The organism is Mesorhizobium sp. 131-2-1 (genome assembly GCF_016756535.1).
Classification (GTDB): domain Bacteria; phylum Pseudomonadota; class Alphaproteobacteria; order Rhizobiales; family Rhizobiaceae; genus Mesorhizobium.
Window position 1 is genome coordinate 5272412 of the sequence record NZ_AP023247.1, and the last position, 56755, is coordinate 5329166.

At 64.9% G+C, this 56755-nt stretch carries 52 protein-coding genes and 3 pseudogenes (2 of these 55 cut by a window edge); 30 read left to right on the plus strand and 25 right to left on the minus strand.

Going from position 1 to position 56755, the window contains the following annotated elements; genetic code table 11:
- Together der and JG743_RS25710 are read right to left on the minus strand one after the other, a co-directional pair.
- On the minus strand, window positions 1-568 hold the 5' end (the start) of the coding sequence (der, locus tag JG743_RS25705) for a ribosome biogenesis GTPase Der (RefSeq protein ID WP_202293855.1). Its footprint begins 860 nt before the window's first position; the window shows 568 of its 1428 coding nt (coding positions 1-568); it begins with the start codon at window positions 566-568; the stop codon falls past the left edge of the window.
- A gap of 3 nt (window positions 569-571) precedes the next feature.
- Window positions 572-1237, minus strand: coding sequence for a tetratricopeptide repeat protein (locus JG743_RS25710; protein ID WP_202293858.1), 666 nt, complete (start codon window positions 1235-1237; stop codon window positions 572-574).
- A gap of 201 nt (window positions 1238-1438) precedes the next feature.
- On the opposite strand from JG743_RS25710, the gene JG743_RS25715 reads away from it, so the two are divergent.
- Window positions 1439-2446 (plus strand): polysaccharide deacetylase family protein, encoded by a 1008-nt coding sequence (locus JG743_RS25715; RefSeq protein ID WP_202293862.1) that lies wholly within the window; start codon window positions 1439-1441, stop codon window positions 2444-2446.
- A gap of 24 nt (window positions 2447-2470) precedes the next feature.
- Here JG743_RS25715 and sbmA read toward each other — a convergent pair whose 3' ends face one another.
- The 3 genes from sbmA to JG743_RS25730 form a co-directional block, all read right to left on the minus strand.
- Window positions 2471-3730, minus strand: coding sequence for a peptide antibiotic transporter SbmA (gene sbmA, locus JG743_RS25720; protein ID WP_202293865.1), 1260 nt, complete (start codon window positions 3728-3730; stop codon window positions 2471-2473).
- A 121-nt stretch (window positions 3731-3851) separates the two neighbouring features.
- Entirely contained in the window at window positions 3852-5012 is a 1161-nt protein-coding gene (locus JG743_RS25725; protein ID WP_202293868.1) for a YbfB/YjiJ family MFS transporter, read from the minus strand.
- A 90-nt stretch (window positions 5013-5102) separates the two neighbouring features.
- Complete coding sequence (locus tag JG743_RS25730; protein ID WP_202293871.1) at window positions 5103-5303, minus strand: hypothetical protein; 201 nt, start codon at window positions 5301-5303, stop codon at window positions 5103-5105.
- Between the two features lie 95 nt (window positions 5304-5398).
- On the opposite strand from JG743_RS25730, the gene JG743_RS25735 reads away from it, so the two are divergent.
- The 3 genes and pseudogenes from JG743_RS25735 (at window position 5399) to JG743_RS25745 (ending at window position 8029) form a co-directional block, all read left to right on the plus strand.
- On the plus strand, window positions 5399-6313 hold the full coding sequence (locus JG743_RS25735; protein WP_202293874.1) for a LysR substrate-binding domain-containing protein: 915 nt from the start codon (window positions 5399-5401) through the stop codon (window positions 6311-6313).
- A 78-nt stretch (window positions 6314-6391) separates the two neighbouring features.
- Window positions 6392-7648, plus strand: a complete 1257-nt coding sequence (locus JG743_RS25740) for an aminopeptidase (protein ID WP_202293877.1) — start codon at window positions 6392-6394, stop codon at window positions 7646-7648.
- 24 nt (window positions 7649-7672) lie between these two features.
- Window positions 7673-8029, plus strand: a pseudogene (locus JG743_RS25745) (DUF488 domain-containing protein).
- Window positions 8030-8276: 247 nt separating this feature from the next.
- On the opposite strand, the gene JG743_RS25750 reads toward JG743_RS25745, so the two are convergent.
- Complete coding sequence (locus tag JG743_RS25750) at window positions 8277-8630, minus strand: ArsC family reductase (RefSeq protein WP_244672911.1); 354 nt, start codon at window positions 8628-8630, stop codon at window positions 8277-8279.
- 163 nt (window positions 8631-8793) lie between these two features.
- On the opposite strand from JG743_RS25750, the gene JG743_RS25755 reads away from it, so the two are divergent.
- The 3 genes and pseudogenes from JG743_RS25755 to JG743_RS25765 all read left to right on the plus strand — a co-directional run bounded on the left by JG743_RS25755 (window position 8794) and on the right by JG743_RS25765 (window position 10202).
- On the plus strand, window positions 8794-9369 hold the full coding sequence (locus tag JG743_RS25755; RefSeq protein WP_202293880.1) for a dihydrofolate reductase family protein: 576 nt from the start codon (window positions 8794-8796) through the stop codon (window positions 9367-9369).
- 2 nt (window positions 9370-9371) lie between these two features.
- Window positions 9372-9725: an ArsR/SmtB family transcription factor gene (locus tag JG743_RS25760; RefSeq protein WP_202293883.1), complete on the plus strand. Its 354-nt coding sequence runs from the start codon at window positions 9372-9374 to the stop codon at window positions 9723-9725.
- A pseudogene (locus JG743_RS25765) lies at window positions 9722-10202 on the plus strand (SRPBCC family protein). The gene JG743_RS25760 and the pseudogene JG743_RS25765 overlap by 4 nt, the downstream one beginning before the upstream one ends.
- A gap of 83 nt (window positions 10203-10285) precedes the next feature.
- Here the strand turns inward: JG743_RS25765 and JG743_RS25770 are convergent.
- The 8 genes from JG743_RS25770 to JG743_RS25805 form a co-directional block, all read right to left on the minus strand.
- On the minus strand, window positions 10286-10639 hold the full coding sequence (locus JG743_RS25770) for a nuclear transport factor 2 family protein (RefSeq protein WP_202293886.1): 354 nt from the start codon (window positions 10637-10639) through the stop codon (window positions 10286-10288).
- A gap of 166 nt (window positions 10640-10805) precedes the next feature.
- Window positions 10806-11792, minus strand: coding sequence for a 2-dehydropantoate 2-reductase (locus JG743_RS25775; RefSeq protein ID WP_202293889.1), 987 nt, complete (start codon window positions 11790-11792; stop codon window positions 10806-10808).
- A complete protein-coding gene (locus JG743_RS25780) occupies window positions 11792-13321 on the minus strand; it encodes an acyl--CoA ligase (protein ID WP_202293892.1) in 1530 nt (509 codons plus the stop codon). The genes JG743_RS25775 and JG743_RS25780 overlap by 1 nt, the downstream gene beginning before the upstream one ends.
- Before the next feature lie 80 nt (window positions 13322-13401).
- Entirely contained in the window at window positions 13402-14988 is a 1587-nt protein-coding gene (ggt, locus tag JG743_RS25785) for a gamma-glutamyltransferase (protein ID WP_202293895.1), read from the minus strand.
- A gap of 20 nt (window positions 14989-15008) precedes the next feature.
- Complete coding sequence (locus tag JG743_RS25790; protein WP_202293897.1) at window positions 15009-15809, minus strand: ABC transporter permease; 801 nt, start codon at window positions 15807-15809, stop codon at window positions 15009-15011.
- Window positions 15806-16729, minus strand: coding sequence for an ABC transporter permease (locus JG743_RS25795; RefSeq protein ID WP_202293900.1), 924 nt, complete (start codon window positions 16727-16729; stop codon window positions 15806-15808). Before JG743_RS25795 ends, JG743_RS25790 begins: the two co-directional genes overlap by 4 nt.
- A complete protein-coding gene (locus tag JG743_RS25800) occupies window positions 16729-17811 on the minus strand; it encodes an ABC transporter ATP-binding protein (RefSeq protein WP_202302965.1) in 1083 nt (360 codons plus the stop codon). Before JG743_RS25800 ends, JG743_RS25795 begins: the two co-directional genes overlap by 1 nt.
- Window positions 17812-17894: 83 nt before the next feature.
- Window positions 17895-18935, minus strand: a complete 1041-nt coding sequence (locus JG743_RS25805) for an ABC transporter substrate-binding protein (RefSeq protein WP_202293903.1) — start codon at window positions 18933-18935, stop codon at window positions 17895-17897.
- Between the two features lie 235 nt (window positions 18936-19170).
- On the opposite strand from JG743_RS25805, the gene JG743_RS25810 reads away from it, so the two are divergent.
- Window positions 19171-19872 (plus strand): GntR family transcriptional regulator, encoded by a 702-nt coding sequence (locus JG743_RS25810; protein WP_202293906.1) that lies wholly within the window; start codon window positions 19171-19173, stop codon window positions 19870-19872.
- 18 nt (window positions 19873-19890) lie between these two features.
- Here the strand turns inward: JG743_RS25810 and JG743_RS25815 are convergent, their stop codons facing one another.
- The 5 genes from JG743_RS25815 to JG743_RS25835 all read right to left on the minus strand — a co-directional run bounded on the left by JG743_RS25815 (window position 19891) and on the right by JG743_RS25835 (window position 24565).
- Window positions 19891-20976 carry an ABC transporter ATP-binding protein gene (locus JG743_RS25815; RefSeq protein ID WP_202293909.1) on the minus strand — a complete coding sequence of 362 codons (1086 nt, stop codon included), beginning with the start codon at window positions 20974-20976 and terminating at the stop codon, window positions 19891-19893.
- Window positions 20966-21574 carry a cupin domain-containing protein gene (locus JG743_RS25820; protein WP_202293912.1) on the minus strand — a complete coding sequence of 203 codons (609 nt, stop codon included), beginning with the start codon at window positions 21572-21574 and terminating at the stop codon, window positions 20966-20968. The genes JG743_RS25815 and JG743_RS25820 overlap by 11 nt, the downstream gene beginning before the upstream one ends.
- Window positions 21575-21751: 177 nt before the next feature.
- Window positions 21752-22822, minus strand: a complete 1071-nt coding sequence (locus JG743_RS25825; RefSeq protein ID WP_202293915.1) for an ABC transporter substrate-binding protein — start codon at window positions 22820-22822, stop codon at window positions 21752-21754.
- A 25-nt stretch (window positions 22823-22847) separates the two neighbouring features.
- Window positions 22848-23681, minus strand: a complete 834-nt coding sequence (locus JG743_RS25830) for an ABC transporter permease (RefSeq protein ID WP_202293918.1) — start codon at window positions 23679-23681, stop codon at window positions 22848-22850.
- The gene (locus JG743_RS25835) at window positions 23678-24565 is read right to left on the minus strand and encodes an ABC transporter permease (protein WP_202293921.1); all 888 of its coding nucleotides are present in this window, start codon (window positions 24563-24565) and stop codon (window positions 23678-23680) included. The genes JG743_RS25830 and JG743_RS25835 overlap by 4 nt, the downstream gene beginning before the upstream one ends.
- A gap of 240 nt (window positions 24566-24805) precedes the next feature.
- On the opposite strand from JG743_RS25835, the gene JG743_RS25840 reads away from it, so the two are divergent.
- The 5 genes from JG743_RS25840 (at window position 24806) to JG743_RS25860 (ending at window position 30167) form a co-directional block, all read left to right on the plus strand.
- A complete protein-coding gene (locus JG743_RS25840; RefSeq protein WP_202293924.1) occupies window positions 24806-25963 on the plus strand; it encodes a fumarylacetoacetate hydrolase family protein in 1158 nt (385 codons plus the stop codon).
- A gap of 269 nt (window positions 25964-26232) precedes the next feature.
- Window positions 26233-27165 carry a sugar ABC transporter substrate-binding protein gene (locus JG743_RS25845; protein ID WP_202293927.1) on the plus strand — a complete coding sequence of 311 codons (933 nt, stop codon included), beginning with the start codon at window positions 26233-26235 and terminating at the stop codon, window positions 27163-27165.
- Window positions 27166-27281: 116 nt separating this feature from the next.
- Window positions 27282-28268, plus strand: a complete 987-nt coding sequence (locus JG743_RS25850; RefSeq protein WP_202293930.1) for an ABC transporter permease — start codon at window positions 27282-27284, stop codon at window positions 28266-28268.
- A gap of 3 nt (window positions 28269-28271) precedes the next feature.
- Window positions 28272-29066 (plus strand): ATP-binding cassette domain-containing protein, encoded by a 795-nt coding sequence (locus JG743_RS25855; RefSeq protein WP_202293933.1) that lies wholly within the window; start codon window positions 28272-28274, stop codon window positions 29064-29066.
- A 78-nt stretch (window positions 29067-29144) separates the two neighbouring features.
- Window positions 29145-30167: a LacI family DNA-binding transcriptional regulator gene (locus JG743_RS25860; RefSeq protein WP_202293937.1), complete on the plus strand. Its 1023-nt coding sequence runs from the start codon at window positions 29145-29147 to the stop codon at window positions 30165-30167.
- Between the two features lie 282 nt (window positions 30168-30449).
- On the opposite strand, the gene JG743_RS25865 is transcribed toward JG743_RS25860, so the two are convergent.
- Window positions 30450-31031: a TetR/AcrR family transcriptional regulator gene (locus tag JG743_RS25865; protein WP_202293940.1), complete on the minus strand. Its 582-nt coding sequence runs from the start codon at window positions 31029-31031 to the stop codon at window positions 30450-30452.
- Between the two features lie 213 nt (window positions 31032-31244).
- On the opposite strand from JG743_RS25865, the gene JG743_RS25870 reads away from it, so the two are divergent.
- The 3 genes from JG743_RS25870 to JG743_RS25880 are packed head-to-tail and all read left to right on the plus strand — an operon-like array spanning window position 31245 to window position 35901.
- On the plus strand, window positions 31245-31535 hold the full coding sequence (locus JG743_RS25870) for a hypothetical protein (RefSeq protein ID WP_244672912.1): 291 nt from the start codon (window positions 31245-31247) through the stop codon (window positions 31533-31535).
- Window positions 31529-34711 carry an efflux RND transporter permease subunit gene (locus JG743_RS25875; protein WP_202293942.1) on the plus strand — a complete coding sequence of 1061 codons (3183 nt, stop codon included), beginning with the start codon at window positions 31529-31531 and terminating at the stop codon, window positions 34709-34711. The genes JG743_RS25870 and JG743_RS25875 overlap by 7 nt, the downstream gene beginning before the upstream one ends.
- Before the next feature lie 35 nt (window positions 34712-34746).
- The gene (locus JG743_RS25880) at window positions 34747-35901 is read left to right on the plus strand and encodes an efflux RND transporter periplasmic adaptor subunit (protein ID WP_202293945.1); all 1155 of its coding nucleotides are present in this window, start codon (window positions 34747-34749) and stop codon (window positions 35899-35901) included.
- 69 nt (window positions 35902-35970) lie between these two features.
- Here JG743_RS25880 and JG743_RS25885 read toward each other — a convergent pair whose 3' ends face one another.
- Window positions 35971-36906 carry a LysR substrate-binding domain-containing protein gene (locus JG743_RS25885; protein ID WP_202293948.1) on the minus strand — a complete coding sequence of 312 codons (936 nt, stop codon included), beginning with the start codon at window positions 36904-36906 and terminating at the stop codon, window positions 35971-35973.
- Window positions 36907-37010: 104 nt separating this feature from the next.
- On the opposite strand from JG743_RS25885, the gene JG743_RS25890 reads away from it, so the two are divergent.
- The 9 genes from JG743_RS25890 to JG743_RS25930 all read left to right on the plus strand — a co-directional run bounded on the left by JG743_RS25890 (window position 37011) and on the right by JG743_RS25930 (window position 49145).
- Window positions 37011-37799 (plus strand): HalD/BesD family halogenase, encoded by a 789-nt coding sequence (locus JG743_RS25890; RefSeq protein WP_202293951.1) that lies wholly within the window; start codon window positions 37011-37013, stop codon window positions 37797-37799.
- Window positions 37800-37893: 94 nt separating this feature from the next.
- A complete protein-coding gene (locus JG743_RS25895; protein WP_202293954.1) occupies window positions 37894-38586 on the plus strand; it encodes a GntR family transcriptional regulator in 693 nt (230 codons plus the stop codon).
- 26 nt (window positions 38587-38612) lie between these two features.
- Entirely contained in the window at window positions 38613-39719 is a 1107-nt protein-coding gene (locus tag JG743_RS25900; protein ID WP_202293957.1) for a mandelate racemase/muconate lactonizing enzyme family protein, read from the plus strand.
- Between the two features lies 1 nt (window position 39720).
- Window positions 39721-40905 carry a mandelate racemase/muconate lactonizing enzyme family protein gene (locus tag JG743_RS25905; protein WP_202293960.1) on the plus strand — a complete coding sequence of 395 codons (1185 nt, stop codon included), beginning with the start codon at window positions 39721-39723 and terminating at the stop codon, window positions 40903-40905.
- A 255-nt stretch (window positions 40906-41160) separates the two neighbouring features.
- Entirely contained in the window at window positions 41161-42825 is a 1665-nt protein-coding gene (locus JG743_RS25910) for an ABC transporter substrate-binding protein (RefSeq protein WP_202293963.1), read from the plus strand.
- A 122-nt stretch (window positions 42826-42947) separates the two neighbouring features.
- Window positions 42948-45290, plus strand: coding sequence for a molybdopterin guanine dinucleotide-containing S/N-oxide reductase (locus tag JG743_RS25915; protein ID WP_202293966.1), 2343 nt, complete (start codon window positions 42948-42950; stop codon window positions 45288-45290).
- Window positions 45291-45302: 12 nt separating this feature from the next.
- Window positions 45303-46256 (plus strand): ABC transporter permease, encoded by a 954-nt coding sequence (locus JG743_RS25920; protein WP_274608547.1) that lies wholly within the window; start codon window positions 45303-45305, stop codon window positions 46254-46256.
- Entirely contained in the window at window positions 46253-47134 is an 882-nt protein-coding gene (locus tag JG743_RS25925; RefSeq protein ID WP_202293969.1) for an ABC transporter permease, read from the plus strand. Before JG743_RS25920 ends, JG743_RS25925 begins: the two co-directional genes overlap by 4 nt.
- The gene (locus tag JG743_RS25930; RefSeq protein ID WP_202293972.1) at window positions 47127-49145 is read left to right on the plus strand and encodes a dipeptide ABC transporter ATP-binding protein; all 2019 of its coding nucleotides are present in this window, start codon (window positions 47127-47129) and stop codon (window positions 49143-49145) included. Before JG743_RS25925 ends, JG743_RS25930 begins: the two co-directional genes overlap by 8 nt.
- A 15-nt stretch (window positions 49146-49160) precedes the next feature.
- Here the strand turns inward: JG743_RS25930 and JG743_RS25935 are convergent, their stop codons facing one another.
- Window positions 49161-50057 (minus strand): LysR family transcriptional regulator, encoded by an 897-nt coding sequence (locus tag JG743_RS25935; protein WP_202293975.1) that lies wholly within the window; start codon window positions 50055-50057, stop codon window positions 49161-49163.
- Window positions 50058-50148: 91 nt separating this feature from the next.
- Complete coding sequence (locus JG743_RS34240) at window positions 50149-50289, minus strand: hypothetical protein (RefSeq protein ID WP_244673246.1); 141 nt, start codon at window positions 50287-50289, stop codon at window positions 50149-50151.
- Here JG743_RS34240 and JG743_RS25940 point away from each other — a divergent pair.
- Together JG743_RS25940 and JG743_RS25945 are read left to right on the plus strand one after the other, a co-directional pair.
- A pseudogene (locus JG743_RS25940) lies at window positions 50224-51827 on the plus strand (ABC transporter substrate-binding protein). The gene JG743_RS34240 and the pseudogene JG743_RS25940 overlap by 66 nt on opposite strands.
- A gap of 2 nt (window positions 51828-51829) precedes the next feature.
- Window positions 51830-52720, plus strand: coding sequence for a DUF427 domain-containing protein (locus JG743_RS25945; protein WP_202293978.1), 891 nt, complete (start codon window positions 51830-51832; stop codon window positions 52718-52720).
- A gap of 125 nt (window positions 52721-52845) precedes the next feature.
- On the opposite strand, the gene JG743_RS25950 is transcribed toward JG743_RS25945, so the two are convergent.
- Complete coding sequence (locus JG743_RS25950; protein ID WP_202293981.1) at window positions 52846-53070, minus strand: hypothetical protein; 225 nt, start codon at window positions 53068-53070, stop codon at window positions 52846-52848.
- Between JG743_RS25950 and JG743_RS25955 the strand changes: the two genes are divergently transcribed.
- The 3 genes from JG743_RS25955 (at window position 53069) to JG743_RS25965 (ending at window position 56563) form a co-directional block, all read left to right on the plus strand.
- Complete coding sequence (locus JG743_RS25955) at window positions 53069-54391, plus strand: NAD(P)H-dependent oxidoreductase (RefSeq protein ID WP_202293984.1); 1323 nt, start codon at window positions 53069-53071, stop codon at window positions 54389-54391. The two genes, JG743_RS25950 and JG743_RS25955, sit on opposite strands and share 2 nt — an antisense overlap.
- Window positions 54392-54427: 36 nt before the next feature.
- Window positions 54428-55912 carry a xylulokinase gene (locus JG743_RS25960; RefSeq protein WP_202293987.1) on the plus strand — a complete coding sequence of 495 codons (1485 nt, stop codon included), beginning with the start codon at window positions 54428-54430 and terminating at the stop codon, window positions 55910-55912.
- Window positions 55913-55978: 66 nt separating this feature from the next.
- Complete coding sequence (locus JG743_RS25965) at window positions 55979-56563, plus strand: hypothetical protein (protein WP_202293990.1); 585 nt, start codon at window positions 55979-55981, stop codon at window positions 56561-56563.
- A 64-nt stretch (window positions 56564-56627) separates the two neighbouring features.
- Here the strand turns inward: JG743_RS25965 and JG743_RS25970 are convergent, their stop codons facing one another.
- On the minus strand, window positions 56628-56755 hold the end of the coding sequence (locus tag JG743_RS25970) for a sugar-binding transcriptional regulator (RefSeq protein ID WP_202293993.1). The gene runs 835 nt beyond the window's last position; 128 of the gene's 963 nt are visible here — the last part of the coding sequence; its start codon lies beyond the right edge, outside the window; its stop codon occupies window positions 56628-56630.

Here is a 56755-nt window from a genome sequence, read left to right on the forward strand (position 1 = left end):
TGTCCTCGCCGATCAGCACCTCGCTGGCGGCGATCTCCCCGTCATCCTCCTCGTCCTCGCCGAAAGCGCGTTCCTCGCCGAGCGCCGATATCACAGCGTCGCGGAGGTCGGGCATGCCCTGGCCGTGCTCGGCCGAGATCGGGATCGGCTCGCCGAGGCCGAGTTCCCAGGCCTCCAGCATGCCGCCCTGGGCGCCCTTCGCCTCGGCCTTGTTGGCGACCAGCACCACCGGCTTGCCGGACTTGCGCACGACCTCGGCGAAGGTACGGTCGTCGGGCAGCAGGCCGGACTTGGCGTCGATGGTGAAGAAGATCAGGTCCGCCTCGCGGATGGCGATCTCGGTCTGCTGGCGCATGCGGCCGGGCAGCGTCGAGGCGGCCGCATCCTCGAAGCCGGCGGTATCGATGACATCGAAGAAAAGATCGTAGAGCTTGGCGGCGTGGACGCGGCGGTCGCGGGTCACGCCCGGCGTGTCGTCGACAAGCGCTAGCTTCTTTCCCACCAGCCGATTGAAAAGAGTCGATTTGCCGACGTTAGGCCGGCCGATGATGGCGACTTTGAAGCTCATGCATCACGACGCGTTGCCCGACCCACGGATCAGTTCGGACATGAGGGTGGCGCGCTGGCGCGCATTGCGCGGGGCGCCGTCATCCGAAGCGATCTGGTCGAACAGTTTCAGCGCGTCCGCGGTCTTGCCTTCCTTCCAGGCGGCAAGGCCGAGCGCCTCGCGCGCGGTGTGACGCAGCGTGTTGGTGTCGGCGGTCAGCGCCTCGACGCGGCTTGAGACGTCGGCGAAGGAGCCGGTGTCGACCAGCAGCAGTGCCGCCCTCAGGCGCGCCATGTCGCGGATGCCCTGCGGGATGGCGGTGTCGGCGGCAACGTCGTCGAAATCCTTGACGGCGGCGGCGACGTCGCCCTTGTCGGCCTTGACGGTCGCGGCGCGCATGCGGGCGAGCAACGGATAGGCGCCGTAGCCGTCCTTCTGGAGCTGGTCGAGGGCGGTAAGCGCCTCGTCGCTCTTGCCGTCATTGGCCAGCTTCAATGCCTGCGAGAAAGCGTCGCCCGAGCGGTTGGCGCGGCTCTCGTCCCAATAGCGATAGCCGACGACTGCGGCGGTGCCGAGCACGATCAGGATCGCAAGGCCAAGCAGCGCCGGACCAAAACGGTCCCACAGCGCCTGCGCCTGGTCGCGACGAATCTCTTCGTTGACTTCGCGGATAAAACTGTCGTCGGACATCAATCAAAACCATTGCTGCCCCGCGGGGCGCTTCTTGAGCCCGCGTTTTAGCGAAATTTTGTCGGCATGGAAGGGGTCCGCCAGGAAAATCGGCGGATAGAAGACCGGACCCGGCAAGGAGCGCCCCGCGCGCCGACCGCACCCACGCCACATTTCGCCGCTAGCCGGTCGCCGACCGTCCCGATGTTCAGAACTGTGCCGATGCCCCGTTTATTCCCTGTTGTTGCATCCTGCGTCGCCTCGCTCGCCCTGGCCGGCCCGGCTCTCGCCGATCCGCCCGCGCCACCGCAATCGGCCAAATCGAAGCAGATCGTCATCATCTCCTTCGACAGCGCCCGCGAAATCTCGCAATGGCAACGCAGCCGCGCCCTGGCGCAACGCACCGGCGCGCATTTCACCTATTTTGTCTCCTGCGTCTTCCTGCTCTCGCCGGAAACGCGCAACGACTACGCGGGGCCCGGCAAGAGCGCCGGCAAATCGAATATCGGCTTTGCCGCCTCGAAGCAGGAGGTGGCGGACCGTCTGGAGCAGATCGGCCTGGCCGCCTCGGAAGGCCATGACATAGGCAGCCATGGCTGCGGCCATTTCGACGGCAAGGGCTGGAGCAAGGCCGATTGGCTCGCCGAATTCCGCGCCTTCGACCACATCCTCGAGAACGCCTATTCGATCAACGGCATCGTGCCCGAGCCAGTCGGCTGGCGCGATTTCGCGCGGCATGCGGTGACCGGTTTTCGCGCGCCGTACCTTTCGGCGAACAAGGCACTCTATGAGGCGCTGCCCGAGGCTGGCTTCCAGTTCGACGCCAGCGGCGTCTCGCCAGGCCCTGCCGTGCCGCCGGAGAAAGGCGGCACCATGCGCTTTTCACTGCCGCAGATTCCGGAAGGACCGAAGGCCAGATCGGTGATCGCCATGGACTACAATCTCTATGTCCGCCATTCCGGCGGCTTTGAGCGGCCGAGCATGGCGGCGGAGTTCACCGAGCGGACCTACCGCGCCTTCCGCGCCGCCTTCGACAAGCAATACCAGGGCAAGCGCATCCCGCTGGAGCTCGGCTTCCATTTCACCCAGATGAATGGCGGCGCCTACTGGGATGCGCTGGAGCGCTTTGCTGGCGAAGTCTGCGTCATGCGGCAGGTCGAATGCATCAGTTTTCGCAATTATGTCACGCGCCGGCGCGCCGGCGAGCGACAGGCAATCGTGGGCGGCTGAGCCGCCCGCGCCTTGCCTGAACTGTCAGGCCGGATCCTCCGCGCCTTGCCTTGCCATATAGCGCTGGTCGATATCGGGCAGCGGCTCGCCCTGCAGCGTCGCTTCGAAGGCGCGCAGGCGCTTGTGCACCGACTGCAGCTCGACGATGGTCGACCAAGAGGTGAGCAGGAACTGAAGCGATCCCGTGACCTTGCCAAAGGCATTGGAGATCTGGTTCAGCGCGCCGAAGGTGATCTTGTGCGCCACCAGCGAGGGTCCGAGAATCAGCAGCGAGAAGATGTTGTCGGCCTGGAGGTAGGTGTAGCGGACGACGTTGAAATAGATGTAGTGAAAATAGAGCCTGAAGTAGTTTTGGCGGACATTGGCGAAGAGCTCGGCGGTGGTCGCCGGCTGGGCCCTGTCGGCATGATCCTCACCATAGACGAGCTCCTTGCGATAGGCCGCCTCGACGCGCTGGTTGCGGAACTGCAATCCAGGCAGCTTCAGGCCCGCAACCATCACCGAAATCGTTCCGAACAGACACCAGGCCAGCGCGGCGATTACCAGCGGCTGAGGGACTGCTCCGACAATCGGCAACTCGGTAATATGGGCCTGCAGCTGGATCATCACCGGCAGGAAGGCGATCAGGGTCATGATCGACTGGACGAAACTGGAACCCAGGTCCTCCATGATCTGCGAGAAGCGCATCGTGTCTTCCTGGATACGCTGCGAGGCACCCTCGATATGACGCAGCCTGCCCCAGTTCGCCACGAAGTAATCGTTCATTGCCGTGCGCCAGCGGAAGATCCAGTGACTGACGATGAATGCGTTGACCACCTGCACATTCATGCCGACCAGCGCCAGCCACGAGAAGTCGGCCAGTCCGAGGTAGAACTCGCTATCTGTCGACTTTCCCGTGCCGGACATCAGGCCCTGCACATAGTCGAAGAACGGACCGTACCAGGCGTTGACGGCGACGCTGACCTGCACGTTGAAATAGATGAAGAACAGGATGACGGACGTCATCAGGATCGACCAGTTCTGCCAGGGATGCGGTGAATACCAGGCCCAGAAGGCGTAGAAGGCGGCCACGCAGAAAGCGAAGTAGAGATAGAACCACAGGAACGGCTTCGACCACAGCACGGCGATGCCGATGATAGGCGGCGCGTCGGCCGCTGCCGGCGGCAGGCCGACGATGGCGCCCAATTGCTCACCACCGAAGAACCAGAACAGAATCGCCGCAAGGCTCCAGAGGGCGGCCGAGGTGAAGAAGAGCTTCGGCTGCGGGAAGAAAGAAACGAACACTGTGGGGGGTTCCTCGGTCTGACCGCAAATCAGCGGCGTTGCTGCTCGGCGGGCATAAGGTCACACATTAGGGCGAAAGAAAATGCCCGTGCCCGTGCCCGCTACGGAGCAAGACGACAAATCATGGCGATTTTGGCGCAGCCGACCAGGCGATGATGGTGGAGACGAGCAGGACGATGGCGGCCATGATCGAGGCCGAGACGTAGTTGCCCGACGCCTGCGCAAGCAGGCCGGCGGCGATCGGGCCGATGATCTGGCCAAGGCCGAAGGCGGCGGTCATCAGCGCGAAGATGCGGCGCGGCGCCTGCGGCGCGAGCTGCCTTGCCGCCTGCAGGCCGAGCGCGGTGATGGCGATGAACGTGCCGCCCAGCAGAACGCCAGCCAGCAGCGGCCCGGCATGGCCGCCCACGACGACGCTTGCGGCGACGCCGACCACCTCGATCAGACAAGCGAGCACGTAGGCTGCGTAGAGACCGAACCTTTCGGCGACCTTCTGCCACAGCCAGACGGACGGAAAGCCGGCGAGCCCGGTGACCATCCAGACCATGGCCTCGAAAACGCGCCCGCTGCCGCCCTGGCGCACGATGGCGACGAGAAAGGTCGCCGTCACCACATAGCCGAAGCCGAACAGGCCGTAGGCGATGATCATCTTGAGCAGCGACCGATCCCTGGGTAGCGCCGGCTCGCGGCCTTCGGCACCGTTGATGGTCGTGGCGGGGCCGGCCAGCCAGGCGACAATGGCGAGACCCAACACGGAGATCACCGCCGACCACAGCCAGCCCGCGGCCCAGCCGGCATGGGCGGTGACGAGAACCGCCATCAATGCCGAGGAGGCGGCGATGCCCAGGCCGACGCCGCCGAAATGCAGCGCCTGCAGATCGCTTCGATCGGCCGCGGCGAGATGGCTGAAGACAATCGAGGCCATGAAGACCATGACGAAGGCGCTGGCGAGGCCGGCAAGAAAGCGGATGACGAGAAAGGCCGCAATTGTCTCGCCAAAGCCCATCAGGGCAGCGAGCGCGGCGCTGGCGGCGAGGCCGGCGAACATCAGCATGCGTTCGCGCCCATGCGCCCACCCGCCGGCGGCGACAAAGGCGCCGACGAGATAGCCGAGATAGTTGGCCGAGGCGATCCAGCCGGCGTCGGCCGGCGACAGATGAAGCTCCTCCATCATGCCGGGCAGGATCGGCGTATAGACGAAGCGGCCAATGCCCATGGCGACGGCCATGGCCAGCATGCCGGCGACGGCGAGGCGCAGGGGCGATGGCGAGGCGGTTCTCATTGCAGCGCAAAATAAGTGTGCGGAGCAGCAAGACAATTCGTTTGCGTTGGGCCAGCGACCATCGGGCGAGCCGGGCTATCGACCGCCGTGTTAGCGGCTGCTCGCCTCAGCCGTCTCGTAAGCGGTGCGGCGCGCCGTCAGCCGAAACGGCATGTCGCCCAATTCGCGCTCCGACATCGTGTCCAGCACCGGGTGCGCCAATGGATCGGCCACCCATCTTGCGGTCTCGCTTTCGTACTGGGCGCCTTGCCCTGCGCCAGCGAGGCCATTGAGCAATGACATAATCTTCATGGTTCCGCCTCGAATTCGCGTTGACCCCCATAAAATCTGTATCTGGATCATGCGTTTCAATTGAGAATTCCGCCATGTCAGTTTAGAAAAACTGTATGAGCCTGTTGAACCGCGTCCATCTGAACGGCTTGCGCGCAGTGGAAACCGTCGCCCGGCTGGGCTCGCTTGCGGCGGCGGCCGGCGAGCTCAACGTCTCGGCCAGCGCCGTCAGCCAGCAGATCAAGCGCACGGAAAAGCAGCTCGGCCAGGCGCTGTTCGAACGCACGCCGGGCGGCCTTGTTGCGACGGAGTTCGGCGCGGCGTTCACGGCAAGGCTTGGCGCGGGTTTTCGCGAGCTGGCGCAGGCTGTGGCGATGGCCGACGAAGCCAGCCAATGCACGCTCGTTGTTTCGGTGGCGCCGGCCTTCGCCTCGAAGTGGCTGCTGCCGAGGCTGTCCCGGCATTTCGCCCGCCACCCGAATGTACTTCTGCGCATCGACGCCTCAGGCAGGCTGGCCGATCTGGATCGCTCCGACGTCGACGTCGCCATCCGGATGGGCGACGGCAAGTGGCCGGGCGGGCGGGCGGAACTGCTGCTTGCACAGGAGATCTTCCCGGTCTGCGCGCCGTCGATCGCGGCCAGACTGCACTCGATCGAGGATCTGGCGCATACCTGCGCCATCACCGACGAGCGGTCGATGATCAGCTGGGACAGCTGGTTCGGGGCGGCCGGCGTCGAGCCGGTCACATTCCTTAAGGGGGCACGCTTCACCGACCCGATGCTCTGCCTGGAATCTGCGATCGCCGGGCACGGCGTCATGCTTGCCTGGCAATTGCTGACCGCCGACGCGCTGGCCGACGGCCGGCTTGTGGCACCGTTCGGGGTGCGCGCCGAGAGTGGACTTGGCTATTGGATGGTGACCTCGGCCACGAAAAGCGAAAGCCGCAAGGTGCGCGACTTCAAGATCTGGATCCGCGAGGAGATCGAGGCGACCACGGCGCAGTTCCGGGCGCTCGACAGCGCCGCCTGACCCAGTCGATCACTGTGGAAAGGCCGGCCCTGCCGGTCTATGTATGCACCAGACCCCACAATCACGGCAGGCAGGATCATGACCACACATTCGCGCGGCGTTGCAGCAACCATCGACCCGGTGAAGCTCGACAGGCTGGCCGAAGTCGCCATCAAGGTCGGGCTGCAGCTGCAGCCGGGACAGGACCTGGTGGTGACGTCGTCAATCGCCGCCCTGCCCTTGACACGGCGCATCGTCGAGCATGCCTACAAGGCCGGCGCCGGCCTGGTGACGCCGATATTCAACGATGACGAGATCACGCTGGCGCGCTTCCGGTATGGCGCCGATGCCGGCTTCGACCGCGCCGCCGGCTGGCTCTATGAGGGCATGGCGAAAGCCTTTGCCAACAATGCGGCGCGGCTTGCGGTGCGCGGCGAGGACCCGTCGCTCTTGTCGGCGCAGGACCCGGCCAAGGTGGCGCGCGCCAACAAGGCGAACTCGATGGCCTACCAGCCGGCGCTGGAAAAGATCACCGGCTTCGACATCAACTGGAACATCATCGCCTATCCCGATCTTGCCTGGGCCAAGCAGGTGTTTCCGGGCGATGCCGACGATGTTGCGGTGGCGAAGCTCGCCGATGCGATCTTCTCGGCCTCGCGGGTCGACGTCGAAGACCCGATCGGCAACTGGAAGGCTCACAACGCGGCACTTGCCAGCCGCACGAAATGGCTGAACGAGCACAATTTCCATGCGCTGCATTTCACCGGACCGGGCACCGACCTGACGGTTGGGCTCGCCGAAGGTCATGAGTGGATGGGCGGCGCCTCGACGGCCAAGAACAGCATCACCTGCAACCCGAACATCCCGACCGAGGAGGTGTTCACCACGCCGCACGCGCGGCGGGTTTCCGGCTACGTGTCGTCGACCAAGCCGCTCTCTTACCAGGGCACGCTGATCGACGAGATTTCGGTGCGCTTCGAGGAGGGCAGGATCGTCGAAGCCAAGGCTTCGAAGGGCGAGGATGTGCTGAAGAAGGTGCTCGACACCGACGAAGGCGCGCGCCGCCTGGGCGAGGTGGCGCTGGTGCCGCATTCCTCACCGATCTCGGCGAGCGGCCTCTTGTTCTTCAACACGCTGTTCGACGAAAACGCCGCTTGCCACATCGCGCTCGGCCAGTGCTATTCGAAGTGCTTCGTGAACGGCGCCTCGCTCAGCCAGGACGAGATCGCCGCGCGCGGCGGCAACAAGAGTTTTATCCACATCGACTGGATGATCGGCTCGAACAAGATCGACATTGACGGCGTGGCCAAGGACGGCAGCCGCGTGCCGGTGATGCGCAAGGGTGAATGGGCCTGACAGAGGTCTCGCCTCGAGGGTGTGATGGCCTTCGACATTGCGGTGAAGCGTATCTACGAAGCGCCGGCGAAAGCGGACGGCAAGCGGGTGCTGGTCGACCGCATCTGACCGCGCGGCGTCGCCAAGAAGGACGCAGCGCTAGCGCTGTGGCTGAAGGACATCGCGCCGAGCGACGAATTGCGCACATGGTTCGGGCATGAGCCCGGGCGCTGGGCGGAGTTTCAGAAGCGGTATTGGGCGGAGTTGGACGCTAATGGTGAGGCGGTGGCGGAACTGCGCGGGCTGCTCAACCTCGGCAAGGTGACGCTGCTCTATGGTGCGCATGATGAGGCGCACAACAATGCGGTGGCGCTGGCAGGGTATTTGCGGGAGACGGGTTGAAGCGCCCGCAAAGCTGGCGATTGGCGAAAGCCGAAGTGACGTCCAATCTCCCCCCTTGCGGGGGGAGATGCCCGGCAGGGCAGAGGGGGGTGCTGTCCCGCCGGCATCTCAACAGATCGCGACCACGGTAAGAGGTAGGTCGTGCAAGAACAAATCCGCCAGTGCCGCGATCCGTCACACCCCCCTCTGGCCTGCCGGCCATCTCCCCCGCAAGGGGGGAGATCGGCGGCGTCGCTGTCGCTCTACTCTACTTCGCCTCCACCATCTCCTCGTAAACCTCCGACTTGAAGCCAACCAGGATGCGATCGCCCACCTCCAGCACCGGGCGCTTGATCATGGTGGGCTTCGCCAGCATGAGCTTCTTCGCCTTCTTCTCGTCGAGCGATTGCTTGTCTCCCTCCGGCAATTCGCGAAACGTCGTGCTTGCCTTGTTGAGCAGCTTTTCCCAGCCGACCTTGCCGACCCAGCCGTTCAGCCTGTCAGCCTCGATCCCTTCAGCCCGGTAGTCGTGGAAGCGGTAGGGAACGTCGCGGCTCTCCAGCCAGACGCGCGCCTTCTTGATCGTGTCGCAGTTGGTGATGCCGTACATGGTGATCGTCAAAATGGGCCTCGGACAAGTGAGTTTGCGAATCTGACGGCAAGCTAGGCCCGCCCTGCCCGCTTTGCCAGCGTATTGCTGACGTGTGAAATCTGGCCTTGCCAACACTAAGGTTTTTTCCTAAGTATTTTCCCGACCAGGAATCCAACGCTATCGAGAGGACGTCATGGGCAGGCTTGTCGTTGCAGAATTCATGTCGATTGACGGTGTGTCGGAGGCGCCCGGAGGCGAGCCGGGGTACCGGCACACCAACTGGGTCGGCAAGCGTCACGAAGCCAAGCAGATCGAACATAAGTTCCAGGAAGTGCTCGACCACGAAGCTTTGCTGGTCGGCAGGGTGACCTATGAAAGCTTCGCCGGCGCCTGGCCGACCTACAAGGGTCCCTTCGCCGACCGCATGAACGGCATGCCGAAATATGTCATCTCCTCAACGCTAAAAGATCCGGCCTGGAACAACACGATCGTGCTGCAAGGTGAGCCGATGGCCGCCGTCGCCAAGCTGAAGCAAAACCTTAAGGGCGATATCCTCGTCGGCGGCAGCCGGACACTGGTCAACGCGCTCCGCCAGCATGATCTCGTCGACGAATACAGGTTGATGGTGTTCCCCGTTATCCTGGGCAGCGGCGCGCAGTTCTTCGACCGAAGGGAGGACGCTACGAATCTGAGGCTAACCGCCACTCATTCCTTCGCCAACGGCGCAGTCGAGCTCACTTATCAAGTGCTGCGCGGCGAGGAGATATGACCATGAGCCTGCAGGCCGTCAGCCAAAGCGTGCCGCCGATCGACGGCATTTTTCGTGCGCTCGCCGATCCGACCCGCCGGCGTGTCGTGGAGCGCCTGAACAGGAGCCCGGCGTCGGTCAGCGAACTGGCGCAGCCCTTCGACATGGCGCTGCCCTCCTTCGTCGAGCACCTCAAGGTGCTGGAAGGCTGCGGGCTGGTGCATTCCGAAAAGGCCGGACGCGTGAGGACCTACCGGCTTTCGCCCGAGCCGCTGGCGCTCGCGGAAATCTGGCTCGCCGAACAGCGCGCCCTCTGGGAGCGCCGCCTCGACCAGTTCGACGCCTATGTCATGGCCCTCAAGGAGAAAGAAAAATGAGCTATCCGTTCAAGCCCGATCCAAGACTGGACTTTGACCCTGGAGCGCTTCCTAGACGCCCCGCGCGAACTGCTCTGGCGCGCATGGACGACGCCAGAGCATGTCAAGCAATGGTTCACGCCAAAGCCGTGGATCATCACCGATTGCGAGATCGACCTCAGGCCGGGCGGGCTGTTTCGCACGCGCATGCAGTCGCCCGACGGCAAGGAGGTCAACGACCGCCACTGCTGCTATCTCGAGATCGTACCGAACGAGCGGCTGGTGTGGACGGACGCACTGTTGCCGGGTTACCGGCCGTCGGGTGAGCCGTTCATCACCGCGGTCATTGCGCTGACACAAGAAGGCAAAGGCACGCGCTATACCGCCACCGCCATCCACCGAGACGAGGCGACGCGCAACAACCATGAAGAGATGGGTTTCTTCGATGGCTGGGGCACGGTGGCCGACCAGCTTGCGGACTATGTGAAGACGATTTGAGGTCTCGCTCCTAGACGGCGGCCGGAGCGCTTTGCCCCGGCCGCGCGAGGTAACGTCAAACGCAGCGAGCGGAACTGGTCCGGCTAGTAGTAGAAGCGCTCTTCGCTGATCTTGCCGTTCTTGACGGTGTAGAGACCGACCTCATCCATGGTGACACGCTGGCCGGTAGACTTGGGCGTTATGTCGAACGAGAAGCGAACCGCGAACTGATCGCCGTTGACATATGGCCCTTCGACGGAGCCGCTGTGGACTTCGTGGTTTTCCTGCCACCACTGGCTCTTCTGCTTGAGGGCATCCTTGCCATGGCAGGTGGCCATCGGCCCCTCCATGGCTTCGTAACTGACAATGTCGTCGGCGTTGTATTTCGAAGCAGCGCCATCATGGTCGCCCTGCTTGAGAAGCTCCGTGAAGTCCTTGGCAATTTCGGCAATGGTCATGACTTCCTCCTGTTCAGACGTGTTGCAGGTAGGGGGTCGGTTGCTCGGCCGCCACCGTTGATCCGGTCGACAGGTGACAATTCATGTCAGGATAAGCCAGACCGGCTCGCCGCGGAAACATGCTCATATCGCGGCCAGTGCATCGCTCTCGCCGCCCAGCTGCCAGCTACAAGAGCGAATAACACCCGCGCTCGATTGCGAGGCGCCGCACCAGCGCCAGCACGCTGTCGATCGTCGGCGTCGGTTGGCCGGTCAGCCGTCCCAGTTCCTGCACCGCGCTCACCAGCGCGTCGATCTCCATGGGGCGGCCGCGCTCCAGATCCTGCAGCATCGAGGTCTTGTGCTCGCCGACGTCGCCAGCTCCCTTGATGCGCTTGTCGACGGGAATGGGAAAGCGGACGCCGAGGCTTTCACCGATGGCCTGCGCCTCCAGCATCATGGCGCGGGCAAGCGCGCGCGTTCCCTCGTCGGCGACGATTGCCGCCAGCGTGCTGCCGGTCAGCGCCGAGATCGGGTTGAAGGACAGATTACCCCAGAGTTTTACCCAGATCTCCGAGCGGATGTCCTCGCGGACCGGCGCCTGCAGCCCGGCCTTGACCATCTCGCGCGCGAGCGCGGTGACACGCTCGCTCTTTTCTCCCGAAGGCTCGCCGAGCGAAAAGCGGGTGCCCTCGACATGACGGATCAGGCCGGGCGCATCGACCTCGGCGGCGGGATAGACGACCGAACCGATGACGCGTTCCGGGCCGATGCCTCGCCAGATCGTGCCGCCGGGATCGACGGCTTGGATGCGCGTGCCTTCGAGCGCGCCGCCGGCCTTGTAGAAGTACCACCAGGGCACGCCGTTCTGCATGGTGACGACCACTGTCTCGCGCCCGAACAGCGGCACGATCTGGTCGAGCGCTGGCGCCAGCGAATGCGCCTTCAGCGCCAGTATGACATAGTCCTGCACGCCGAGATCTTCAGCGCGGGCGGCGGCCTGTACCGGGGCAACCAATTCCCGGCCGTCCTCGATCAGTCTCAGACCATCGGCCTTGATCGCCTCGAGATGCGCGCCGCGCGCCACAATCGACAGTTCGACCGAGCCGGCGATCGCGAGCTTGGCGGCAAGGTAGCCGCCGATGGCGCCAGCACCGAAGACGGTGACGCGCATCAGCCGAGACCGAGCTTGGCGGCGAGGCCTATGCGCTGCAGCTTGCCGGTCGCGCCCTTCGGAATCTCGTCGAGGATCAGGACCTTGCGCGGCACCTTGAAGTCGGCGAGCCGGGTCGCGGCAAAGCCGCGTATGTCGGACTCGCTGGCGCTCTGCCCTTCGCGCAGCACGACGGCCGCCGCGACCTCCTCGCCCAGCTTGTCGTGCGGCATGGCGAAGGTGACGACCTGCGCCACCGCCGGATGGTCCATCAGCACGCCGTCGACCTCGAGCGGCGAGATCTTCTCGCCGCCGCGGTTGATGATTTCCTTCAGCCGGCCGGTGACGCGCAAATAGCCGTCTCCGTCGAGCACGCCCTGGTCGCCGGTGTGGAACCAGCCATGGGCGAAGGCACTGGCGTTGGCATCGGGGTTCTTCTCGTAGCCGGCGGTGACATTGGGGCCGCGAATGACGATCTCGCCAGTCTCGCCGGCTTCAAGCAACCGGCCGTCCGGCGCCATGACAGCCACCTCCGGTCCGGCCGCGGCGCCGACGCTGCCCGGCTTGCGCTGGCCGGGCGGCAGCCGGTTGGACGCCATCTGGTGCGCGGCTTCGGTCATGCCATACGATTCGATCACCGGGCAGCCGAAGGTCGACTCCAGTTCGGCCATGACCTGCGCCGGCAGCGACGCCGAGGACGAACGGATGAAACGCAGCGGTGTTGCCGCGAGAGTATCGGCGTTACGCGTGGCGCGCGGCAGGATCGCCTGGTGCATGGTCGGCACCGCCGTGTACCAGCTCGGCTTTGCTTCGCCCAGCCAGTGGAAGAAGCGCAGCGCATTGAAGCCCGGCGTGCAGAAGACGCTGCCGCCGGCGGCGAGCGAGGACAGCACCGCCGCGATCAGCCCATGGATGTGGAACAGCGGCATGATGTTGAGGCAGCGATCGGCCGAGGTCAGGCCGAGCGTCGCGCCGATATGGGCCGCCGAGGCGGCAAGGTTGGCGTGGCTGAGCGGCACCAGTTTTGGCCGCGACGTGGTGCCTGAGGTGTGCAGCAAGAGCGCGATATCGCCGTCCTCAGCCAGGGCGGGTGGGGCGGCCGGGCCAACGGGTTGGCCTTCGATCGTGAAGCTACCGGCGGGTGCGCTGTCGGGCACCAGCAGTCGCAGCACGCGGATGCCGAGACGCTCGGCAACCGCGACTGCCGGCCCTTGCTCGTCCCTGGCAACCAGGATCGCCTTGGCGCCGATGTCGGAAAGATAAAAATCGAGCTCGTCGGCCCGGTAGGCCGGATTGAGCGGAGCGGTCGAGGCGGCTGCCGCCACGGCGACAAAGGCTGTCGCCATCTCCGGCCCGTTGGGCAGCACGATGGCCACCCGATCGCCGCGGCCGAGGCCCAGCGCATTGAGCCGCGCCGCTGTGTCGCGGATCAGCCGGCGGAGCCCGCCATGCGTGAGCGTTGCCCGGTCGGGCGCGGCGATCGCCGGCGCATCGTCGGCGCCAGGCGAAAGACGATGGGCGATGTCAATTGCGTCAGCGGTATTGGTCATGGTCACCGACTATCTTTCCAACCTGCAAAAATCCAGCCGAACGGCAGCACAGTCTCGTGAAGCCGCCGATGAAGCGGCCATCAATAGCCGAGCGCAAGTCCATCCTTGCGTGGGTCGGATGCGCCGGTCAGCGTTCCCTTTTCCCAGTCGATCAGCACGGCCTGCCCGCCGCCCAGCGGATGATCCGGCTCGGCCACCTGGTGGCCGCGCCGGCGCAAGCCCGCGACCGCGGCGACAGGCACGCTGCGCTCCGCCTCCGCCACACCGCTGTTGTAGAAGACGCGCGGCGCGTCCAGAGCCTGTTGCGGGTCCATGCCGAAGTCGATCATGTTGGTCAGCAGATGGACATGGCCGAAAGGCTGGTAGCCGCCGCCCATGACGCCAAACGGCATCACCGCGCGGCCGTCCTTGGTCATCATGCCCGGCATGATGGTGTGCATTGGCCGCTTGCCGGGCGCTATTGCGTTGGGGTGGTTCGGATCGAGCCGGAAGCTGGTGCCCCTGTTCTGCAGCACGACGCCGGTCTTCGGGCTGACGACACCGCTGCCGAAGGAATAGTAGGTGGAGTTGATGAAGCTCACCGCATTCAGGTCGCGGTCGACGACGGAAATGTAGACCGTGTCGCTGCCAGGCAGATCAAGGCGCGGCAGATCCGTCATGGCGCGCTCAGCGTCGATCGCGGCGCGCAGCCGGGCCGCGTAGGCGGATGACAAAAGCTCCTTAACCGGCACGGCGACATGATCCTGATCGCCGACAAACGCATCGCGGTCCTGATAGGCCAGCCGCCCGGCCTCGATCTCCAGGTGCAGCCGCTCGGCGCCGTTGGGGTCGAGCGCGCCGAGATCGAAGCCGGAGAGCACATTCAGCATCAAGAGCGCCGTCAGCCCCTGATTGTTGGGCGGCATCTGATGAATGCCGTAGCCTTTGTAGGAGGTGCCAACGGGCGTCTTGTAGTCTCCCTTCGTAGCGGCAAAATCGTCGAGCGTGTGCAGCCCGCCGAGCTGGCGAAGCCGGCCGACAATGTCTTCGGCCACGGCGCCCTCGTAGAAGCCGGCGCGGCCCTTCTTCGCAATGATGCGCAGCGTTTCGGCAAGCTCCGGCTGGCGATGGACGTCGCCGGCCTTGGGCGGCTTGCCGCCGGGCAGGAAGATGCGCGCCGCCACCTCATCGGCCGACAGATCGGTTTCTGGATCTTCCCAGTCGAAGGCGACGCGGTCATGCACGACATAGCCGTTTTCCGCGTAGTGGATGGCCGGAGCCAGCGCGTCGGCGATGCCCTTGCGGCCATGGTCTTCCAGCAGCCGGCACCAGGCATCGACCGCGCCCGGGACAGTGACCGCGTGCGGGCCCTGCTTCGGCAGCTCGCTGAAGCCGTTCTCCAGATACCAGTCGACGGTTGCGGCGGCAGGGGCACGCCCCGAGCCGTTGAAGGCCAGGACCTCGCCCTGCCCTTTCGGACAGTAGAGGACGAAACAGTCGCCGCCGATGCCGGTCGATTGCGGCTCGACCACGGCCTGCACGGCCGCCGCGCAAACGGCGGCGTCCATCGCATTGCCGCCGGAGCGCAGCATCTCGATGGCGGCAAGCGTGGCGAGCGGATGCGAGGTCGCGGCCATCGCTTCGGTGGCGCGGACGGGCGAGCGGCCGGGAAACTGGAAATCACGCATGCTGTTGTCGGTATCCCTGCTTAACGTCCGCGGCCAAAAAGCTGGGCGGCGGACAACAAAACGATCGATAGCACGATCAGGCAAGTCGAGATGGCGGCAATGGTCGGGTCGATCTGGTCGCGTAGCGCATTGAACATGCGGCGCGTCAGCGTCGTGGTCTCGCCGCCGGAGATGAACAGCGACACCACCACCTCGTCGAACGAGGTGATGAAGGCAAACAATGCGCCCGAGACGATCGAAAAGCGGATCTGCGGCATCGTCACCTGGCGGAACGCCGAGAAACGGTTGGCACCCAGGCTGCGCGCCACCTTCTCCTGGTTCATGTCGTAAGACCTCAGGCCGGAAAGCACGGTCAGCACCACCAACGGCAGAGCCTGCACGGTATGCGCGATGACCAGGCCGGTCAGCGTGTTGTTGAGGCCGATGCGGGCGTAGAGGAAGAAGGTGCCGATGCCGATGAGGATGACCGGGATGATGAGCGAAGCGGTGAGCAGTGCATTGATGACGCCGGTCATTCGCAGCGTGCCGATGTTGATGGCATAGGCTGCGGCCGTGCCGAGCGGCGTCGCCACGAGCATCGTCATCACCGCGACCTTGACCGACACGACGGTGGCATCGCGCCATTCCACCGATCCGAAATAGGTCTCGTACCAACGCAATGACCATTCCTGCGGTGGGAATTGCAGCAGCGTCGAGTCGGAAAAGGACATGATGACGATGATGACCGACGGCGCGATCAGGAACAGCAGCACAAGGCCGCCGAGCCCATAGAGCCAGAGCCGTTGCCGGTGCGAGATGGGCAGGCTGTTTTCCACGCTCATCGCGAACTCCACACGCCGGTGGCGCGCGCGCCGAGCAGCCATTGGAACAGGCCGAGCAGCGCCAGCGTGACGCCAAGCAGCACGACACCGAGCGCGGCGCCCGCGCCCCAGTTGGAATAGAGGCTCGTGGTTTGCTCCATGCGCATCGCCCACATGATGACCTTGCCGCCGCCCATCAATGCCGGGGTGACGAAGAATCCCAGGCACAGCACGAAGACGATGACCACGCCGGAGGCGAGGCCGGGGAGCGACAGCGGAAAGAAGATCTGGCGGAAGGTGGCGGCCGGGCTGGCGCCGAGATTCATGCCGGCGCGCAGGCAATCCGTGTCGATGGTCTTCATCGAGGCGTAGAGCGGCAGCACCAGAAACGGCAGCATTATGTGCGTCATGCCAATGACGACGCCGGCGAGATTGTTGGCGAGCGGCAGCGGCTGACTGATGACGCCGAGATCGATCAGCCAGCTGTTGACCAGGCCCTTGCGCTGAAGGATGACCAGCCAGGCATAGGTGCGCACCAGCACCGAGGTCCAGAACGGCAGGATGACGAAGATCAGGCAGATCGAGGCCGCGCGGCGCGGCAGCTGCGACAGCATGTAAGCCAGCGGATAGCCAAGGAGCACGCAGGCGCCGGTGACGAAGAAGGCAACCTTGAAGGTGGTGATGAAGGTCCTGATATAGGACGCCTGCTGGAAGAAGCGTGCGTAATTGGCGGCACTCAGGGCGCCGCTCTCGTCGAACAGCGACAGCCAGAACAGCCAGCCGATCGGCACGATGATGACGGTGAAGACGAGCAGCAGGCCGGGCGACAGCAGCGCCAGCAGCCCGAGCGATTCCCGGCGCGCATCGGCACTCAGCGTGTCGGCGTTGAGCGTCCCAGTGAAGCTGCCGGCACCGTAAAGGCTTGCGGATTGCGTGCTCATCAGTCCGCCGCCACCAGCACCACGTCATCGGCATCAATACCGAGATTGACCGGCTCGCCGGGCCTTGGCAGCCTCGCCAGCACGTCGGAGCGACAATAGTCGCGCAAAGTCACCTGTCGGCCATCGCGCAGGGTGGCGTAACAGACGAAACTGTCGCCCTGGTAGATGACGTCTCCGACGGTCGCCGGGATTACATTGATGGTGCCCGCCGACTCAGCGTCAGCGACGAGGCGCAGCTTTTCCGGCCGCACCACCATCAGATGGCAGCCGACGGCTGGCGCCACAGAGGTCATGCGCAGCTTCCTGTCCTCATACCAGACGCTGCCGTTGCGGCATTCGACCGGGATGAAATTGGAATCGCCAATGAAGCCGGCAACAAAACGTGTTTTGGGGCTGGCGTAGAGCACTTCCGGCCGGTCGATCTGCTCGATGCGCCCGGCGTTCATCACCGCGATGCGGTCCGACATGGTGATCGCCTCGCGCTGGTCGTGGGTGACGTAGACGGTGGTCATGCCGAGCCGGCGATGCAGGTTGCGCAGTTCGATCTGCATGTGTTCGCGCAGGCTCTTGTCGAGCGCCGAAAGCGGCTCGTCCATCAGCACGATGCGCGGCTCGAAGACAATGGCGCGGGCCAGCGCCACGCGCTGCCGCTGGCCGCCTGAGAGCTGGTCGACGCGGCGTTCGCCGAGCCCTTTCAACTGCACGAGATCCAGCGCCCGCTCGACGCGCTCGGCCGTTTCCGCCGCCGATACGCGGCGCTGCTTCAGCGGAAAGGCGATGTTGTGGAAGACGTTCATATGCGGGAACAGCGCATAGTTCTGGAACACCATGCCGATGTTGCGCCGGTGCGGCGGCGTGGCGATGATCTCCTCGCCGCCGACCTTGATGCTGCCGGCGTTTGCCCTGACGAATCCGGCCAGGATCATCAGCAGTGTCGTCTTTCCCGACCCCGACGGGCCAAGCAGCGTCAGGAATTCGCCGGCGGCGACATCGAGCGACAGGTCGCGCAGCACGGAGACACCGCCGAACCTCTTCTCGATGCCGCTGATACCGATGGGAAGCGCGGTCGGCGCGATGGACAAAAGCATCTCCCTGGACTCCGGATCGTTCATGGCGGGACGGAACGGAGCAGCGCCTGGACGCTGCCCCGACCGGTGCCACCTGTCTATTGCTGGATCAGGTTGTTGAACTTCTCGGTCGCCTCGACCAGCGTGTCGCGCCAGAACTCCGGATCCTGCAGTACCTGCTTCTTGACGTTCTCGGGCGCGGAATTGATGTCCTTGATCCGCTCCGGCGGGATCTTGCCGGTCTCGAAGGCCTTCTCGTTGGCCGGGCCGTTGTCGACATAGAGCGGCAGATTGGCCTGAAGGTCGGGGCTGACGAATTTGGCCAGCGCCTTCATGGCTAGGTCCTTGTTCTTCGAGCCTTTCGGGATGACCATGCAGTCGGCGGTGAGAACGCCCTGGTCGAAGGAGAAGCTGACCGGGGCACCGCTCTTCCTCAGCGTGCCGGCACGGCCGTTCCAGATGCTCGCCATGTCGACCTCGCCATCCTTGACGAGTTGCATGGCCTGCGCGCCGGAGGTCCACCAGGCGTCGACATGGCCGCGGATCTTGTCGACGGATTTGAGCGCGCCGTCGATGTCGACCGGATAGACCTTGTCGATCGGAATCCCCTCGGCGAGCGCTGCAACGCTCAGCGTTTCCGTCGCCTGGCTGCCGGAGAGTGCGCGGCGGCCGGGGAATTTCTCGACGTTCCAGAAATCGGCCCAGGTCTTCGGCCCCTTGTCGCCGAAAACGTCGGTCCGGTAGATCAGCACCACCGAGGTGTAGGAGATGCCGACCCAGTCGTCATGGACGAGCTTCGGGTTGATGCCGCTCTTGTCGATGACGTTGTAGTCGAGCTTCTCGAACAGGCCCTCCTTAGAACCGCGCGCGCATTCGTCGGCGCCGAGTTCGGTGATGTCCCATTTCACGGCGTTGCCGGTAACCTGCAATCGCACGTCGTCGAGACCGTTGGTGGTGTCTTCCTTGATGGTGATACCGAGCGCATCGGCCGTCGGCTTGAAGAAGGCCTTGGTCTGCGCCTCCTGATAGGTGCCGCCCCATGAGGCGACGGTGATGGTGTCGGCGGCCGATGCCGGGACGGCAACCGAGGCCAAGAGCCCTGCGACCGCAAGGTTCTGAATGCAACGCAGCTTCGTCATTTTCGCTTCTCCAACCGGTGTTCCCATTATCGTTTGCTTTGGTATGCGAATTTGTATACAATTTTGAGTGTAATTCGCCGGAAGCCGATGTCAACACGGGCCAAGCGCTTTTTTGGTGACGAAAGATAGAGGCGTAGGGTCGGAGTGCTTGCTCTTCTCGAAACGGTCCTGTTTCAAGCAAGCGCTAAAAGGCCCTAAACTGCGAATCCATGACAGACCGTTGGAGGCGGGACGCTTGAGCAAGGAGAGAAAGAACACGCTGCGCGATTCGGTGTTCGAGAAACTGAAGGCGCTGATCATCACCGGCCAGATCCCGCCGGGCTCCCGCGTCACGGAGGCCGACATCGCCGAGCGCCTGAAGGTCAGCCGCACGCCGGTGCGCGAGGCCTTCAACCGGCTGGAGCGCGACGGCCTGGTGATCGGCCGCCCGCGCCAGGGCTATGTCGTGGCGGAGTTCAACCTGACCATGTTCCGCGAGGCCTTCGACATCCGTGAATTGCTCGACGGGCGCGCCACCGAACTGGCGGCGGCCAACGCCACCACCGCCGACAAGACACGGCTGCGCGCGATTCTCGCCGAATGCGAGCGGCTGGCTGCGATCCCCGACCGCAGCACCCGCGAGCAGTTCGAGGAATTGCAGGTCGGCATCGACCTGCACCGCGTGATTGCCGAAATCGGCGGCAACGAAATGCTACACGGCATGCTCTGCGGCATCCTCGACAAATGCCAGCAATATGTGTGGACGGAGCTTCTGTGGCTGGATGAGTGGAAGCTCACCCGCGAGGAGCATGCCGGCATCGTCGATGCGATCTGCGCCGGCGACGTGGCTCTGGCGGGCGATCGCGCCCGAGCGCATGTACGCGGGTCACGCGAGAACATCCTGCGCCTGCTGCAGGCCAAGTCCGACTATCAGGGTTTCTTCGCCAAGGCGTCGTGAGCCACGCGCCCTGTCGCATCAGTTGGAGAGCATAGGGCAGCTGGCGCCACGGCGCAGACTGATATGCGCCACGTCGCCGACGCTGAATTGAAAGCCGTCGGCGCGGCGCGGGGCATCGATGACGATGGATGTCCCCTGCCCCAGCTCGGCGTGGAGGCGCAGCGTGCGGCCATGGAAGACGACACCGCTGACCCGTGCCGGCGCGGTGCCGTCGGCAGCCTCGGTGGCCGCCAGCAGATCCTCAGGGCGCACGCCGATGGTGCGCATGTCGCCGGCGGCCGGCATCGCACCGGTGTCGGACACGGCCTCAAGCGGCAGGTCGCCGGCGGCAAAGCGCAGGCGCTCGCCATCGCGGCCGATGAAGCGCGACTGCAGAAGGTTCATGGTGCCGATGAAGGAGGCGACGAATTTGGTCGCCGGGCGGTCGTAGAGGATCGCCGGCGGCGCGATCTGCTCGATGCGGCCCTTGTTCATGACGACGATGCGGTCGGAGATCGACAGCGCCTCGGTCTGGTCGTGGGTGACCATGACGAAGGTGGTGCCGAGGCGGGATTGCAGCCGCTTCAGCTCGACCTGCATCTGCTCGCGCAGATGCGCGTCGAGCGCCGACAGCGGCTCGTCGAGCAGCAGCACGCGCGGCTCGCAGACGATGGCGCGGGCGAGCGCGACGCGCTGGCGCTGGCCACCGGACAGTTCCGAGACGCGGGCGCCGAGTTTGTCGGCGAGGCCGACCATGTCGAGCGCCGCGCCGACGCGTTTCGCCTGCTCGGCGCCGGAAAGTTTGCGCAGCGACAGGCCGAAGCCGACATTCTCGGCGACGTCCATATGCGGAAACAGCGCATAGTCCTGGAACACGGTGTTGACCGGCCGGTCGAAGGGCCTGAGCGCGGTGATGTCGCGGCCCTCGAGCAGCACCTTGCCGCTCGACGGACTCTCGAAGCCGGCGATCACGCGCAGGCTTGTGGTCTTACCGCAGCCCGAGGGTCCCAGCAGGGTCAGGAACTCGCCACTGGAGATGTCGAGATCGACGGCGTCGAGGCCGACGATGCCGCCGGCAAAGACCTTCGACACTCCGTCCAGCCGCACCAGTGCATCAGGCGCCATCGCGCACCTCGGAGGGCTTGGTGGTGTTGACCCAGAGGATCTGGCAGCGCTCGGCGCCAGGATTGCGGAAGGCGTGCAGAAGCGTGCTCTTGAAGGCGAAACTGTCGCCGGCCTTGAGCACGTAGGTCGTGGCGTCCACCACCAGCTCGACTTCGCCGGCCATTACGAAGCCGAATTCGTGGCCGGCATGGGCATAGGCGTCGGCCGTGCCGCCGCCGGCCTCGACGGTCACCAGCATGCCGGTGAGCGTCGCGGCGGGCGGCGACAGCAGCGCCTTGGCGATACCTTCCGACTTGACGGGGATCTGCCGCCGCTTGTCGGCGCGCACGCAGTAGAGGTCGTTGACCGCCTCATTGCCGTCGGCGATCAGCGCCGAGGGCTCGATGTCGAGAGCGGCGGCGAGCGGCCAGATCACCTTGACGCGCAGCGAGGACATGCCGCGCTCGATCTGGCTGAGCGCGCCGATCGAAATGCCGGTCTTGGCGGCGAGCTCGGCCAGCGACAGCTTGCGTTCGAGCCTCAGCGCCCGCACGCGCCGGCCGACGCGCACATCGGCATCGTCCTTCGGCCTTTCAGCCGTTTCATCAAGAACATCCATCAATTCGTCCTCGTTCGCTTTCACCTTCTCCCGTTGCGGGAGAAGGTGTCGCCGAAGGCGACGGATGAGGGGTGCACCAGCTTGGCAATGACGGCGATCCGTCACCCACCCCTCAACCGTCTCGGCGCTGTGCGCCGATCCACCTTCTCCCACAAGGGGAGAAGGGGAAGCCTACGCTCAACCACCCGCCTTCACCTTCTCGAACATCTTCGCGAGGTCGTCATTCTGCTTCATCGGCCCGGTGAAGATGGTGGTCTTCAGCATCACTTCCGGATCCGACGGCAGCTGCAGCTTGTCCAGTTCGTCCTTCGCCACGCCGGCGAAGGCGGTGCTGAGCGAACTGCCGTAGCCATAGGACTGGATCAGATACTTGCCCGAGTCGGCGTCCAGCCGGCTGTTGATGAAGTCATAGGCGAGATCGACGTTCTTGGCGTCCTTCAGCATGACGAAGCCACAGGACCAGGTCAGCATGCCTTCTTTCGGCTTCATGAATTCGACCGGAACGCCCTGTTTCTTCAGCGAGGTGGCGGATGCGTTCCAGGTCATGGCGGCGACCAGCTGGCCGCTTGCCAGAGCCTGTTCGACCGAAGTCATGTCGGTGGTGTAGCTGGAGAGCAGCGGCCGCTGCTCACGCAGCTTTTCCGCAACCTTGTCCATCTGCTCCGGAGTCATGTCGAAGGGGTTCACCCCTGCCAGGAGCGCCGCGACGATCGGCGTGTCATGGACGGCGTCGATGGTCGCCATGCGGCCGGCATACTGCTTGTCCCACAGAAGGCTCCAGCTCGCCTCTGGGTCCTTCACCAGATCGGTGCGGTAGAGGATCGAGGTGTTGCCCCAGTCCCACGGCACCATCCAGACCTTGCCGTCGCCGGCCTGGATGTCGGGCAGGTTCTTGAACACGGGGAAGATCGAATCCCAGTTCTTGATGCGCTTGGTGTCGATCGGCTGCAGCAGGCCTTCCTTGTTCCAGCGCGCCACCTTGTCGTAGCAGGGGTGCGCGATGTCCGGCCGGAAGCCGGCCTTGACCTTGGTGAAGGCGTCGTCGTCGTCACCGAAGATCGAGGCCTCGACGCCGTCCGGATGCGCGGCGAGGAAGCTCTTGTTGAAGTCGGGCAGTTCGTAGCCCGACCAGGTGAAATACTGCAGCTTGTCGGCGGCAAGGGCGACCGTCGAAGACAGCGCGAGCGCCACGGCGGCAAGACCGGCGCGGGCCTTGTGTCCGCTGATCGATTTCAGGTGGAATGTCATTTTCGTTCTCCTCTCGTTGTTATGGTCAGGCTGGATTGGCGGCGGCTGGCCGGCGCGTCGCGCCGAGGCCGCGATGGCGCAGGATTTCGGCAAGGCCGGCTATGATGAAGGATACGGCGAGGATCACGGTCCCCAGCGCCATGACGGTCGGCAGCGAACGCGGGAAGCGCAGCTGGCTCCAGATGTAGAGCGGCAACGTCGGCTCGGTGCCGGCGAGGAAGAAGACGACGATGAACTCGTCGAAGGAGATGAGGAAAGAGAGCATGAAGGCCGAAAGCACCGCTGGCAGGCTGAGCGGCAGCATGACGCGCCGGAACGTCGTCCAGTCTGAGGCGCCGAGGTCGAGCGCCGCCTCGCGGATGGTCTTCGGGATGGCGGCGAAGCGGCTGCGCATCACCACCACCGTCGTCGGCAGCGCGACCAGGATATGGCCGAGGACAATCGAAACGCGCGACGGCCCGAGGCCGATGAGGTTGACCAGGATCAGCAACGAAATGCCGACGATCACGCCGGGGATCAGGATCGGCAGCCGGGCGATGGCGCTGATCGTCGCGGCCAGCGGCGAGCGGCCGTAGAGGTCCATATAGGACACGGTGATGCCGCAGAGCGTGGCGCCGGTGGCTGCAACCGTGGCGATGACGAGGCTGTTGGCGAGCGCGCCCGACAGCACCGGGTTGCCATAGAGCGTCTCGTACCACTGGAGGGTGAAACCCTGCAGCGGAAACGCCGCCTGGATGGAATCGTTGAAGGAAAACAGCGGGATCAAAAGCACCGGCAGATAGAGGAAGACCAGATAGCCAAGCACATAGATGCCGAGCCAGCGGCCGCCTGTGTCGGTTTCGGTGCGCGCCACGCTCATGTGCGGCTGCCAAATCTGCGGTCGGCGCCGCGCGCAAGGAGAACCACGCAGAGGATGACCAGCATGACGCAGACCGAGAGGGTGGCGCCGAACGGCCAGTCATTGGCCTTGCCGAACTGCGACTGGATCAGCGTGCCGATCATGGTGCTGGCCGGACCGCCGACCATGGCCGGTGTCACATAGTCGCCGACCGTCGGCACGAAGACGACGAGGGCCGCCGCCAGCACGCCCGGCATGGAGTTGGGCAGCACGACACGGCGGAACGCGGTGAAGGGACGGGCGCCGAGATCGGAGGCGGCTTCGAGCAACGATTTCGGGATCGTGTCCAGCGCTACATAGATCGGCAGGATCGCGAAGGGCGCGTAAGCATGGGCAAGCGTGACCACCACCGCCGCCGGCGTGTTGAGGAAAGCCAGCGTCGGCTCCGACCAGAGGCCGCTTTCGATGAAAGCCGAGTTGAGCACGCCATTGTAGGCCAGCACGATCTTCCAGGCGAAGACGCGCAGCAGGTAGCTGGTCCAGAACGGCAGCGTGACCAGGAACAGCAGCAGGTTGCGCCGCCGCCCGGCATGGAAGGCGAGGTAGTAGGCGACCGGATAGGCGGTAACCACCGTGGCCAGGGTGACCAGGCCGGCAATGACCAATGAGCGCAACGTCACCGTCCAGTAGAGCGGGTCGGTGGCCACGGTGACGAAGTTCGCGACGGTCAGGCCGACGCCGAGCAGCGAGCCGTCATTGCCCCTGAAGGCGAGGAACAGCACCAGGCCGAGCGCGAACAGGATCAGGAAGAAGGTGACCAATCCGCCCGGCAGCAGCATGGCGAAGCGGAACGCCGGCGAGGTGCGGGTTTGCGGCAATGGCTGGCTTGCTGCGATGGCCGACATCGATCTGCCCGTCGGAATTGTGAAATCGACTTAGTTTTTTTCATATTTGTGAAACTGTCAAGCTGAATTGCGCCGACTCTGACCCTCTCGCCCTGGAAATCAGCGGTCGAATTCGCTCGTCAGGCCAATGCCCCTGCCCCGACAGCCGCGCCTGGTGGCCCATAAATGATCCCATCAGCGGGATGGACGTCTGGACCAAATCCGGGGAAAGTGCCGCGCGCCAAAGAGAGGACCAGTGCCATGACCGACCCGACCCGCCTGCCCGCCGACGGACTTTTCATAGGGCGCGTGGCAACCAACGAAGCGGCCCATCCGCTGGTGGTCACGGTGCGCGACGGCACTGTCTTCGACATCACCTCCAGCGCGGCGCCAACGGTGCGTGACCTCTGCGAGATCAAGGACCCGGCGGCTTATGCGCGCTCTGCCAAGGGCAAGCCCATCGGCGCGCTCGCCGACATCGCGGCCAACAGTTTTGAAAGCGCGCGCGACGCGAAGAAGCCGATCCTGCTCTCCCCGGCCGACCTGCAGGCGGTGAAGGCGTCCGGTGTCACTTTCGTCGTCAGCCTGCTCGAACGCGTCATCGAGGAACAGGCGCGCGGCTCGGCGGAGAAGGCGGATGCCATCCGCGCCGACATCGCCGGGTTGATCGGCCATGATCTGTCGAAGCTGAAACCCGGCTCGCCGGAAGCGATGGAGATCAAGGCCAAGCTGATCCAGCGCGGCGCCTGGTCGCAATATCTGGAAGTGGGTATTGGCCCCGACGCCGAGATCTTCACCAAATGCCAGCCGATGGCATCGGTCGGCTTCGGCGCCGATGTCGGCCTGCACCCCGTCTCCACCTGGAACAATCCGGAGCCGGAGATCGCCATGATCGCCGACAGTACAGGCCGGATCGTCGGCGCGACGCTCGGCAACGACGTCAATCTGCGGGACGTCGAGGGGCGCTCGGCGCTGCTGCTGGGCAAGGCCAAGGACAACAATGCCTCTGCATCGCTCGGCCCCTTCATCCGGCTGTTCGACGAGACCTTCTCCATTGCCGACGTAAAGCGCGCCACGGTGCGCCTCAGCGTCGAGGGCGAGGACGGGTTCTCGCTGGAGGGCGCGAGCTCGATGGCCGAAATCAGCCGCTCGCCGGAAGAGCTGGTCAAGGCCGCGATGGGGCCGCATCACCAGTATCCGGACGGGCTGGCGCTCTATCTCGGCACCATGTTCGTGCCGTCGAAGGATCGCGGCGAAAAGGGCAAGGGCTTTACCCATAAGGTCGGCGATATTGTCACCATCTCGTCGGAAAAACTCGGCTCGCTGGTCAACCGTGTCAGGCTGTCGCCCGACTGCCCGCACTGGACCTATGGCGCCAGCCATCTGATGCGCGACCTCGCCAAAGCGGATCTCATTTAGCACCGCGCTACCGCGATGATATTCTCATCCCCCGCGGGCTGACGGGATGGACGCCTGCACCTGCCCGGAAAAAATCACCCGAACTGATGCAATCTGATGGGATTGCTGATGGCGCCGCGTGCTGTGCCAACATCCAGTGGCGACGGAGGCTTGCCATCGGCCGAAAAAGGGAATGCTCTTAAAGCACCCGGTCGGCGCTGGCAGGAGATGCGGTTCTTGGGCCGCGTCGCGTCTGACGTGGAAGTCGTTTCAACATGGGAGGAAACCATATGCTGACGAGGCTAAGACTGATCGTGTTTGGCTTGGTCATGGCGCTCGCCATTCCGGCGGCGGCACAGGCCAAGACCTTCTACTGGATTTCGCATGGCGGCCCTGCCGACCCGGTCTGGACGTACTTCCTCGCCGGCGCCAAGCAATGGGCGGCCGACACCGGCAACAAGGTCAATACCTCATTCCACAATGGCGACGTGGCATCCCAGCAGGAGGCGGTTCGCGCCGCCATCTCCGCCAAGGCCGACGGCATCGTCACCACCAGCCCCGACCCGGGCAGCCTGGTCGAGATCGTCAAGGAAGCGCGCGCCGCCAACATACCGATCATCAACTTCAACACGCCCGATCCGAAGGCCAACTTCAATGCCTATGTCGGCGGTGACAACGTCACCTTCGGCAAGCATTGGGCGCAGTACCTGGTCGACAAGGGCCTGGTGAAGAAGGGCGATTTCGTCTGGATGCCGGTCGAAGTCCCCGGCGCCACCTATGGCGTGCAGGAAGAGGAAGGCATCAAGAGCGTGTTCGAGCCACTCGGCATCACCTATGAGATCACCGAGGCGACGCTCGACCAGGCCGAAGTGATCAGCCGCATGGCCGATTACCTCACTGCCAACAAGGCCAAGGTCAAGGCCATCATAGGCCTCGGCGACCTCGTCACCGGCTCGATCAAGCGGGTGTTCGACCAGGTCGGCGTCAAGCCCGGCGAAATCCCGGTCGTCGGCTGGGGCAACTCGCTCGACACCACCCAGGAAGTGCTGAACGGCTACGTCAATGCCGGCCAGTGGCAGGATCCGCAGGCGACCAGCTATGTGGCGCTTTCGCTGGCCAATATGGCTGCCGGCGGCATTCCTCCGGGCTTCAACGTCATCACCGGCGCGCTCTACGAAAAGGACACCGCCGGGGTCTACGACAAGATCCTGTCCGGAAAATAATCCGCGATCGGCACCGTCGCGGCCGCGCAGGCGGCCGCGACTATCACTGCCATTCCGCCGAGCCTGCCTGATCGGGTGAAGGTCTCAGCTCTTTCCACTCAAGTCGCGGATTCAACGTGGAAAACCGTTCCCTCATCCAAAACCTGATCGCGAGGTCGGAGTTCGGGCCGTTCGTGCTGCTTGTCATCGAGCTCGTCGTGTTCTGGAGCATCAACCCCGATTTCCTGTCGCCGCAGAACATCTCCAACATACTGGCCTTCACGGTAGAGCTCGGCCTGATCGCGCTGGCGATGACGCTGCTGATGACATCGGGCGAATTCGACCTCTCGGTCGGATCGCTGTTCGGCTTCTCGCCGGTGCTGATGTGGACGCTGTTCAACAGCGGCGTCACCTCGCTGGAGATGGGCCTCCTCGTCGCGCTGCTGGTCGCCGCCTTCATCGGGCTGGTCAATGGCTGGTTCGTGACGCAACTCAAGATCCCCTCCTTCCTGGTTACGCTCGGCATGCTGCTGGTGGTGCGCGGCACGGCGCTGTTCGTCACCGATGGATTCCCTCAGCGGACCTGGAGCGCCGAGGGCAGTTGGCTCGCCAACATACTGGTCGGCGATTTCTTCATCGGACCGTTCCGCATCTACATGTCGCTGTTCTGGTTCATCGCAGCAGCGGTCGCTCTGGGCTACGTGCTGACGCAGAGCCGCACCGGCAACTGGATCCAGGCCGCCGGCGGCAACCCCAACGCCGCAAGGGCGCGCGGCGTCAACGTCAACGGCGTCAAGATCGGTCTGTTCGTGCTGTCGTCGCTGATGGCCTCGCTTGCCGGCGTCATCTCTTCGCTGCGCACCTCGGCCGCAAACCCGAACAGCGGCACCGGCTACGAGCTCGAGGTCATCGCCATGGTGGTGATCGGCGGCACGGCGCTGACCGGCGGGCGCGGCACCATCATCGGCACGGTGCTCGGCATCCTGATCCTGCGTGTGATGCGCAACGGCATCGTGCTGATCGGCGTGCCGGGCCTTGCCTACAACATCTTCATCGGCGCCATCATCCTCGGCATGATGGCGCTCCACTCATGGCTGGAACGCCGGCATCAGGCAGGGACGTGATCCATGGCTGAACCGCTCATCCGCATGCAAAATATCCGCAAGTCCTACGGGCGCGTGCAAGCGCTGGTGGACGCCAATTTCCACGTCAACGAGAGGGAGATCGTCGGGCTGCTCGGCGACAATGGCGCCGGCAAGTCGACATTGATCAAGGTGCTGTCGGGCGCCGTGCCGCTGACCAGCGGCGACATCTTCATCCGCGGCAGGAAGGTGAACCTGCGCAGCACCAGCGACGCCATCGCGCACGGCATCGAGACCATCTACCAGGACTCGGCGCTGGTCACGCAGCTGTCGATCGCGCGCAACCTGTTCCTCGGGCGCGAGCCGATCAAGCCGCCGCGCTTCCTGAACCGCATGGACCAGGATGCGATGAACACGGTGGCGCGCGACCTGCTGAAGCAGGTCGGGATCTCCAAGAACATCCCGCCGACAACGCCGATCGGCTCGCTTTCCGGCGGTGAGCGCCAGGCGGTGGCGATCGCGCGCGCCATGCATTTCGACAGCGATCTCATCATCCTCGACGAACCGACCAACAATCTCGGCGTCGCCGAGACGCAAGGCGTCTTAAGCTTCGTGCGCAACGCGCGCGATTCCGGCCATTCCTGTATCTTCATCGCCCACAACATCCACCATGTCTTCCAGGTGGTCGACCGCATCGTCGTCATGCGCCGGGGCAAGGTGGTGGCCGACGACATCGATCCGAAAAAGACCACCGTCGCCGAGGTCGAGCGCATCATCACCGGCATGTCGGACAAGGAGATCCGCGACGCTCTCTCTGACGGCGCGCAACCGCAAGGCTGAAGCCCTGCTGGCGGGCGGCAATTTTCCGGCCGTCGGCCCATCTGGCACAGGATCGCATACGCTCCTATGACTGGAACCATGAGAGCCACCGTCGCCGACATCGCCAGGAGCTGCGGGCTGTCGACCGCGACGGTCGACCGGGTGCTGAACAACCGGCCCGGCGCAAGCGCCGCCAACCGGCAGCGCGTGATGGAGGCGGCGAAACAGCTGGGTTACCTGCCGGTCGTCGACCAGGTCGCGCTGCCGTCGAAGCCGGCGCATCTGGAATTCTTCCTGCCGATCGGCGGCAATGCCTTCATGGTCGATCTCGCCCGCCACATCGAGGACTACGCGGCGCGGCTGCCGCTGGTCGCCTCCTGCCGCATCCACAGCCTCGCCGGCATCTCGCCCCGCGCGTTGCAGGGCGCCATCGAGAACCTCTCGCTCAAAGCCAACGGAGTCGGCGTCATCGCCGTCGATCATCCCAGGACCCGCAACATATTGCGCGAGCTGGTCGAGGCCGGCATACGCCTCGTCACACTGGTGTCCGACGTGCCCGCCGCTCCGCGCTCGGCCTATGTCGGCATCGACAACCGGGTGGCCGGGCGCACGGCCGCACTGCTGATGGGGCGCTTCCTCGGCGGCCGCAGCGGTCATCTCGCCATGGTGGTAGGCTCGCGCTCCTATCGCGGCCATGAGGAGCGCGAGATGGGCTTCCGCTCGGTGCTCAGCGAGGAATTCCCCAACCTCACCATCTCGAGCGCCGTCGAGATCAACGACCAGCCTGAGGTGAGCTACACCGCGACGATGAAGGCGCTGCACAACGAGCCGGAACTGCTCGGCATCTACTGCGTCGGCGCCGGACGTTCGGGGGTGGCGAAGGCATTGCTGGAATCCAGGCCGCGCAGGAAGCCGGTGTTCATCTGCCATGACCTGACCAGGGAAACCCGCGGCTATCTGGTCGACGATCTCTGCGATGTCGTCATCGACCAGAACGCGCGGCTGATCGCCGAGCAGTCGGTGATCCGCCTGCTGGGCTCGATCGCCTCCTCGGCGCCCTATCTGACCAAGAAGTTCATCGAGCCGCGATTGATCTTCAAGGAAAACGTGCCGGTTCAATAGGTTAGCTTGCCATGGCAAGGCTGCTTTGTCCGGATTTGTCGGAGGATTGCCGAGGGGTGCGGCAATTCTGCACATCAGCTATGCAAGTTTCATGGTTGCCGAATCGTTAAGCAACCAGTAGATATTTGGGTGTCGGCCGTCTCCTCCTCCCAGATGTGATGCCGACGCTGAATGCGGTGCACCTCCTCCCGCACCTCATTCGAAATCGAGCCCGCTGCCACCTCCTCCCGGCAGCGGGCTTTTTTCGTTTCGGCCGCTTCCGACGGGAGATGGGCGCGGCTGTCAGCGCGCCCTGAAGGATGCGATCAGCCCTTCCGCCATGCGCACGAACTGCGCGCTCGGGCCTTCGGCGCCGACGCTCTGCATCGAGACGCGCGCGCCCTCCAGGAGCAGCGACAGCGTGTCAGCGAGAAGCTCGGCCTGGCCGACGCCGGCATCGCGGCAGAGACTGACCAGGCGTTCGCGCTGGGCTTCCTTGAGTTCCTTGATGACGCGCCGCGCCGGATGGTCGGTCTCACTGAGCTCGACGGCGGCATTGGCCATGTCGCAGCCGCGGCTGTCGGCCGCGAGCATCTCGGAGACTTTGCGAACCCATGCATGCAGTTGCGCCAGCTTGTCGCCCGGATATTCGGCCTCGAACGCGTCCCAAATCGCCGCGGCTTTGGACGCCGTGGCGCGCAGGCACTCGATGATCAGCTCGTCCTTGGATTCGAAGTGACGGTAGAGCGTCATCTTGTTGGTGCCGGCAGCCTCGGTGATGGCGTCGACGCCAACACCCTTGATGCCGTGCTTGTGGAACATGTCCTGCGCCGTCTCCAGAATTCGATCCCGGGGGCGAGAGCGCTCCACGACGCCGTCTGCCATCATGATCTCCTTTCGTTTCCAAAAATCCCTTGGCCACCTCTTGACTAAGGTGTTACCGGTCTGTAACATCCAGAATGTTACTTACTGGTAACACCTATCTTGTCTGCCGTCAACGATTGCACCGCCGTTAGGCCTGCTGAGACGGAGATAGGGCGAGAAAACTGCCTGTCATGCGGCTTCGGCCGGTGAAATCGAAAAAACGGCTCGCGATCCTTGGATGCGGGCCGCAAGCAAGGAGCCGCTCCTATGCAAAAGCGCAAAGACCTGACGATCGATGAAGCCATCCGGGATCCGATGATCCGGCTGGTGATGAAGGCGGATCGGGTCGATCCGCGCGGCCTCGAGGCGATGCTGCGTTCAAAGGCGGCCATGCAGGCGCCAAACCGCACGACGCTGCCGCGTTTTCTGGACGACTCAGGTCCAGCGCATAGTCGGCAGCTGTCCAGGATCGCCAACGCGTTTGGCGAAGCAAAAGCATTCAACGAGGCCTGCGTCTCATGGTGAACTATTTCGTCCAACGTCCGATCTTCGCATCGGCGATCGCCATCATCATGGTGCTCGCCGGCGCGATCGCCTATTTCCTGTTGCCGGTCTCGCAGTTCCCCGACATCACGCCGCCGCAGGTCGTGGTCAGCGCCCACTATCCCGGCGCCAGCGCGCAGGTCGTGGCCGATACCGTGACGACGCCGCTCGAGCAGCAGATCAATGGCGTGCAGGGCATGACCTATATGTCGTCGACGAGCTCCAATGACGGCTCCTCGACCATCACCATCACCTTCGATGTCGGCTATCCGCTGAGCACGGCTGCCGTCGACGTCCAGAACCGCGTCTCGCAGGCCGCGTCCTCGCTGCCGGCGATCGTCAACCAGGGCGGCGTGACGATCAAGAAGCAGAATCCCAATTTCGTGCTCATCGTCGACCTCACCTCGCCGGACGGCTCGGTCGATCCGGTGGCGCTGAGCAACCTCGCCTATCTGCAGGTGGTCGACCCGCTGAAGCGGCTGGCCGGCGTCGGTGACGTGCAGATCTTCGGCGAGCGGCGCTATTCGATGCGCGTCTGGCTCGACCCGGACAGACTGGCAAATCTCGGCATCACCGCTGTCGACGTGCAGAACGCTATCGCCGAGCAGAACGTGCAGGTCGCGGCCGGCAAGATCGGCCAGTCGCCGGCGCCGGCCGGCACAGCCTTCGAGATGCAGGTCAACGCGGTCGGCCGCCTCAGCGACCCGAAGGAATTCGGCGAGATCGTCGTGCGCGCCAATTCCGCAAACGGCTCGCTGGTGCGCCTGCGCGACGTCGCGCGCATCGAGCTCGGCGCGCTGCAATATTCCTCGTCCGCCTTCTTCGGCAAGGACCCGACGGTGGTGCTCGCCGTCTACCAGATGCCCGGCTCCAACGCGCTCGACCTGCAGCAACGGGTCAAGGACAAGATGCAGGAGCTGTCGGCGCGTTTCCCGAAGGGCGTCAACTACGCCATGCACTACGACACGACGCGCTTCGTCTCGGCCTCGATGCATGACGTTCTGATCACGCTTGGCGAAGCGCTGGTGCTAGTCGTGGCGGTGGTGTTCATCTTCCTGCAGAGCTGGCGCACCACCATCATCCCGACCATCGCCATCCCGGTGTCGCTGATCGCAACGCTGGCGGTGATGTACATGCTGGGTTTCTCGCTCAACATGCTGTCGCTGCTCGGCATGGTGCTGGCGATCGGTCTCGTCGTCGACGACGCGATCGTGGTGGTCGAGAATGTCGAGCGACAACTCGAGGCCGGCCTCAAACCACTCGCCGCGACACGCGCGGCGATGGCCGAGGTGACGGGACCGATCATCGCCACCACCGCGGTGCTGATGGCAGTGTTCATCCCGGTCGCCTTCATCCCCGGCGTCTCGGGGCGGCTCTACAACCAGTTCGCGCTCACCGTCGCGATCTCGGTCGGCATCTCGGCCTTCAACTCGCTGACGCTGAGCCCGGCGCTGAGTGCGGCGTTCCTGCGCCATCGCGGCGAGACGCAGTTCGTTTTGTTCCGCTGGTTCAATGCCGGCTTCGAATGGCTGTCGCATGCCTACGCCCATGGCGTGCGCATCCTGATCCGGCTGCGCTGGGCCATGCTCGGCCTGTTCGCGGCCGGCCTGGTGGCGACCTATTTCGTCTGGCAGAAACTGCCCTCGACCTTCCTCCCCGTCGAGGACCAGGGCTATTTCTTCGTCGTCATCCAGCTGCCTGACGGCGCCTCGCTGGAGCGCACCGACGCGGTGGCGCAGAAGGCGCGCGACATCCTGCAGAGCACGCCCGGCGTCGACATCGTCGGCTCGATCAGCGGCCTGAACTTCCTGACCAGCGCCGCGCAGTCGAACTCGGCGGTCGAATTCGCGATCCTGAAGCCGTGGGACGAGCGTGGACCCGACCAGAACGCGTCGAAGCTTGTCGCTGAAGTGCGCAACAAGCTGCTGCAGATACCGGAGGCTTTTGCACTTTCCTTCGATCCGCCCTCGATCCCGGGCCTCGGCACCACCGGTGGCTTCGAGTTCCAGGTCGAGGACCTGTCCGGTCGCGGCAGTGCGGCGCTCAACGATGTCACGCAGGCGCTGATCGCCGAGGCGCGCAAGCAGCCGGAGCTCAATCCGCAGCAGCTGTTCTCGTCCTTCTCGACGTCGACGCCCCAGTTCAACTACGACCTCGACCGCAGCAAGGCGAAGCTTCTGGGCCTCAGCCTGCCCGACGTGTTCAACACGCTGCAGATCTATCTCGGCTCGCTCTACGTCAACGATTTCAACCTGTTCGGCCGCACCTTCCGGGTGACGATCCAGGCCGACAAGGATGCGCGTGCCGATGCGACCGACATCTCGCGGCTCTATGTGCGCAACGCTGCCGGCGGCATGGTGCCGCTGAGCACGCTGGGCAAGCTGGTGCCGATCGTCGGGCCCGAGACCGTGCCGCACTACAACAACAATGCGTCGGCCCTGATCAATGGCGGCGCCGCTCCCGGCTTCTCGTCCGGGCAGGCGGTGGCGGCGATGGAGCGGGCGGCGGCGACGGTGCTGCCCAGGGACTTCGGCTATGAGTGGACCGGCATCACCTTTCAGGAGCTCAAGGCCGGCTCGATCGCCTCGATCGTGTTCGGGCTCGCCATGGTGTTCGTCTTCCTGATCCTGGCGGCGCAGTACGAAAGCTGGGCGATGCCCTTCATGGTGCTGCTCGCCGTGCCGCTCGCCCTGTTCGGCGCCTTCGCGGTGCTCCTGCTGCGCGGCATGCAGATCGACGTCTACTCGCAGATCGGCTTCGTCATGCTGATCGGCCTGGCGGCGAAGAACGCCATCCTGATCGTCGAATTCGCAAGACGCCGGCGCGAGGAAGGCCTGAGCATCGTCGACGCGGCGATGGAGGCCGCGCGGCTGAGGCTGCGGCCGATCCTGATGACGGCGTTCGCCTTCATCCTCGGCGTCCTGCCGCTGATGTTCGCGACGGGTGCAGGTGCTGCCAGCCGGCAGTCGATCGGCACCACCGTCTTCGGCGGCATGGTGGCGGCGACGGTGCTGTCGCTGGTGTTCGTGCCGGTGTTCTATGCGGTGATCGAAAAGCTGCGCGAGCGGGGCGAGGAGAAGCAGCCCGCTCCGCACCATAAGGATATTGAACCGACCGCCGAGCCGGCGATTCAGCCGCTCGCCCAGGCGGCTGAATAGCTCGCCCAGGCGGCCGAATAGGATTGGAGATCAAAATGCGTAAGTGGAAAATCGCTTTGGGAACGGCCGTGGCGCTCGGCGCCATCTCGATGGCCAGCGTCCACCTGCTCGACATGGGCAGTCTCAGCCTCAATGCCGGCACGGCAGGGGCAGCGCCGGCTCCGGCGGCGTTCGTGATGCCGGTGCCGGTGGTGAATGTGGTGAAGAAGACGCTGCCGATCTATCTCGACTACGCCGCGCGGGTCGAGTCGATCCGCAGCGTCACCCTGCAGGCTCGCGTGCCTGGCTACCTGCAGGAGCAGGCTGCCGCCGACGGCAGCGACGTCAAGCAGGGCGACCTGCTCTACCGGATCGCGCCGGAAGACTATCAGGCGGCGCTCGACCAGGCCCAGGCCGAGATCGAGCGCGACATGGCGTCGCTCGACTATGCGCGGTCCAATCTCGGCCGCGGCACGGAGCTCGCCAAGAGCGGCTATCTGGCCAAGGACAGTTTCGACCAGCGCACCAGCACCTTGCGCGCGGCCGAGGCAGCGATTGCGGTAGACAACGCGGCGCTGCGCACCGCCCAGCTCAACCTCGGCTATGCGGAGATCAAGGCGCCGTTCCCGGGGCGCATCGGCCGCAACCAGGCCTCGGTCGGCACGCTGGTCAGCGTCGCCGGCACGGTGCTCAACACGCTGGTGCAGCTCGATCCGATCTACGTCACCTTCAATCCGAGCGAGACCGACCTCGTCGAGATCGAAGCCGCCAAGGCGGCCGGACCGATCGCCGTCGATGTGCTGCTGCCCGGTCAGTCCGAGCCCAGCCAGAAGGGCGAGCTCACCTTCATCGACAACACGATCGACCATTCGACCGGCACGATCACGGCGCGGGCGACGATCGGCAATGCGAAGTTCTCGCTGCTGCCCGGCCAGTATGTGCGGGTCCGGCTGCACGTGAAGGAGCAGCCGAACACGCTGATGGTGCCGCAGGTGGCGCTGGGGTCCAGCCAGCTCGGCAAGTACCTCTATGTCGTCGGCAAGGGCAACACGGTCGACCAGAAGCTGGTCTCGCTCGGGCCGACCGATGGCGACCTGATATCCGTGACATCGGGCATTTCCGAGGGCGACCAGGTGATCACCGGCAATCTGCAGAAGATCGGACCCGGCATGCCGGTCTCGCCGCTGCCGCAACAGAAACCGGCCAGCTGATAACCCCCATCAGTCCCGGTCCCGCGGCGCCCTCGACTCCCACGTCGAGGGCGCCGTTTTATTATCGGTTTACGCAATTCCGGACGGAAAACCGCTGCCCACTTTTCCTGGAATTGCTGCCAGAAGCTCCACAAGCCCGGCAACATCGGCGCGCTCAGCCTTCGCCGGCAGCATGAAGGCGCAGTAGGGCTGGCCGAGACGAACCGAGACCGGCGACAGCGCGATCAGGCGGCCGGCTTCAAGATCGGCGCCGGCCATTGTCTTCTGCCCAAGTGCTACTCCCAGCCCCAGTCTCGCAGAGGATATCGCCAGGCTGGAAAGGCCGACGCGGCGGCCATGCGAGGGATCGGGCGCACGGTTGCCGCCGGACGCCGCGAACCAGTCCGCCCAGCTCGGATGCGAGGCATAGTTCGGACCCCAGTTGGTGTGAATGAACTGGCTCTCATGCAGGTCCGCCAGGCTCGACGCGCCGTTGCCATGGCGTCGCCAGAAATCGGGGGCGACGACCGGCAGCACTTCGTCATGGACAAGGCGGACCAGCTTGAGCGCCGGATAGTGATAGTCGCCATAGGAGATGCGCAGGTCGATGTTCTGGCGCACGACGTCGACGGGATCGTCCTCGACGCGGACGTCGATCGCCATATGCGGAAAGCCGTCGAGCAGCACGGCCAATCGCGGCGCCAGCCAGAGTTCGGCCAGCGAGAACGGCACGCTGACGACCAGCCGCGTCCGCAAGCCGCCCTCCAGCATGCGGCGGCCGACCGCCGCGATCTCGCCTAGGGCGCGCGCCGTCTGCGGATAGATCGCATGGCCGGCATCGGTGAGCGCGATGCGGTTGCCGTTGCGCACGAAAAGCTGCTTGCCGAACCAGTCCTCCAGGTTGCGGATCTGCTGACTGACCGCGGCCGAGGAGACGCCAAGCTCGGTGGCGGCGAGCGTGAAGGAGCCGGCGCGCGCGGCGACCTCGAAGGCCCTTACCGCATTCAGCGGCGGCAGCTTTTCCATGTTGAGCTTCCCCAAGTTTTCCTTGTGCAAGCCTAACAATTTTCCGCGTTGAGAGAAAGATTTCCTTGCTGTCTAGTGAACCCAGATTTCTGGAGGACATGCCGATGCAAGACATTCTCGACCTCGACCGCTACCCGCTCGACCGCGAGGGCAGCCCCGAATGGGCGCGCCTGGTGGAAGCCTGCGCCGCCGCGCTTGCTGACAACGGCATGTTCAACCTCGAGGGCTTCCTGCGTCCGGGCGCCGCGGAAAAGGCGGCGTCGGAAATCCAGCCGGTGATGGATACGCGCTCGCACACGCACAAGCGCATGCACAACATCTACTTCAAGCCTTCGATCCCGGAGCTGCCGTCCGATCATCCGGCGCTGCGCAAGGTGGAGACGATCAGCCACACCGTCTGCGCCGACCAGATCCCGGGCAGCACGGTTCTCGCGATCTATGAATACGAGCCGCTGGTGCGGTTCCTGGCGGCGGCGATGGGCAAGCCCCGCCTGCATGTGATGCAGGATCCGCTGGCCCGCACCAACGTGATGGGCTACCGCGCCGGCGAGGCGCTCAACTGGCACTTCGACCGTTCGGAGTTCACGACGACGCTGCTGCTGCAGGCACCGGAGCGCGGCGGCGACCTCGAATACCGCACCGACCTCCGGTCGGACAACGATCCGAACTATGAGGGCGTGGCGCGACTGCTCGAAGGGCGCGACCCCGAGGCGAAGATCCTGCGCATGAAGGCGGGCACGCTCAACGTCTTCCGCGGCAAGAACACGGCGCACCGCGTCACCACCGTCGAGGGCGAGCGCCAGCGCATGATCGCGGTGTTCTCCTATTACGAGCGCCCCGGCGTCATGTTCAGCGATGAAGAGCGGATCGGTTTCTATGGGCGGGCGGCCTGAGCTATCGACAGAAATTCCGGAATTCGCAAATTGGCCCCTTGTTGGATTGTCGACAATCTGCTTGTCTTGCAATCGGTTCATCCGGAGTGGGCGCATGGCGAAGCTGGATTTCAGTCCGATCGCGGATACGACGCGCAGGGCAGAGATCGTCGCGCTGCTCAGACGCGCCATCCTGACCGGCCAGTTGGAACCGGGACAGAAGCTCAACGAGCTCCGGATTTCCGAACAGATGCGGGTGAGCCGCGCGCCGCTGCGCGAAGCCATGCGGGAGCTGGTGCAGGAAGGCATCCTGACCAGCATTCCTTACGCCGGCACCTTTGTCATCGATGTCACCGCCAAGGACATCATCGACGCCTATTCGCTCAACAAGGTGCTTGACGAATTCGCCATCGAGTGCACCTGGCCGCTGCGCGACCCGCGCTTCTTCGACGAGATCGACCGCCGCCATGAAGCGGTGAAGCAGGCGACGCGGGCGCTGGACACAACGCGCCAGATCGAGACGGCGCTGCAACTGCATGGCCTGATCTATGAATGGGCCGACAATTCGGTGCTGCTCGAGACCTGGCAGCGCCTGACCAGCCGGCTGCAGATGTATTTCGCGCTGCACCAGCAGGCGCGCAAGGAACCGGTGCCGGCCGAAGACGTGCACGAGACCTACGTGGCGCTGCTCAAGGGCAAGGACATGCGCGCCGCCCAGCGCCATGCGCGCGAGCATATCGACCTCGATTTCGAAGAACTTCTCGCCTATGCGCGCAGCCTCGAAAAGCGCGCCTCGAAGAGCACCTGACCAATCCCGCAGGAACGGACGACACCGTGAAGATCAAGAGCATAAAAGCCTACCATGTCGTGCAGCCTTTCGTGGACGGGCCGTATCGGATGTCGAAGGGGCGTGTTGCCGACTGCTTCGACGCAGTGATCGTCGCCATCACTTCCGACAGCGGCGTGACTGGCTGGGGCGAGATGGCGCCGCTCGGCAATTTCTATTCGGCCGCCTTCCCGGCCGGCACCCGCGCCGGCGTGCCGGAAATCGCGCCGCATCTGATCGGCCACGACCCGCGTGGGCTGGCCGGCATCGGCCGGCTGATGGACACGGTCTTCAAGGGCCACCCCTACATCAAGTCGGCTCTCGACATGGCCTGCTGGGACCTTGCGGCCCGCGCCGCCGACGTACCGCTGGTGACGATGCTCGGCGGGCGCGAGAGCGAGACGGCGGAGCTCTACAAGGTCGTCACCCACGGCACGCTCGATCAAATGGCAGCGCTGGCCAAGCGCATCGTCACGGAAGGCTACCACCGGCTGCAGGTCAAGGTCGGCGGCAATGTCCGCGACGATATCGAGCGCGTGACGACGGTCGCCGCAGCGGTGCCGAAGGGCACGGTGATCTTCTGCGACGCCAATGCCGGCTGGACCCCCTATCAGGCGCGACAGTTCGCCGACGCCACGCGCGGCATCGACTACACGTTCGAGCAGCCCTGCACGACGATCGACGAGAACATGTCGGTGCGCCGCATGCTCGACAAGCCGATGGTGCTGGACGAATCCGTCACCTCGCTCGAAGAGATGCTGGAAATTCACCGCAGAGGCGCGGCCGACGGGCTGACGCTGAAGATCTCGCGGCTGGGTGGCGTCACCAGGACGCGCCAGATCCGCGACGTCGCCGTCGACCTCGGCTTCATGATCACGGTCGAGGATACGGGCGGCGCCGAGATCGACACCGCGGCCATGGCGCATCTGTCGCTGTCGACGCCGGAAGAGCGCCGGCTGCATGCGATCGCCTTCCACGAATGGGTGACGGTGCGCACCGCCTCGAACAAGCCGCCGGTCACCGGAAGCCGCATGGGCATTCCCGACGGGCCTGGCCTCGGCATCGATGTGGTACCGGAGCTGCTCGGCAAGCCCTTCTTCGAGATCGGCGGCTGAGATGAAGATCCGCCGCATATCGGCGACGCCGATCAACCTGCGGCTGGAAGCGCCCTATCAATGGGTGTTCGGCGAGCTCGACGGCTTCTCTCCGACCATCGTCGAAGTCGAGACCGACGACGGGCTGGTCGGCCTCGGCGAGGCGCCGACGCCGGCGGCGGCCGCCGTCGTCAACGACGCCCTTGCGCCACGGCTCGCCGGCCGCGACGCCTTCGACATCGCCGGCGCCGAGCAAGCCTGCCTGCCGTTCTGGACCGGGGTGCAGTCGATCAACGACCGCACCCGCATCATGGCCTTCGGCGCCATCGAGATGGCGCTGTGGGACCTGCGCGGCAAGGCGTGGGGGCAGCCGCTCTACCAGCTGCTTGGCGGCGCGGTGCGCAAGGAGATCCCGTTCACCGACTATTTCTCGCTGCGCGGCGATGGCCCGAGCGTGAAGGGCGAGGCGACGCCGGAGGCGGTCGCCGACTATTGCGTCGAGCTGCATGAGCGGCACGGCACGACCTTCTTCGAAGGCAAGTTCTCGACCAGCGACCCCAGGATTTCTCTCAGGATGGTCGAGCTGATCCGCAAAAGGCTCGGCGACGAGGCGATGATCCGCATCGATTCCAACCAGGCCTATTCGCTGGCCACCGCCAGGCAGCTGGCACGGCCATTGGAAGAGCTCGGCGTGCGCAACTGGGAAGACCCGGTGGCGACGATCGAGGAGATGCGCGAGCTCAGGCGCCATTGCTCGACCCCGTTCTCGACCCACAACATCGACATCGCGCGCGCCATCGACCTCAAGGTCCCGGACGCCTTCGTCGGCAACCCGACGGCGCATGGCGGCATCGGCCGGCTGGTCCGTTTCGTCGGCGCCTGTGAGCATGCCGGCGTCGACTACTGGTGCTACAGTGGCGACAGCGGCATCGGCAGCGCCTGTTACCTGCATCTGTGCGCGGCGCTCGGCTGGATCCGCGAGCCGAACCAGTCGCTGTTTCGCATGTGGCCGATCGACGTGATCGAGGGCGGGCCGTTCTCGCCGCAGAACAATGTCGTGCGCGTGCCAGAGGGCCACGGCCTCGGCGTCACGCTGTCGCGCGAAAACCTCGCCGCCTGTCACCGCGACTTCGTCGAGAACGGGCCCTGCAACAAATACCACGACCCGCAAAAGCCCGGCACCTATCGGCGCCTGCCGTTGAACTAGGAGATCTTTGAGGGAAAGGAGACGACACATCGAACCAGAGGCGGCCGCGATTTCGGTCGGGACCGCAAGACCGAACGAAGCATGCATCAAGAAAATCTGACCCGTCCGCCGCAAGGACCGGATGGACCACGCAAAGCCGCATGCTACAGTCCGGTCGACCGATACAGTTGATGGCCGGGACAGGAGAACTCCACGGAATTTCGTCAACCGGAACGCATTCGACAACCACAAGAACTGGGGAAAGGGTTTAGACCCATGAGCAAGAATTATCGCCTTCTCGATCTCATCCGGCGCAATCGTTCGCCGCTCGAAAACCACCTCATCGACGGCCTGGTCGACGGCCGCGTCAGCCGCCGCGACTTCGTGCGCCACGGCAGCCTGCTTGGCCTGTCGCTGCCGCTGCTCGGCCGCATCGGCATGGCCGCCGGACTTGGCGGCATGCCTTCGCTCGCCCGCGCCGCGGGCGCGCCCGGCGCCACCATCCGTGTCGGCAGCAGCGTGCCGGCCGCCGCCATCGACCCGGTGACCATCGCCGACGCGGGCGGCCTTCTGGTGATGCAGCAGGTCGCCGAATTCCTCTGCATCGACGGGCCGGACCTGGTGCTGAAGCCGGCGCTCGCCGAAAGCTGGAAGCCGAATGCCGACGGCACGGTGTGGACCTTCACGTTGCGCAAGGGCGTGAAATTCCACTCAGGCGGCGAGATGAAGGCCGAGGACGTGGTGGCCAGCATCGACCGGCTCGCCGATCCCGCCAACTCGTCAAACGCGCTGTCGGTGTTCACCGGCATCCTGCAGAAGGGCGCGACCAAGAAGGTCGACGACTACACCGTCGAATTCCATCTCGACGCGCCGAACGGCAACTTCCCCTACATGGTGTCGTCGGACAACTACAACGCCGTCATCATCCCGGCGAGCTACAAGGGCGACTACGAAAAGAGCTTCGACGGCACCGGGCCGTTCAAGATCGAGAAGTACACGCCCAAGGTCGGCGCCTCCTTCGTGCGCAACGAAGACTACTGGGGCGAGAAGGCGCTGCCGGAACGCACTGAGTTCACTTTCTTCGCCGACATGCAGCCACAGATCCTGGCGCTGCAGGGCGGCCAGATCGACATCATCAACCAGATGCCGGTGCTGGCCGGTGTCGGGCTGCTCAGCGATCCGAATGTCGACATCATCAGCCTGAAGTCGGTGGCGCATCAGCAGTTGCATATGCGCTGCGATTCCGACCCGTTCAAGGATCCGCGCGTGCGTCGGGCGATCGCGCTCAGCATCGACCGCAAGAAGCTCGTCGCCGGCCTGATGAAGGGCCGCGCCCAGGAAGGCAACGACAGCCCGTTCGCCGCCGCCTATCCGTCGACCGACACCAGCGTGCCGCAGCGCGAGCAGGACATCGCGCAGGCCAAGCAGCTGATGGAAGCGGCCGGCGCCGGCAAGGGCTTCAAGGTGACGCTGACCACCGAGCGCTATCTCGAAATCCCGGAATACGCGCAGCTCATCCAGAACTGGGTCAAGGAAATCGGCATCGAACTCGAGCTCAACATCCTCGACCAGGGCGCCTATTACGGCGATGCGGTGTTCGGCAAGTCGAACTGGCTGGACTCGGTGATGGGCATCACCGACTACGGCCACCGCGGCGTGCCCAACGTCTATCTTGCCGCGCCGCTGAAGAGCGACGGCACCTGGAACGCCGCGCACTTCAAGAACAAGGACTACGACCAGCTGGCGACCAGCTATATCGCGGCGCTCGACGTCGAGGCACAGAAGGCCACCGCCGGTAAGATCCAGAAGCTGCTGCTTGAGGAAACGCCCGTCATCTTCGGCTATTTCTACGATTATCTGACGGCGACCGCGAAGGGCGTGACCGGCGTGCAGCCGACGGCCATGTCGCAGCTTTTCCTGGAGAAAGCGGCGAAGGCCTGACGGAGAAAGAGGTTCCGCGATTGCCAACCCCGTGGCAGGGGCTGGCAATCGGCGACCAGCCGTGACAGGGCGCCGGGCGCCTTGTCCGGCCATTGCCTGATGATCCAGCAATGACGCACCCCATGGAGTCCAGAACCCTGCTCACCACCTTGCATTGGGGGACATACGAGGTCAGCGCCGAGAACGGCAGGCTCGTCGGTGTCGAACCGTGGAGAGGCGATCCCGATCCGTCTCCGATCGGCCAGTCGATGCTCGGCACGGTGCACGGAAAGCTCCGCGTCGCCCGCCCCGCCATCAGGCGCAGCTGGTTGGAAGGAGACAGGTCCGGTCCCTCCGACAGGCGGAGCGACGAACCTTTCGTGGAAGTGCCCTGGGAGACCGCACTGGATATTGTGGCGGCCGAGCTGGGACGCGTCCGCTCGGCGCATGGGAACAGCGCGATCTATGCGGGGTCGTACGGATGGGCGAGCGCCGGGCGGTTCCATCATGCGCAAAGCCAGGTCCACCGCTTCCTGAACACGATCGGCGGCTATACGGGCTCGGTGCTCAGCTATTCTTATGGCGCGGGCGAAATCGTCCTGCCGCATGTGCTTGGCAGCACCGACGCCCTGACGGGCAATCATTCCACCTGGGACGGGATCGAACAGCATAGCAAGCTGATCGTTGCCTTTGGCGGGCTGCCTTGGCGCAACACGCAGATACAGGGCGGCGGCTCGGCGAGGCACGAAGCGGCGGCGGCCCTATGCAACGCCGTCGGCAACGGCGCCCGGCTCATCAATGTCTCACCCGTGCGCGACGACGCGCCGCGCGGCGTCGAGACCGAATGGCTGCCGCTGCGGCCGAACAGCGACACTGCCGTCATGCTGGCTCTGTGCCACGTCCTCATCAGCCAGCGCCTGCATGACGAGACGTTCCTGGCGCGGTACTGCACCGGCTTCGAGATCGTGCGGGCCTACGTCATGGGCGAGACCGACGGCCAGCCGAAGAATCCCGCATGGGCGGCCGCGCTCAGCGACGTGGCCGAGGATAGGATCGTCGCACTGGCTCGGGACATGGCCGCCAAGCGCACGATGCTGATGGTCAGTTGGTCGCTGCAGCGCGCCGACCATGGCGAGCAGCCCTACTGGGCGGCGATCACGCTCGCCGCGCTGCTCGGCCAGGTCGGATTGCCGGGTGGCGGATTTGGTTTCGGCTATTCCTCGACGAACGGCGCCGGACGGCCGGAGATGGGATTTCGCTGGCCTTCGCTGTCGCAGGGCCGAAACCCGGTAACAGATTTCATCCCGGTGGCGCGCGTGGCCGACATGCTGCTCGATCCCGGCGGATCGTTCGACTTCAACGGCGCCAGCTTGAACTATCCCGATGTCAGGCTCGTCTATTGGGCCGGCGGCAATCCGTTCCACCACCATCAGGACCTGAACCGGCTCGTCGAGGCATGGCAGCGGCCAGAGACGATCATCGTCCATGAGCCATTCTGGACGGCGACGGCGCGCCATGCCGACATCGTGCTGCCAGTCACCACGCCGCTTGAGAGGAACGATCTCGCCTTTTCGAACCGCGAAAACCTTGTGGTCGCCATGAAGCAGGCCATAGACCCGGTCGGCGAGGCACGCGACGACTATCGGATCTTCGCCGGCCTGGCGGCGCGGCTCGGCGTGCGCGAAGCCTTCACCGAGGGGCGCGACGCCGAAGCGTGGATCCGCCTGCTCTACGACCAGGCCCGGGAAAATGCGCACGCCGGCGGTGTCGACATGCCGCCGTTCGAGCGGTTCTGGCATGACGGCCACGCTGAGCTCATCCGCCGGATCACTTCGCAGACCTTCCTGGGACCATTCCGCTCTGACCCCGAGCGGCACCGGCTAGCGACCCCGTCGGGGCGCATCGAACTCTATTCCTCGACGATCGACGGCTTCGGCTATGACGATTGCCCCGGCCACGCGGTGTGGCGGGAGCCACGGGAATGGCTGGGCAGCAGCCTTGCCGGGCGGTTTCCCCTGCACCTTTTATCGCCGCAGCCGGCCGACAAGCTGCACAGCCAGTACGATCACGGCTCGGTCAGCCGCGCCGGCAAGGTGTCAGACCGCGCACCATTGTGGATGAATCCGGCGGATGCTGCGGCGCGCGGCATCCTGGACGGAACGGTCGTCCGCGTCTTCAACGATCGCGGGTCGTGCCTGGCGGGCGCCGTGTTGACGGACGGCCTGATCCCAGGCGTCGTCCAGTTGCCCACCGGCGCATGGTTCGACCCGTCCGACCCGGGACAGGCGCACAGCCTGGAAAAGCACGGCAACCCAAATGTCCTGACGCCGGACCGGGGCACGTCCCGTCTCGCGCAATCGCCGACCTGCAATTCGACGCTGGTGCAGGTGTCGCGATTTACGGGAGCCGTTCCGCCGGTGACAGCATTCGATCCGCCTGCCACAGTGACCGTGTCCGGCTTGCCCGGGCTAAAGCATCTTTCATAAGGAGTCCCGGTTATTCTCTCCTTCCTCGTCCGGCGCCTGGCCCTCTCGCTTGTCACGCTGTTCCTGCTCAGCGTCATGGTGTTCCTGGGTGGCCAAGTGCTGCCCGGCAATGTCGGGCGCGCCATATTGGGGCCGTTCGCCGACCAGCGCGCCGTCGACGCGCTCAACCACACGCTCGGCGTCGACCGACCGCTGCTCGTGCAGTACGGAACCTGGATCTGGAACTTCCTCCAGGGCGACATGGGCACGTCCTACATTTTTCGCGCGCCCGTCGCCCCGTTCGTTCTCGACGCGCTCGGCAATTCGATGAAGCTGGCGCTGGTCGCCTTCGTGCTGGTGGTGCCGATCGGCATCCTCGGCGGCGTCATCGCAGCGCTCAACCTCAACCGGCCACTCGACCGCATCATCAGCCTCGGCGGCCTGTCGGTGACGGTGCTGCCCGAATTCGTCACCGGCATCATCCTCATCCTGATCTTCGGGGTCTGGCTGCGCTGGCTGCCGATCGCCGCCGCCTGGCCGAAGGGCGCCGGCTTCTTCACCCAGCTCTATTATCTGATCCTGCCCTCGCTGCCGCTGTTCCTGGTGCTGTTCGGCTATATCGCGCGCATGGCGCGCTCCGGCATGATCGAGGCGCTCGATTCCGACTACACGCGAACCGCCGTGCTCAAGGGCCTGCCCTGGCGCACGGTGATCTGGCGGCACGTGCTGCGCAACGCGCTGCTTCCCACCATCACCGTGATCGCCACGCAGACCGGCTATCTCATCGGCGGCCTTGTCGTCATCGAGACGTTGTTCCGCTACCAGGGCATCGGCTCACTGATCTTCACCGCCGCGCGCGGCAAGGATTTCCCGATGCTGGAAGCCGGCATCCTCACCATCGGCATCGTCTACGCGGTGGCCACGCTTGCCGCCGATTTCCTCTATTCCGTGCTCAATCCGCGGATCCGGCTGGGGGCAGAGCAATGAGCGCAACCGACACTCCCGCAGGCATTCCCGCGCCGGACGCCACGCGGCGCAGTCCGTGGAGCGAGGCGCTGCATTCGCTGCTCAGATCAGGCACCTTCATGACCGGGCTTGCCATCGTCTCGTTCTGGATCATCTGCGCGCTGTTCGGCGAGCACTTCGTTCCGTTCGATCCGCTCGCCGACGACATCATCAACGCGCTCGCTCCGCCTTCGGCCGAGCACTGGTTCGGCACCGACCAGATCGGCCGCGACGTCTTTTCGCGCGTCATCGTCGGCTCGCGCGACATCCTCACGGTGGCGCCGCTGGCGACGATCCTGGCGACCATCGCCGGCACCGCGCTCGGCCTGTTCGTCGGCTATTTCCGCGGCCTCGCCGACGATATCGTCAGCCGCATCCTCGAAGCGTTCATGGCGATCCCGGTGGTCATCGTCGCGCTACTCGCCATTGTCGCGCTCGGCACGTCGAAGGCGACCGTCATCGTCGTCATCGGCTTGAGCTTCGCGCCTATCATCGCCCGCACGGTGCGCTCGGCGGTGCTGGCCGAGCGCGAACTCGACTATGTCGCGGCGGCGCAGCTGCGCCATGAGGGCGCATTGCACACGATGTTCGTCGAGATCCTGCCCAACGTCATCCCGCCGATTCTGGTCGAGACGACGGTGCGGCTGGGCTACGCCATCTTCGCCGTCGCGACGCTTTCGTTCATGGGCTTCGGCATCCAGCCGCCATCCCCCGATTGGGGCCTCTCGATCTCCAGCAATTACGGCATGATCGGCGGCGGCTTCTGGTGGACGGTGCTGTTCGACGCGCTTGCCATCGCTTCGCTGGTGATCGGCGTCAACCTGGTGGCGGACGGTGTCCACGGAGCGTTCAATGACTGAGAAGAACGCGCTCGAGCTCAACGACCTTTCGGTCGCCTATCGCGTGGCCGGCCGCAACCGGGCGGTGTTGCGCAATGTCAGCCTCAGCATCGGCCAGGGCGAGGCCTACGGGCTGGTCGGCGAGTCCGGCTGCGGCAAATCCACGGTCGCACTGTCTGTGGTGCGCTACCTGCCACGCAACGGCTCGATCACCGGCGGCTCGATTTCGCTCGACGGCCAGGACGTGATGAAGCTCGACGCCGAGGCGCTGCGGCGGGCGCGGGCCGAGAGCGTGTCGATGGTCTACCAGGACCCCGGCAAGGCGCTGAACCCGTCGCTGCGTATCGGCCGGCAGCTGACCGAGATCTTCGAGCTTGCCGGCGTCACGGGACAGGCGGCCGCCGACAAGGCGATCGCCATGCTCAATCGTGTGCGCATCTCCGATCCGGCCAGCGTCATGCAGCGCTATCCGCACCAGCTCTCCGGCGGCATGCAGCAGCGCGTGGCGATCGCCATGGCGCTCGCCAATGACCCGTCGATGCTGATCCTCGACGAGCCGACGACCGGTCTCGACGCGACGGTGGAAGCCGAAGTGCTCGACCTGATCGGGCAATTGCGGCGAGAGCTGTCGGCCTCGATCCTGTTCATCAGCCACAACCTCGCCGTCGTCTCCAACATGTGCGACCGCGTCGGCGTGCTCTATGCCGGCATGCTGGTCGAGGAAGGCTCGACCAAGGACGTCTTCAACGATCCGCGCCATCCCTACACGGTGGCGCTGCTGCGCTGCCTGCCGCGCGGCGGCCAGCGCAAGGACCAGGGTCGCCTCGACACCATCCCCGGCTTCCTGCCCGGCATCGGCGCCAACATCACCGGCTGCGCTTTCGCCGACCGCTGCGCGCTTGCGACCGAGCGCTGCCGCACCGAGCCGCCGCCGCTCTATGATCTGGGCGACCGGCTGTCGCGCTGCCATTACCATGACAAGGCGCAGTCGCTGCCGCGCGCGACACCAGCCGATGTGGCGGCCGCCGCGCCGAAGGCCGCAGAACCCGTGCTGCGTGTCGAGGGGCTCAACAAGACCTATGCCAGCCACGGCCTGCCGCTGAGGGCGGTGAAGGATGTCTCGGTCAGCCTGACGCCCGGCGAGACGCTTGGCCTGGTCGGCGAGTCCGGCAGCGGCAAGACGACCTTCGCACGGCTCCTCCTCGGCCTGGTGCCGCCGGACGAGGGCGGCAGCATCCAGCTCGAGGGCAAGCAACTGGCGCCGCGGCTCGCCAGCCGTACGGAAGACCAGGTCAAGGCGGTGCAGATCGTCTTCCAGAATCCGGACTCGGCGCTCAACCGCTCGCATTCGATCCGCCACATCCTCGGCCGGGCTTTGAAGCGGCTGGGCGGGTTCACCGGTAAGGCGCTGGACACACGCCTCGAGGAGCTCGTCCGTTCGGTCCGCCTCACCGACCGCCATCTCGCGGTGAAGCCGCGCCAGCTCTCGGGCGGGCTGAAGCAGCGCGTCGCCATCGCGCGCGCCTTCGCGGGTGATCCGCGCATCGTCGTCTGCGACGAGCCGACCTCGGCACTCGACGTCTCGGTGCAGGCGGCGATCCTCAACCTTTTGGCCGACCTGCAGTCGAAGCAGGATGTCAGCTACATCTTCATCTCGCATGACCTCGGCGTGGTGCGCTATCTCTCCGACAAGATCGCCGTGCTCTATCTCGGCCGCATCATGGAGTTCGGACCTTCCGAAGCGGTCTTTTCCGGCCCGCATCATCCCTACACCGAGGCGCTGCTCTCCGCCGTGCCCAAGCTCGACCGGACGGAGAGCTCGCGCATCCGTCTCGACGGCGAAATCCCGAGCGCCGCCAACCCGCCGAGGGGCTGCGTGTTCCACACGCGCTGCCCGCGCAAGATCGGCGCGATCTGCGAAACGCAAGAGCCCGAGTTGGCCGAGGCGGAACCCGGCCACACGATCCGCTGCCATATTCCTTTTTCGGAATTGGCAAGGCTGCAAAGGCCCAAGGCCGTGGAGCCGGCGTGACCACCGATCCGGTGCTCAGTCCGCCATGCTGAAGGCGCGGTCGCCTTCGGCAAAACCCTGAACGTCGGACCAGTCCCTGGCCAGCGTTCGCAGGCCGGTCAGCGCGACATCCAGAACATCCGATGAAGCGGGATTGCTCGGATAGGCGAGATAGATCGGCCGCTGGAACACCGGTGCGCCGTCGATGCGTTTCAGCTCGCCGCGCTCGATATGGACGCTCACTGCGCTCAGCGGCAGATACGCGGCCGCCTTCTGCGACAGCACGTGCTGCAGCCCGATGAACACCAGCCCGGCCGAGATCGCCGGCTTCACCATGCCGGCGAAGGCGCGGTCGTGCTCGATGCGGAACTCCAGCCCCCAGTCCATGAGGATATAGTTGTCCGTCCATGGCCCCGCCTGCCCCGCGTGCTGGACAAGGACCACCTGGTCGACGGCCAGAGTCTCGTAGACGATGCCGGGATGCGGCCTCGGCAGATAGAGGATGCAGATGTCGAGCAGGCCGTCGGCCATCTGGTCGATCGCAAGGTCCGGAAAACTGCCCTCGAGCCGCAGCGCCACGTTCGGCCGCCTTTCCCGCATCCAGGCGATCCAGGGCGAGGTGATGCGGTCCCACAGATAGGCGGGCGCGGTCAGCCTCAGCAGCGTCTCGTAGCCATCGGGAACCGCGATGTCCTGCCTCGACTGCTCCCAGGTGCGGGTGATCGTCGAGGCATGCGGCAGGAATTGCCGGCCGGCCGGCGTCAGCGTGACGCCGTCGCTGTCGCGGACGAAGAGCTTGCGCCCCAGTTGCTCCTCGAGGCCCCTGATCCGGGCGCTGACGGTCGATTGGGCAAGGTTCAGCCGATGGGCCGCAACGGTGAAGCTGCCATGCGTCGCGACCTCGAGGAAGCTGCGCAGGTTCTCGGTATCCATGGCTTGCCCTCCGCATCGAAATCTTCGATGACCCCCATCAAAAATTATCGCTTTTCCGTGGTGATCAATAGTGAACTAGATGGCCGAGCCCTCACGATAAGCAAGGAATGCCGCCATGCCAAAGCATTTCAGGATGATTGATATCGCCCGCAGGACTCTCACCGCAATCGAAAATTCCGCTATCGACGAATTGCTCGCCGGCAGGATCGGCCGACGCGAATTCCTCAGGCATGGCAGCGTGCTCGGCCTGTCGCTGCCCTTCCTCGGCGGCATCGCCTCGGCGGTCGGTCTTGGCGCCCCGGAAGCCGGGCCGAAGGCAAGCCCGGCGGCACGGTGCGCGCCGGCGTGGCGACGCCGGGCGGCGCCATCGATCCCGTCACCTATTACGACAGCGGCAGCTATCAGCTGGTCTTCCAGACCGCCGAATTCCTCTGCGTGACGCAGCCTGACCTGACGCTGAAGCCGGTGCTGGCGGAAAGCTGGTCACCCAACGCGGACGGAAGTGTCTGGACCTTCAAGCTGCGCAAGGGCGTCAAGTTCCACAATGGCGAAGACTTCAAGGCCGACGACGTGGTGGCGACGTTCGATCGCCTCGCCGATCCGAGCGGCGCTTCCAACGCGCTGTCGGTGTTCAAGGGCCTGCTGTCGAAAGGCGGCACCCGCAAGGTCGACGACCACACCGTCGAATTCCATCTCGACGCGCCGAACGGCAGCTTCCCCTATTCGGTCTCGATCGACAACTACAACGCCGTCATCCTGCCGGCGAGCTACAAGGGCGATTACGAAAAGACCTTCGAGGGCACCGGCCCGTTCCGGTTGGAGAGCTATACGCCGAAGGTCGGCGCCAGTTTCGTGCGCAACCCCGACTATTGGGGCGAGAAGGCGCTGCCCGACCGGCTGGAGTTCAAGTTCTATGGCGACGTGCAGCCGCGCATCCTGGCGCTGCAGGCGGGCGAGGTCGACCTTCTCGACGCAGTCCCGCTCGACGTCAGCCAGGTGGTGCTGAACAGCCCGGACATCACGGTGCTGCGCGTCGCCTCGACCGCGCACCGCCAGTTGCACATGCGCTGCGACACCGGCCCCTTCACCGACAAGCGCGTGCGCCAGGCGCTCGCTCTGTGCATCGACCGCTCCAAGCTGGTCGACGGGCTCTGCCGCGGCATGGCGGCGACCGGCAATGACAGCCCGTTCGCGCCGGCCTTCCCGGCCACCGACAAGTCGGTGCCGCAGCGCTCGCAGGACATCGCCAAGGCAAAGCAGTTGATGGAAGCGGCCGGCCTTGCCGGCGGCTTCGACATCACGCTGACGACGCTGCGCTATTCCGACATTCCGGGCTACGCGCAGCTGTTCCAGAACTTCGCCAAGGAGATCGGCGCCCGCCTCTCGCTCAACATCGAGGACCAGGACAAATATTACGGCAAGGCGGTGTTCGGCCAGTCGGACTGGCTGGACAGCCCGCTCGGCATCACCGACTACGCGCATCGCAGCGTGCCGAACGTGTTCCTGAACAGTCCGCTGGTCAGCGACGGACCTTGGAACGCGGCGCATTTCAAGAACACGACCTATGACGGGCTCGTCGCCGGCTATCTCAAGGCGCTGGATCTCGACGGGCAGCGCAAGGCCGCCTCCGACATCCAGAAACTGCTGCTCGACGAGACGCCGATCATCTTCAGCTATTTCCCCGACCAGCTGGTACCGGTGCGCAAGAATGTCAGCGGCCTGCCGCCGATCGCCGCCGGGCTGCTGCTCGATCGTGTATCGATAGGTTGACCATGCTCGCGCGCAAGAGCCTGGCCGCAAAAGACGAGAAGAGGACGACCACCATTCGCAAGCCTCACCTGCGCGGCCGCGGGCCGCATTTCCCCTTGCTCGACAATATCGTTCAGTACGAGTTCGAGCCGGGCTATGTCGCCTTCACCATGCCCTCGCCGAAGCGACTGCGCGTGCAGGTCGGCTCGATGACCGTTGCCGACACCACCAGGGCGCTGGTGTTCTACGAGAGCGACCACCTGCCGGTGTACTACTTCCCGCTGAGCGACGTGCCCGAGGAGTTTTTGCTTCCGAGCAAGACGACGACGGAGGACCCGTTCAAGGGTGTCGCCACGCACTATTCCCTGAACACCGGCATCACGCTGGTCGAGGACGCTGCCTGGCGCTACCGCGATCCGGTCAAGGGTTGCCCGCCGATAGCGGACTACATGTCCTTCTATTGGCCGAAGATGACGCACTGGTATGAGGAGGATGAGGAGATCTTCGTCCATGCCCGCGACCCGTTCCGCAGGGTCGACTGCCTGCCCTCGTCGCGGCGCCTGCAGGTGATTCTCGACGGCGAGCAGGTCGCCGATTCACGGCGCGGCGTTTTCCTGTTCGAGACCGGCCATCCGGTGCGCCACTACCTGCCGATCTCCGACACCAGGCTCGATATGTTTGCGCCCAGCCGCTACATCTCGCGCTGTCCCTACAAGGGCATCTCCAACTACTATCATGTAACGACCAGCACCAAGCGGCACGAGAACCTCGTCTGGTACTATCCCGAGCCGGTGCATGAGGCAGAACGCATCAAGGGGCTGGTCTGCTTCCATCACGAGCTGGTCGACAAGATCCTCGTCGACGGGGTGGAATTTCCGAAAGAGGCGACCGCGGCGTCCGACGGGTATTTCTGAGCGGTTCTCTCATCCCGAAGCAAAGCAGCGAAGCAGACAGCAGAGGTCTCGTTCCTTCGCGCCCCCCTCTGTCCTGCCGGACATCTCCCCTACTTGGTGGGAGATTGGCAGTTTCGACGCCCCACTCATTCCTGCAACGTTGAAAGCTGGCGAAGGCAGTGGCGACTGTCGATCTCCCCCTTGTGGGGGAGATGTCCGGCAGGACAGAGGGGGCGCTGTCCCGCCGACATCGACTTGATTCCTCCGGGCAGCGCCGAAAAGCCGGTTGAAATATTTTTCAAATAGAAATAGGAATGTTCAAAATGATTATCCCGGCGCAGCGGCGCGCCAAGGACCGGAGGAAGCGACATGTCCCATCCGCAATTCGCAGCGGAGCTCCTGCAGCGCGCTGAAAAGCACGGGCCGATCACCATCGGCCTGGCCGGCGCCGGGCAGATGGGCACCGACATCGTCGTCCAGGTAGCACTTATGCCGGGCATGCGCATCGGCGCCATTTCCGAGGTCCGGCCGCAGGTGGCGATCGACGCCGCCCTGCTGGCCGGCCACGACCGTTCCGACATCGTCCAGGCGCCCAATGCCGCAGCCATCGATCGCGCCATCGAGGCCGGCAAGATCGCCGTCACCGAGGATCTGCACGCGCTTGCCGCCGCCGGCCGTATCGACGTTATCATCGACGCCACGGGCAATCCCAACATCGGCACGCTGTTTGCGCTGGAAGTGATGAAGAACGGCAAGCACATCGTCATGCTCAATGTCGAGGCCGACATCACCATCGGCCGTTTCCTGAAAGAAGAAGCGCGTAAGGCCGGCGTCGTCTACACGGGTGCCGCCGGCGACGAGCCCGCCTGCACGTTGGAGATCATCGGCTTTGCCAAAAGCCTCGGCTTCACAATAGTTGCCGCCGGCAAGGGCAAGAACAATCCGCTGAAGATCGATGCGGTGCCGGCCGACTACGAGAAGGAGGCCCATGAGCGTAACATGAACGCGCGCATGCTGGTCGAGTTCATCGACGGCTCGAAGACGGCGATCGAGATGGTGGCGATCGCCAACGCCACCGGCCTGGTGCCCGACGTTCCTGGCATGCACGGCCCGACGGCGTCGCTTGAGGAGCTCGCCAGCGTGCTCTGCCCGCGCGAGGACGGCGGCGTGCTGCACCGCAAGGGCGTGGTCGACTATTCGATCGGCAAGGGCGTGGCGCCCGGCGTCTTCTGCATCATCGAGACCCGGCATCCGCGCGTGCTGGAGCGCATGGTCGACCTCAAGGTCGGCAAGGGCCCCTATTTCACGATCTTCCGCCCCTATCACCTGACCAGCCTGGAAGTGCCGCTCTCGGCGGCACGCGCTGTGGTCTACAAGCGCGCCGACATGGAGCCGCTCGACCATCCGGTGGCCGAGGCTGTTGCCGTGGCCAAGAGCAACCTTGGTGCCGGCCAGTCGCTCGGCATGATCGGCGAGAACGACTATCGCGGCTTCGCGATGACCTGGGAGGACGCGCGCGCCAAGGGCGCCCTGCCGCTCGGGCTTGCCGAACGCGCCAAGGTGGTGAAGCCGGTGAAGGCCGGCGATTTCCTCACCTATGAAAATTGTGTACCCGACGATTCGATGGTGATAACCCAGATCCGCCGCCGTCTCGACCAGTCGGACGGACGGTTCGTCACCAACGCCGCCTAAAGCGCGTCATGCATTAACCTTCCGGATCCCCGCCTGATGGACGATGTCGTAATCGGGATCGACGCCTCGACGACGGCCGTGAAGGCGATCGCTTTCGCGCGCGACGGCGCGGAACTGTTCCAGGCGCGAGAGACCTATCCGCTGTCCAATCCGGCGCCCGGCCATTTCGAGCAGGACGCCGAGCACTGGTGGGCCGCACTACTCGCCGCGCTGAAACAGGTCGCAGACAAGATCGACGCATCGCGCGTGAAGGCTATCTCCATAGCCCATCAGCGCGAGACCTTCACCCTGATCGACGCCGCCGGCAAGCCGCTCATCCCGGCGATCCTGTGGCTGGACGAGCGGGCGCGCCCGCAGGTCGCGAGGCTCTCGGCCGAGCTCGGCCGCGAGGCGATCCGCGACTGGAGCGGCAAGCCGCCGGATCCAACGCCGGCGCTCTATGCACTCGCCTGGCTGGCCGAACACAGGCCGCAGGCGCTTGGCCAGGCGGTCGCACTCGTCGACGTGCACGGCTTCTTCGTTCACCGGCTGACCGGACGGCTGGTCACCAGCACCGCGAGCGCCGATCCGCTCGGGCTGCTCGACATCGGGACCGGCGCCTGGCATCCCCGCCTGGTCGAGGCCGCCGGGCTGAGACCGGAACAATTGCCGGAGCTGGTAGCGCCCGGCGCCATCTGCGGTGGGCTTTCTGAAGGCATCGCATCGGCGACAGGCCTGAAGGCCGGCATACCGATCATCTCCGGCGCCGGGGATGGTCAGGCAATGGGGCTCGGCATGGGAGTGTACGGTGCCGGCAAGAGCTATCTCTCGCTCGGCTCGGGCGTCGTCAGCGGCAATTATTCCGGTGCGGTCGCGACATCGGACGCGTTCCGCACGCTGGTCTCGCCGACGGGCTCCGGCTTCATGCTGGAGACCGTGCTGCGCTCGGGCATGCAACTGGTCGACTGGATCGTGCGCACCACCGGCTCGCCATCGGCCGCTGTACTAGAGAAGGCGGCAATCGAGGTGGCGGCAGGCAGCGACGGACTGCTGGTCATGCCGTACTGGGCCGGCGTCATGAGTCCCTACTGGGACGGCGCGGCGCGTGGCGCCATTGTCGGACTGTCGCTCGACCATGAGCGGAAGCACCTCTTCCGTGCGGTACTCGAGGGCATCGCCTTCGAGCAAGCGATCGCGACGGATGCTATGGAAGAGCAGACCGGCAAGGCCGGCGCGATGATCGCGGCGGGCGGCGGCACCAATTCGACGCTGCTGATGCGGATCATGGCGAGCGTGCTGGAACGGCCGCTCTTGGTCTCGCCGGTCAACGAGGCGGCAGCGCTCGGTGCCGCCATACTGGCGGCCTCGGCAATCGGCTGGTTTGCTTCGCCGGAAGAGGCGGCCAAGGCAATGGCCGCTGCGCCGGCAAGGCAAGTTGATCCTGTCGAAGCTCTGGTACCAACCTATCGCTCGCGCAAAGCAATCTATCGCGACCTCTATCACGCGACGCGCGACATCCACGCGCGGCTGGGCGCGGCCTAAGATCGAGCGGCGGTTTTGCGTCCGGCCTCGCCGTGCTAGGTTGTGGAGCGCGGCGGACGATTGCTCATGACGACAGCATTGCATCTTGCGGCCTGGCTTGTCGCGCTGGCGACGGTGACGACGCCGGCGCTTGCCGATAACGCGCCGGCGTTCGAGCTCAGGCTCGATATCGACCGAGACGGCAAGATGGACCGCGCCGTGGTGCTGCAGGACAATACCGGTTCGGCCGACCTCAACATTTATCTGGCGATGGGCGAGGAAAATCCCGGTCCCTCGCGAAAACCCGACTTCGTCAGGAAAGCGCTGACCGAGGACCGGGTCGTCGATCTCGAAGCCAAGGGCAAGGGATCGCTGGCGATCACCTCCTGCTTCGGCTGCGGCGCCAGCAAATCGACCGAAGAGACGCTGACCGTCGTCTATCGCCACGGCCAATTCATGGTCGGCGGCTACAGCCGCAGCTGGGACTGGGGCAACCGGACGTCCGACGACACCGTCGAGACGCTGCTCGGCGACTGCGACATCAATTATCTCACCGGCAAGGGCACCGTCTCCAAGGACCTGGAAGCCAGCAGGCCGATCAAGGGAAAGTTCAAGCCCGTGCTGCTGAAAGACTGGTCTTACGAGAAGCGCCCCAAGGTCTGCGAGTTCTGATTGGCTGAATCTGTCTTTGCGTCATTTCGGACGGAAAACCGCTTCGCGCTTTTCCTGGATTTGCTCAGCGGTTGAGCAGGCCCTTTGCCGCGTCCTCGTCGGTGATCAGCACCGAGACCCTGGAGTTGGCCAATGCCGCGCGCATGACGGCCACCTTTTCCAGTCCTCCCGAGACCAGGATGATATTTGGAA

Excerpts from the sequence above, each read along its gene's own strand:
- JG743_RS25830 (WP_202293918.1), bottom strand. The coding sequence starts at position 23,681 with ATGAGCGTGGCGCGCACCGAAACCGACACAGGCGGCCGCTGGCTCGGC.
- JG743_RS25860 (WP_202293937.1), top strand. The coding sequence starts at position 29,145 with ATGAGAGCCACCGTCGCCGACATCGCCAGGAGCTGCGGGCTGTCGACC.
- JG743_RS25950 (WP_202293981.1), bottom strand. The coding sequence starts at position 53,070 with ATGTCGCTTCCTCCGGTCCTTGGCGCGCCGCTGCGCCGGGATAATCAT.
- JG743_RS25875 (WP_202293942.1), top strand. The coding sequence starts at position 31,529 with ATGGTGAACTATTTCGTCCAACGTCCGATCTTCGCATCGGCGATCGCC.
- JG743_RS25935 (WP_202293975.1), bottom strand. The coding sequence starts at position 50,057 with ATGGATACCGAGAACCTGCGCAGCTTCCTCGAGGTCGCGACGCATGGC.
- JG743_RS25725 (WP_202293868.1), bottom strand. The coding sequence starts at position 5,012 with ATGAGAACCGCCTCGCCATCGCCCCTGCGCCTCGCCGTCGCCGGCATG.
- JG743_RS25945 (WP_202293978.1), top strand. The coding sequence starts at position 51,830 with ATGCTCGCGCGCAAGAGCCTGGCCGCAAAAGACGAGAAGAGGACGACC.
- JG743_RS25885 (WP_202293948.1), bottom strand. The coding sequence starts at position 36,906 with ATGGAAAAGCTGCCGCCGCTGAATGCGGTAAGGGCCTTCGAGGTCGCC.
- JG743_RS25855 (WP_202293933.1), top strand. The coding sequence starts at position 28,272 with ATGGCTGAACCGCTCATCCGCATGCAAAATATCCGCAAGTCCTACGGG.
- JG743_RS25865 (WP_202293940.1), bottom strand. The coding sequence starts at position 31,031 with ATGGCAGACGGCGTCGTGGAGCGCTCTCGCCCCCGGGATCGAATTCTG.
- JG743_RS25770 (WP_202293886.1), bottom strand. The coding sequence starts at position 10,639 with ATGACCATTGCCGAAATTGCCAAGGACTTCACGGAGCTTCTCAAGCAG.
- JG743_RS25915 (WP_202293966.1), top strand. The coding sequence starts at position 42,948 with ATGGAGTCCAGAACCCTGCTCACCACCTTGCATTGGGGGACATACGAG.
- JG743_RS25715 (WP_202293862.1), top strand. The coding sequence starts at position 1,439 with ATGCCCCGTTTATTCCCTGTTGTTGCATCCTGCGTCGCCTCGCTCGCC.
- JG743_RS25845 (WP_202293927.1), top strand. The coding sequence starts at position 26,233 with ATGCTGACGAGGCTAAGACTGATCGTGTTTGGCTTGGTCATGGCGCTC.
- JG743_RS25740 (WP_202293877.1), top strand. The coding sequence starts at position 6,392 with ATGACCACACATTCGCGCGGCGTTGCAGCAACCATCGACCCGGTGAAG.
- JG743_RS25840 (WP_202293924.1), top strand. The coding sequence starts at position 24,806 with ATGACCGACCCGACCCGCCTGCCCGCCGACGGACTTTTCATAGGGCGC.
- JG743_RS25805 (WP_202293903.1), bottom strand. The coding sequence starts at position 18,935 with ATGACGAAGCTGCGTTGCATTCAGAACCTTGCGGTCGCAGGGCTCTTG.
- JG743_RS25905 (WP_202293960.1), top strand. The coding sequence starts at position 39,721 with ATGAAGATCCGCCGCATATCGGCGACGCCGATCAACCTGCGGCTGGAA.
- JG743_RS25910 (WP_202293963.1), top strand. The coding sequence starts at position 41,161 with ATGAGCAAGAATTATCGCCTTCTCGATCTCATCCGGCGCAATCGTTCG.
- JG743_RS25760 (WP_202293883.1), top strand. The coding sequence starts at position 9,372 with ATGAGCCTGCAGGCCGTCAGCCAAAGCGTGCCGCCGATCGACGGCATT.
- JG743_RS25730 (WP_202293871.1), bottom strand. The coding sequence starts at position 5,303 with ATGAAGATTATGTCATTGCTCAATGGCCTCGCTGGCGCAGGGCAAGGC.
- JG743_RS25780 (WP_202293892.1), bottom strand. The coding sequence starts at position 13,321 with ATGACCAATACCGCTGACGCAATTGACATCGCCCATCGTCTTTCGCCT.
- JG743_RS25735 (WP_202293874.1), top strand. The coding sequence starts at position 5,399 with ATGAGCCTGTTGAACCGCGTCCATCTGAACGGCTTGCGCGCAGTGGAA.
- JG743_RS25960 (WP_202293987.1), top strand. The coding sequence starts at position 54,428 with ATGGACGATGTCGTAATCGGGATCGACGCCTCGACGACGGCCGTGAAG.
- JG743_RS25710 (WP_202293858.1), bottom strand. The coding sequence starts at position 1,237 with ATGTCCGACGACAGTTTTATCCGCGAAGTCAACGAAGAGATTCGTCGC.
- JG743_RS25755 (WP_202293880.1), top strand. The coding sequence starts at position 8,794 with ATGGGCAGGCTTGTCGTTGCAGAATTCATGTCGATTGACGGTGTGTCG.
- ggt (WP_202293895.1), bottom strand. The coding sequence starts at position 14,988 with ATGCGTGATTTCCAGTTTCCCGGCCGCTCGCCCGTCCGCGCCACCGAA.
- JG743_RS25795 (WP_202293900.1), bottom strand. The coding sequence starts at position 16,729 with ATGAGCACGCAATCCGCAAGCCTTTACGGTGCCGGCAGCTTCACTGGG.
- JG743_RS25890 (WP_202293951.1), top strand. The coding sequence starts at position 37,011 with ATGCAAGACATTCTCGACCTCGACCGCTACCCGCTCGACCGCGAGGGC.
- JG743_RS25880 (WP_202293945.1), top strand. The coding sequence starts at position 34,747 with ATGCGTAAGTGGAAAATCGCTTTGGGAACGGCCGTGGCGCTCGGCGCC.
- JG743_RS25775 (WP_202293889.1), bottom strand. The coding sequence starts at position 11,792 with ATGCGCGTCACCGTCTTCGGTGCTGGCGCCATCGGCGGCTACCTTGCC.
- JG743_RS34240 (WP_244673246.1), bottom strand. The coding sequence starts at position 50,289 with ATGCCTGAGGAATTCGCGTCGGCCGATCCTGCCGGCGAGCAATTCGTC.
- JG743_RS25835 (WP_202293921.1), bottom strand. The coding sequence starts at position 24,565 with ATGTCGGCCATCGCAGCAAGCCAGCCATTGCCGCAAACCCGCACCTCG.
- JG743_RS25825 (WP_202293915.1), bottom strand. The coding sequence starts at position 22,822 with ATGACATTCCACCTGAAATCGATCAGCGGACACAAGGCCCGCGCCGGT.
- JG743_RS25965 (WP_202293990.1), top strand. The coding sequence starts at position 55,979 with ATGACGACAGCATTGCATCTTGCGGCCTGGCTTGTCGCGCTGGCGACG.
- JG743_RS25955 (WP_202293984.1), top strand. The coding sequence starts at position 53,069 with ATGTCCCATCCGCAATTCGCAGCGGAGCTCCTGCAGCGCGCTGAAAAG.
- JG743_RS25815 (WP_202293909.1), bottom strand. The coding sequence starts at position 20,976 with ATGGCGCCTGATGCACTGGTGCGGCTGGACGGAGTGTCGAAGGTCTTT.
- JG743_RS25820 (WP_202293912.1), bottom strand. The coding sequence starts at position 21,574 with ATGGATGTTCTTGATGAAACGGCTGAAAGGCCGAAGGACGATGCCGAT.
- JG743_RS25925 (WP_202293969.1), top strand. The coding sequence starts at position 46,253 with ATGAGCGCAACCGACACTCCCGCAGGCATTCCCGCGCCGGACGCCACG.
- JG743_RS25895 (WP_202293954.1), top strand. The coding sequence starts at position 37,894 with ATGGCGAAGCTGGATTTCAGTCCGATCGCGGATACGACGCGCAGGGCA.
- JG743_RS25930 (WP_202293972.1), top strand. The coding sequence starts at position 47,127 with ATGACTGAGAAGAACGCGCTCGAGCTCAACGACCTTTCGGTCGCCTAT.
- JG743_RS25790 (WP_202293897.1), bottom strand. The coding sequence starts at position 15,809 with ATGAGCGTGGAAAACAGCCTGCCCATCTCGCACCGGCAACGGCTCTGG.